The following is a 56,513-nucleotide window of genomic DNA, read 5'->3' on the forward strand; positions in this document are numbered from 1 at the left end:
AGCATGTCTCCGGCGCCGCCGAGCCGCTGAATCTGAAGCAGTTCATCTATGAGCTGGACGTCCCGGTCATCGTGGGCGGCTGTGCCACCTACACCGCCGCGCTGCACCTGATGCGGACGGGCGCGGCCGGTGTGCTGGTCGGGTTCGGCGGCGGCGCCGCGCACACCACGCGCAATGTGCTGGGCATCCAGGTGCCGATGGCGACGGCCGTCGCCGATGTCGCCGCCGCCCGCCGGGACTACATGGACGAGTCCGGCGGCCGCTATGTGCATGTGATCGCCGATGGCGGCGTCGGCTGGAGCGGCGATCTGCCCAAGGCCATCGCCTGCGGTGCGGACGCGGTGATGGTGGGCTCGCCGCTGGCGCGGGCCACGGACGCGCCGGGCCGGGGCCACCACTGGGGCATGGAGGCCGTGCACGACGAGGTGCCGCGCGGCAAGCGGATGAACCTGGGCACGGTGGGCACCACGGAGGAGATCCTGCTGGGCCCCTCGCACACCCCCGACGGCTCGATGAACTTCTTCGGCGCGCTGCGCCGGGCGATGGCCACCACGGGCTACTCGGAGCTCAAGGAGTTCCAGCGGGTCGAGGTGACGGTCGCTCCGTCGCAGCACGACAAGCGCTGAGCGCGCAGCACAAACGGGTTGGGCCCCGACCGCGATGCGGTCGGGGCCCAACCCGTTTGGTGCGTTACCGGCGTCAGCGGTTGCCGAGGCGGTAGGCGGTGGAGACCGCCGCGACCGGGGACAGCGCGATGAAGAGGTAGGTCAGGAAGCCGGAGTCCTTCTTCCAGCCGTCGAAGAGGTCACCGAACTGGTCGAAGAAGAAGTCGTTCGCCGTCGGGAGATCGACGGTGCTCGGGGCGCCCGCCTTGTCGGCGTAGTTGCTGACGTAGTCGGCCGCGACCATCGCGTAGCCGTACAGCTCGCCGAAGAACACCGCCGCCAGTGCCAGAACCGCGCCGACCACCCACAGCGCCGGGTTGCGGCCGCCCAGCTTGGCGATGACGAAACCGACCAGCGCGCCGACCGCGACACCCGCATAGGCGAACTGGGTGACCTTCGGCTCCGCGCCGTCGGTGTCGGCCATGGCGCTCAGCAGGAAGGCGTAGAGCAGACCGCCGACGGCCGCGGCGACAACAGCGGCCAGGATGGCGAGGGCCGGGTTGCCCTGGCGGCCGACCGGCGGCGCCGGCGGCGGGAAGCCACCCGCGAACTGCGGCTGCTGCTGCGGGCCGCCGTACTGCGGCTGCGGCGGCTGGGCCGGGTAGCCGTAACCACCGGGCTGCTGGGGCGGCTGCGGCTGCTGAGGCTGCTGCCAGTTCTGGCTCATGGAGATCCCCCGGGGATGAAGGTGATAGTCCGCGCTCCGGGGATTTGTGCTGATGGGAGCGCGAACGAAGAGTTCGAGCCATAAAAGTAACAGCCGGGCATGACAATCAGACAAGTCGTGTCTGTCGTCCGTGACACGGCTGGGACCGGACGGAGACAACCTGTCCGCCCTTATGTGGATTTGATACCCGTCATTCTGTGACCTGTCGGGTTGTCAGATAACTCTCGGCTCCCGTCGCGACCTGGGGATCATGATCGAAAAGGTAGCAGTGGTCGGCCAGTACAGGGGTGCGACTGACATCAGTGCCGCCAGGAATCCGGCATAAGCAATAATGTCAACTTATGGCGCAGAACAAGACGTTCGCAGGACGCGATGTGGGCATCGACCTCGGCACGGCGAACACCCTGGTGTACGTACGGGGCAGGGGGGTTGTACTCAATGAGCCGTCGGTCGTCGCGGTCAGCACGACGGACGGCAGTGTGCTCGCGGTCGGCTCCGAGGCGAAGGAGACCATAGGGCGTACCCCCTCCAACATCGTCGCCGTCCGCCCGCTGCGGGACGGCGTCATCGCCGACTTCGAGATCGCCGAGCGGATGCTGCGGCACTTCATCAAGAAGGTCACCGGCAGCCGCCGGCTCGCCCGTCCCCGTGTCGTGGTGTGTGTGCCCTCCGGCATCACGGGTGTCGAGCGGCGCGCCGTCATGGAGGCCGCCTCGCAGGCCGGGGCGCGCCAAGTGCATCTGATCGAGGAGCCGATGGCGGCGGCGATCGGCGCGGGGCTGCCGGTGAGTGAGCCGACCGGCTCCATGGTGGTCGACATCGGCGGCGGCACGACGGAGGTGGCCGTGGTCTCGCTGGGCGGGATCGTCACCGCCCGCTCGGTGCGGATGGCGGGTGACGCGATGGACGCCGCGCTCACCGCCCATGTGAAGAAGCGGTACGCCTTGGCGATCGGGGAGCGGACCGCCGAGGAGATCAAGGTGAGCATCGGCTCCGCCGCCCCGGGCGGCGCCTGGTCCGCGCCCGGTGTCGGGACCTCAACCCGGCTTGCTGAGCGCAACGTGGAGGTGGTGTCGGCCGCTCGGGGCGGCGAGGGCCTTTCGCTCGACAAGGGCGACGACCCGGAGCGGACGCAGACGCTGCTGCCGCCGGACCGCTGCACCATCCGGGGCCGGGACCAGGTCACCGGGTTGCCGAAGGTGCTGGAGCTGACGGCGGACGAGGTGCGGCACGCGCTTGCCGAGCCGGTGGACAGCATCATCGCGGCGGTGCGGGCCACGCTGGACGAGACCCCGCCGGAGCTGGCGGGCGACATCATGGACCGGGGCATCGTGCTGACCGGGGGCGGGGCGCTGCTGCGCGGCCTCGACGCCCGACTCAGCAGCGAGCTGGACATCCCGGTGCTGGTGGCCGACGACCCGCTGGACTGTGTGGCCCTGGGCACCGGCCGGTGCGTCGAGGACTTCGCGTCGCTGCGGACGGTGCTCGACGCCCGGCCCGCAAGGCTGGCCACCGCGCGGGTCTGACGGCGCCACCGCGCCCGGGCGGTCCGGGTGGGGGTCTCCCGGGTGCGGTACGGGCCCGCCCGTGGTGGTGTGGTGACACCGCGTCCGTTCACGGGCGCGGTACGAACCGACGTCGAGGTGGCGGTAGTGGCACGCGACGGGACATGTGCGCGAGCGATCGCCGCGGCGGTCGTGGCCCTGAGCGCGGTCCTGGTCACGCTGGTCCTGCCGGTGGTGTCGGTGGAGCCCGCCGCGGCGGCCGCCGCGTCGTCGTACGGGTACCCGCGCGCCGCCCCGCCCGGTCGCGGTCACGGCCACCGGAGTTCGGATGCCGTGACCGTCCGGCTGGAGTCCCTGAGCCCTGCCGTGCTGCGGCGCCGGGACGACGTGCTCACGCTCGGCGGCACCGTGGTCAACGACTCGCGCCGCCGCATCAGCGGCGCCCGGGTGGCGGTGCGCGTCGGACGGGAGGCGCTCGGCACGCGCAGCGGCCTCGCCGTCGCGGCCGGGCGCACCGCCCTCACCCGCGCGGACGGCGAGGAGATCCCCGGCCGCGCCCAACGGCTCCCCTCCCTCGCCCCCGGCGCCACCCACGACTTCCGGCTGCGGGTGCCGGTGCCCGAGCTGGGGCCGGTCGGCGCGGGGGCGTACGGGCTGACGGTGGACGTGGCCCGCGAGGACGGGCCGGTCCTCGGGCTGGCCCGCACCTTTCTGCCCGGCTACCCGGACGGCACGGCGTTCGAGCCGCTGCGCACCACCGTCCTGTGGCCCGTCACCGGCACCCCGCGCATGGAGGCGCTGACCCTGCGCACCCCGGGCAGGGTGCGGCCGGTGTTCCGCGACGACGCGCTGGCCGCCGAGTTCGCCGAGGGCGGGCGGCTCCGCCAACTGGTCGAGACGGGCGGGCGGCTGCCGGTGACCTGGGTGGTGGACCCGGACCTGGTGGCGCAGGCACGGGCGATGGTGGACGGCTACCGGGTGGCCCGCACGCCCGGCTCCACCGATCCCCGGCACACCACCGAGGGCAGGGGCGGCCGGGCGGCGGCGGGCTGGCTGGCCGCGCTCAAGGGGGCGGTGCGCGGGCAGGACGTCGTCGCGCTGCCGTACGCGGACCCCGACCTGGCCTCCCTCGCGCGCGGCGGCCGCGGCGGCGACGCGCTGGCGGGGCTGCTGCGCCGGGCTTCCCGGGCGGGCAAGCAGGTGGTGGACCGGGAGCTGTCCACCGACTCCCGCGCCGATGTGGCCTGGCCGGCGGGCGGCGCGGTGGACGGCGGGATCGCCGGGTACGCGGAGCGGCTGGGCCTGGGCACGGTGCTGGCCACCGGCAGCACCGTCGCCGGGCTGCGCCGCTCCTCCGGCGCGCTGGTCACCGCGGGCGCCACGGACGACCGCGCGGTCGCCCTCGGCGAGCGGCTGACCGCCCTGACGTACGACTCGACCATCGCCTCGCTGCTGGCGCGGAACCGGCAAGGCGCTCCGCAAGCAGCCGCGGCCGGCGCGCCGCTCCGGCTGGGGCTGCGGCAGCGACTGCTCGCGGAGAGCCTGACGGCCGTGCGGGAGCTGCCGTACGCCCCGCGCGCCCTGGTGGTCGTTCCCCCGCGGCGGATGTCGGCCGGGGCGGTGCGGGCGCTGGCCGAGGCGGTGTCGGAGGGGCGGGACGCGGGCTGGCTGGAGCCGTCCCGGCTGGAGGTGGCGGTGCACGACCCGGAGCCGGGGCAGCTGCGGGAGCCCACGAGCTACCCGGTGGCGCTGCGCGCCTCCGAGCTGCCCGCCCGCTCGCTGGGGGCGGTCGCCCGGGACCTGGAGCGGCTGCGCGCCCTCTCCAAGGTGCTGTCCGATCCGGGGCGCACGACCGCCGCCGCGCATGCCGCGATGGCGCGCGCGGTCTCCATGAGCTGGCGCGGGGACCCGGCGGGGGCGCGCTCGTACCGGCGCGGGGTGAGCCGCTATCTGTCCGCCTCGATCGACTCGGTCCGGCTGGTGCCCAAGACGACGGTGACGGTCGCCGGGCAGTCCGCGATCATCCCGGTCACGGTCGACAACGGGCTCCAGCAGGACCTCACCGGCGTGGAGCTGCGGGTGGTCTCCAGCCGCCCGGAGCGGCTGGACACGGTGGACCGGGCGGTCGGGGTCCGGGCGTCGCGGGCGGTCAGCCGTACGGTGCGGGTCCGGGTGCGAGCCCACGCCAACGGGCCGGTACGGCTCACCGCCCGGCTCTACACCAGCTCCGACGGCAGGCCCTGGGGCCGGCCGATCACCTTCATGGCCGAGGTCCGTTCGGTGCCCTCGGGGGCGGTCGCGTTCGTGGTGGGTGGGGTGGGGCTGATGGTGCTGGCCGCGGCGGTACGGCTGCGCCGCGCGCGGGGGCGGGGTGGTGAGCCACCGGGCGCACGGGGGTGACGGGGTTTGCGGGCGCGACGGCTCAGAGCAGCCGCGGGCGCGACGGCTCAGAGCGGTCCCGGGGGGCGGGCCGACCGGCTCAGCGGTTGTGGGCGGGTTGGCTCAGAGCCGGTACGCCGCGCCCGCCGGGCTCGCGCCGCGCGTGTCCAGCAGCAGCTGCGCCTTCACGGCCAGGCCCTGGAGGTCGTAGCTGCGGTGGTGCTGAAGCAGCACGGTAAGATCGGCGTCGGCCACCGCCTCGTACAGCGCGTCCGCGCGCGGCACCGGCCGGCCGAGCACCCGCCAGCGCGCCACGAACGGATCGTGGAAGCTGACCTCGGCGCCCAGCTCCATCAGCCGTGAGGCGATCTCACGGGCGGGCGAGCCCTCCTGGTCGCCCACGTCGGGCTTGTAGCTCACCCCGAGCAGCAGGACGCGGGCGCCGCGCGCCGACTTCCCGTGCTCGTTGAGCAGGGCCGCGCAGCGCCGGGTGACATAGCCCGGCATGCGCCCGTTGACCTGCTGTGCCAGCTCCACCATGGCCAGGGGGCGGCCGGGGGCGCGCCCGGGGTACGGCGGGAGGTCCGCGGCGATCGGCACCCCGTGGCCGCCGACGCCCGGCCCCGGCCGGAAGGCCTGGAAGCCGAACGGCTTGGTCTCGGCACAGCGGATCACGTCCCACAGGTCTACGCCGAGGTCCTGGCAGAACACCGCCATCTCGTTGACCAGGGCGATGTTGACGTGCCGGTAGTTGGTCTCCAGGAGCTTGACGGTCTCGGCCTCGCGCGGGCCGCGGGCGCGTACGACCTTCTCGGTGAGGCGGCTGTAGAACGCGGCAGCCGCCTCCGTGCAGGCGGGGGTGAGCCCGCCGATGACCTTGGGGGTGTTGGCGTAGCCGTGGGTGCGGTTGCCGGGGTCGAGGCGGCCGGGGGAGTAGGCGAGGTGGAAGTCGCGCCCGGCCCGCAGCCCGGACCCGTCCTCCAGGATCGGCCGCAGGTATTCCTCGGTGGTGCCGGGGTACACGGCGGATTCGAGCACGACGGTGGTGTGCGGGCGCAGCTGCGCGGCCAGCGCGCGGGCGGCCTCGCCGACGGCCGACAGGGTGGCCGTCCGGTCCGTGCCCAGCGGGGTCGGGGCGCAGATCACGGCGGTGTGCACCCGGCCGAGCTCGGCGGGGTCGCTGGTGGTCCGGAAGCCCCCGGCGGTCATCCGGCGCAGCTCGGCGGCCGACAGGGCGCCGTTCCAGGCTCCGGAGGGCAGCCGGCCCGCGCGCAGGTCGGCGGCGGCGCGGGGGTCGGGATCGTAGCCGAGGGTGCGGACGCCGGCGGCGGTGGCGGCCTGGACGAGGGGGATGCCGAGGTGACCGAGTCCGATGACGGCGAGATCTGCGGGCATGACTTCGTGCCGTCCTTCCCGAGGCGATTTTCGGATGGCGCGAAATTGCGTGAATACAGACTAAGCGGAAATATGACTCGTATTCAGTATTGATGCGGGGTGTTGCGGCCGACGGGGTGTCGCGGCCATGGAGACCCGGAGTGGGCCCCGTACCGGCATGGCGCCCCGGGAGGAAACCCAGGAAAATCGTTCACGAACGTTGTGATCTCGATCACCGTCTCGATCACCGTCTCGATCACCACGGGAGGCAGCCGTGAGGACACCGACACTGGGGCCGGCCGAGCGCGGCGAGGCGCTGGCCCGGATGGCGGACCAGGAGCTGGACGTGCTGGTGGTGGGCGGCGGGGTGGTCGGGGCCGGCACCGCCCTGGACGCGGTCACCCGGGGCCTGGAGACCGGCCTGGTCGAGGCGCGGGACTGGGCGGCCGGCACCTCCAGCCGGTCCAGCAAGCTGATCCACGGGGGCCTGCGCTATCTGGAGATGCTGGACTTCGCCCTCGTACGGGAGGCGCTGAAGGAGCGCGGTCTGCTGCTTCAGCGGCTCGCCCCGCACCTGGTCAAGCCGGTGCCGTTTCTGTATCCGCTCAAGCACCACGTCTGGGAGCGGCTGTACGCGGGCAGCGGCGTGGCGCTGTACGACGGCATGTCGCTCTCCTCCGGGCATGGCCGCGGGCTGCCGGCGCACCGCCATCTGACCCGGCGGCGGGCCCTGCGGGTCGCGCCCTGCCTGCGGAAGGACGCCCTGGTCGGGGCGTTGCAGTACTACGACGCCCAGATGGACGACGCCCGCTTCGTCACCACGCTGGTGCGCACCGCCGCCTCGTACGGCGCCCATGTCGCCAACCGGGCGCGGGTGGTGGGCATCCTGCGGGAGGGAGAGCGCGTTGTCGGTGTCAGGGTGCACGATGTGGAAGCACCCTTCGGGAGGGAAGGCGCGGATTTCGAGGTCCGCGCCCGCCAGGTGGTGAACGCCACCGGGGTGTGGACGGACGAGACACAGGCGCTGATCGGGGAGCGGGGGCAGTTCCACGTACGCGCGTCCAAGGGTATCCACCTGGTCGTGCCCAAGGACCGGATCCACTCCACGACCGGGCTGATCCTGCGCACCGAGAAGAGCGTGCTGTTCGTGATCCCGTGGGGGAGGCACTGGATCATCGGCACCACCGACACCGACTGGGGCCTGGACAAGGCCCATCCGGCCGCCTCCAGCGCCGACATCGACTATCTGCTGCAGCATGTCAACGAGGTGCTGGCGGTGCCGCTCACCCGCGACGACGTCGAGGGCGTGTACGCCGGGCTGCGCCCGCTGCTGGCCGGCGAGTCGGACGCGACCAGCAAGCTCTCGCGCGAGCACACGGTCGCGCATGTGGCGCCGGGCCTGGTGGTGGTCGCGGGCGGCAAGTACACCACGTACCGGGTCATGGCCAAGGACGCGGTGGACGAGGCGGTGCACGGGCTCGACCAGCGGGTCGGCCCCTGCGTCACCGAGGATGTGCCGCTGGCGGGCGCCGTGGGCTACCAGGCGCTGTGGAACGGGCGGGTGCGCATCGCCCGGCGCGCCGGGCTGCATGTGGCCCGCGTCGAGCACCTGCTGAACCGCTACGGCTCGCTCACCGGGGAGGTCCTGGAGCTGATCGCCGAGGACCCCTCCCTGAGCGAACCGCTGGCCGGCGCCGACGACTATCTGCGCGCCGAGGTCGTCTACGCCGTGTCCCACGAGGGCGCCCGTCACCTGGACGACGTCCTGACCCGGCGCACCCGGATCTCGATCGAGACCTTCGACCGGGGCACGCGCTGCGCCCGGGAGGCCGCCGAGCTGATGGCGCCGGTGCTGGGCTGGGGGCAGGAGCAGATCGACAAGGAGGTCCGGCACTACGAGAAGCGGGTCGAGGCGGAGCGCGAGTCGCAGCGTCAGCCGGACGACCTGACGGCGGACGCGGCCCGGCTGGGGGCGCCGGACATCGTCCCGCTCTGAGCCACGCTCCGAGGCTCAGGCAGTGTGAGGCGTCACGTCCGGCAGAACTCGGCCTTGAGGAGGGCCCGCTCCGCCGCGGCGGCCGGGCGCGCCTCGGTGTTGAGGCGGTAGGCCAGCACACGGCGGCCGTCGGGCGTGGCGACGACCTGGGCGTATGAACCGTTGATCTGGCCGTTGTGGCCCCACAGCGTCACGCCGCAGGACAGCCGTACGGGGAACAGGCCCATGCCGTACCGCCCGTCGGAGGCGGTCGTGTCGCGCATCCGCCGCAGCGCCGCGGGCGGCAGCAGGCCGCCGCGCAGCAGCGCGCCGAAGAAGCGGGCCAGGTCGTCGAGGGTGGAGATCGCCTCGCCCGCGGCGCCCGCCGCGGACGGGTCGAGGACGGTGACGTCGCGCGGGGTGCCGGTGCCGGTGCCGGTGATGGGGGCGTAGCCGCGGCCGTGCGGGGTGGGGAGGGTGCCGCGGGCGCCCGGGAAGGACGTGCCGCGCAGGCCGAGGGGGCCGAGCACGCGGCGCTCGGTCTCGGCGGCGTAGGGGCGGCCGGTGACGCGCTGGACGACCAGGCCCAGCAGGACGTAGTTGGTGTTGGAGTAGTGCCACGCGGCGCCCGGGGCGAACCGCGGGCGGTGGGCGACGGCGGTGCGTACGAGCTGCCGGGGCGTCAGCGGGGCGGCGGTCGGCGGGCGGGACAGCCGGCGGGCCACGCGCTGGTCGGCGGCGAAGTCGAACAGGCCGCTGGTGTGGGTGAGGAGCTGCCGGAGCGTGATCTTCCGGCCGTCGTTGCCCCGGCCCCGCACCAGTCCGGGAAGATGCTCCTCGACCGTGTCGTCCAGGCCGAGCCTCCGCTCGTCGGCCAGTTGGAGGACGACCGTGGCGATCAAGGTCTTGGTGATGCTGCCCGCACGGAAGCGGTCGTTCCGATGGATGCGCCGCCCGGTGCGCAGATCCGCGAGCCCGGCCGACGCGAAGCGGGTCCCGTCGCCGTCCCGGGCCAGCGCGGCGGCGCCCGGGGCACTGCCCTCGGCCGCCAGCCGCCGTACGGCCGCGCGCAGGGCGGCCTCCGTATGCCGCCCGTCGGCCTGCCGGGTCGCCGCGGCGCCGGTGCCGGGGCCGGTGTCGGCACCGGCGCCGAGGGTGCGGGCCGCGCCGCGGTCCGCCGGGCCCGGTCCGCCGCAGCCGGGGACGGCGGCGGACAGGACCGCGGCCAGCGCGAGCGCCGCGGCCCGCGTGCGGCCCCGTCTGGTCCGCTCCGGGGCGCGGATCGGCATGTCGAGAACCCTTTCATCGGGTTTTCATCGGCTGCGAACCCCCAGATGTTCGCAGGTGTGGCCACGGCCACCACGCCGGGCCCCCGACCCCGGACTTCCGTTGGTCCGCGGATGAGAGACAATGGGGGCTCTTCCAGGGTGGGTTCAGGGCGGGTTGATTTGCAGAGGGGACGCATGTCGGAGGCGGAGCGGACGCAGGGCTCGACCGGACGCCTCCTCGCCGGGCGGTACCGGCTCGGGGAAGTGCTGGGCCAGGGCGGGATGGGCACGGTCTGGCGGGCGAGTGACGAAACGTTGGGCCGTACCGTCGCGGTCAAGGAACTGCGCTTCCCGTCGAGTGTCGACGAGGACGAGAAGCGACGGCTCATCACCCGGACGCTGCGCGAGGCGAAGGCGATCGCCCGCATCCGCAGCAACGGCGCCGTCACGGTCTACGACGTGGTCGACGAGGACGACCGCCCCTGGATCGTCATGGAGCTGATCGAGGGCCGCTCGCTCGCGGACGTCGTCCGGGACGACGGCGCGCTCACCCCCCGCCGCGCCGCCGAGGTGGGGCTCGCCGTCCTCGATGTGCTGCGCGCCGCGCACCAGGCGGGCATCCTGCACCGCGATGTGAAGCCCTCCAACGTCCTCATCGCCGACGACGGCCGCGTCGTGCTCACCGACTTCGGCATCGCGCAGGTCGAGGGCGACCCCTCGGTCACCTCGACCGGCATGCTCGTGGGCGCGCCCTCCTACATCTCGCCCGAGCGCGCCCGCGGCCACAAGCCCGGGCCGCCGGCCGACCTGTGGTCGCTGGGCGGCCTGCTGTACGCGTCGGTGGAGGGAGTGCCTCCGTACGACAAGGCCACCGCCATCGCGACGCTCACCGCCGTGATGACCGAGCCCGTCGACCCGCCGAAGAACGCGGGCGTGCTGGAGGAGGTCATCTACGGCCTGCTCAACAAGGACCCCGAGCGGCGGCTCGACGACGAGGGCGCGCGGGCGCTGCTGAACCAGGCGCTGGACGCCCCCGACGAGGGGCGGTCGAAGGCCGCGGCCGCCAATGCCACCCGCACCATGTCCCTGCCGCCCGCCCCGCCCGAGGACGCCCCGGCGTCCGACGCCGCCTCGGAGCGGGTGCGGGGCGCGCTGCGCTCCGTGCGGAAGGCCTCGGCGGCCTCGGCCGCCGCCGGATCGGGTGACGCGGGGGACTCCGCCGCGTCCACCGCGAAGAAGTCCACGTCCGCGGACGGCAAGCCCGCGAAGACCGCGAAGCCCGCCAAGGCCGCGAAGGCCGCGAAGGCCAAGCCGGCGGCCGCCGGCGGTTCCGAGGTCCCGCCCGCCCCGCAGCCGCCCCGCGCCCCGCTGACGGACGTGGTGTCCAGGCGCACGCTGGTGATCATCGCGGTGGTCGTGGTGCTCGCGATCGTCGGCACGGTGCTCGCCATCGTGCTGAGCGACGACGGCAGCGACTCCCAGGGCAAGTCAGGTGACCGTACGACGGCTTCGGCCGGCGCGGACGGCGGCGACACCAAGGACGAGAAGAGCGCCGGCAACCAGTCCGACAAGTCGTCCAGCCAGTCCCCGGACGCACAGCCGTCCACGGGGAAGCCCACGGACGACGACACCAAGGGCGGGTCCGGCGGCTCGGACGACGACGAGGACGGCAACAAGGGCAAGGGCAAGGGCAAGGACGGCGACGGGGGCGGCGGCAAGGGCTCGGCGCCGGACGGATACGAGACGGTCAAGAGCTCCGACTTCCCGTTCACCATGGCGATGCCCAAGGGATGGCAGGTCCACTCGGGGAAGTACCCCGGCAGCCGTATCTACTACGGAGGATCCGACATCCCGCGGATCCAGGTCGACTTCACCGACTCCCCGAAGGCGGACGCTGCGGCGGAGTGGCGCAAGAGCGAGCCCAACGTGAGCAGGACCACCCCCCGCTACAAGCTGATCGGCATCGAGTCGGTCAGCTGGCACGGCTACCCCACGGTCGCCGACTGGCAGTTCGAGCGCGACCAGAGCGGGAAGCGGGTCCGGGTGCTCAACCGCGGCTTCAGGGCGGACAGCAGCCATGGCTTCGCCATAATGATCACTTGCGAGAAGAGCAAGTGGGACGAGAAGGAGTGCAAGACGCTCCGCGAGACCGCGTTCGACACCTTCGACATCACGGACTGAACACTCCGGTCGGCATGGGGCGCCCCCGGCACGTATCGTGAGAGGCCGTGGACCGTGCGCAGCGGCAACGACGGGCAAAACGCCCCTGATTGACGGTTTCGCGCGGTGCGGATGAGGGTGTGGATCGCGCGCTCGGGGAGGCTTCGTGGACGAATACGCGGGTCGGGTTCTCGCCGACCGCTATCGCCTGCCCCTGCCGCCCGCCGATGAGTACGAACTCGTCGAGACCCGCGCCTTCGACACCTACAGCGGACAGGAAGTCCACCTCAGGCAGATACCGCTGCCGGAGACCGTCGACGCGGAGGTCGTCGGCGCCGACGAGCACTACGCGTACGCGGGGGCCCCGGGGCGCGCACACGGCGCGACCGGCATGGGCCGCGGCGCCCGCGGCGGCGTCGCCGACCCGGCGGTGCGCCGCGCCATCGAGGCCGCGACGGCCGCCGCGCAGGTGCCCGACCACCCCCGGCTCGACCAGGTCTTCCATGTCTTCGCGGAGGCCGGGAGCCTGTGGATCGTCAGCGAACTGGTCGCGGGCCGCCCGCTGGCCGCGCTGCTCGCGGAGCGGACGCTGTCCCCGTACCGGGCCGCCGAGCTCGCCCATGACATCCTCACCGCGCTGCGCGCCCTGCACGCCGACGGCTGGATCCACCGCAACATCACCGCCCGGACCGTCCTGGTCTGCGACGACGGGCGCGCCATGCTCACCGGGCTGGCGGCGGGCGCCGCGGAGGAGGCCCTGTGCGGCTACGACCCGGTGCCCCGGCCGCCGACCGATGCGGCCTCGGCCGACGCGACCTCGGTCGAGGCGGCCGACGCCGACGGCGGTGAGGCAGGGGGCCCGGCCGTCGACGAGCCCGCCGCCCGCCAGGCGCCGCCGCTGTACCGCGACCAGGGCGCGGCGGGAGGCTTCCCGGGGCCGCGCGATCCGGGTGTGCGGGGCGTGACGGTTGCGCCGAGCGCTTCGGGTACGGAGTTTCCCGGGCCGCGCGGCGCGCTCGAACAGCCCCCCGCGGGCTCCGGGTTGCCGCTGCCCCCCGGCTCGGAGTGGCGGCCCGCCGAGCGCGTCGAAGACGGGCGAACGGACGGGCCGAACGGCCCGGACAGCCCGAACAGCACGCATGGTGCGGGGCCGGTTGTGCCGGGAGCGCGGCCGGGCGAACCGGCCCTCGGCGGCGGTCCATCCGCCCCGGCGGGCGGCGACCCGCAGGGCGGCGCCGCCGGGCGCGCCGTGCGGGCCGGCGCGATCGCCGCCTACACGGCGGGCGCCCGTGCCGCCGCCCGGGCGCACGTCGAGGGCCCCGCGCCCCGTGGCGCCCACCCCGGCGCGCCCGACGGCGCGAGCGGCCCCGCCGCTGAGCGCGCGGAAGGCGCCCCGCGCCCCGCGACCGATGCCAACGGCTCGGCCCCGGGCAGCGCGACGGCCCAGGACCCGTACGCCGAACGGAACTCGCACGGGGCCCTGGCGCCGCATGCCGGCCCGAGCGGGCAGGTCGAGCGGAGGCCGCACCCGACCCGGGCGCTGTATATCGACCCGGGCCGACCCGCCGCCCCTACGGGCGACCAGGCCCCGAACAGGTCTGCCAACCCCGACCTCAACCCCCCTCACGCCAGGCCGGCGGGGCCCGCGGGGGGCGGCGTGGGCTCATGGGACGACGAGGCGGCGGGTGCTCACGGGGCGCGGCGCGGTCCCGCGAGCGCGCTGGCCGTCGAGCGGGCGCGGCAGGCGCGGATCGTCGTGGTCGGGGCCGTCACCGAGCGGTGGGCCCCCGAACAGGCGGTTCCGGTGCACGAGAACTGGCGGCTGGCGCCCCCTGTCGGCCCGGCCGCCGACCTGTGGGCGGTCGGTGTGCTGCTCTTCCGCGCCGTACAGGGACACGCCCCGTACCCGGAGGAGAGCGCCGCCGAGCTGGTGCAGCTGGTGTGCTCCGAGGCGCCCGCGTACGCGGAGGAGTGCGGCCCGCTGCGCCCGGTCGTGGAGTCGCTGCTGCGCCAGGACCCCACCGAGCGCCCGGACTTCGAGGAGCTGCGCGGCTGGCTGCGGTCCCTGATCCGCTCGGCGCCGGAGCCGGACGTGGGCAGCAGCACGGTCACGGTGCCGTCGGCAGGGCCGGGCGGGGCGTCCGACCCCCGGCGGCTGCCGATCGTGCGCCGCCGCGGCTGGCTGGTGCGCAGGGGCCGGGCGGGCGCGCCGGTGGCCGCGCACGGGCGGCACAAGCGGGGCAAGCAGGCCGGTGAGCGCCGCCCGCGCAGGCTGGGGCGGGTGCTGCTCTTGCTGATACTGCTGGCTCTGGCGGCCGCGGTGCTCTACGCGATGATGTTTATGCCGAAGGCCGACGAGAAGAACGGCCAGGGCCGTACGGGCACGGCGGGCTCGCAGAGCGATGTGCCCAGCGCCTCGCGGGAGCCGTCCCCGGACCAGTCGGCCGGGGCGGGGGGCGGGGCCGGTTCGGGCACCTCCTCGCCGGACGATCAGCCGCAGTCGACGCCGCCCGCGGGCCTTGCGAAGGGCTTCGCCGTCCGCAAGGACCCGAAGGGCTTCAAGGTCGCGGTGTACGAGACCTGGACCCGGCGCGGCGAGAACCCCCGCGGCCAGATCCGCTATGTCGGCGGCGACTTCGAGCTGGTGGTGGTGGCCGGGCGGGACAGGGAGTCCGAGTTCGGCGCCGACCCCATGGCGTACCAGCAGAACAGGGAGCCCGAGCTGGCCGCCTTCCGCTCCTCCTCCTGGTCCTCGTCCTCCGGGCTGCGCCGGATCGACGTGGGGCAGACGGCGATGGCCGAGGGGGAGTTCAGCTGGCGGGACAGCAGCGGCCGGGATGTGTACGCGCGCAACCTGGTGATGCTCATCGACGGCCGGTACCACGTCGTCCTGGTCATCGGCCCGGCCGACGAGCGCCGCGAGGTCGCCCGCTACTACGAGCAGGCGACGGCGACGTACAGCACCACGACCGGCTGACCCCGCCACCTGGCCGGCCTTCTAGCCGAACCGCTCCCGCAGCTTGTACTTGAGCACCTTGCGGAGCGTGTCGTTGCGCGGCAGCGCGTCGACCACTTCGAGGCGCTCGGGCAGCTTGTGCGGGGACAGCCCTTGGGCACGCAGATACGAGACCGCGCCCTCAAGGGTGAGCGGTTCCGCGTCGGCGGGCTGTTCGACGACCGCGCACACCAGCTCGCCGCGGACCGCGTCCGGCAGCCCGATCACCGCCACGTCGCCGATCCCGGGGTGCTGGTAGAGCAGTTGCTCGACCTCTTTGGCGGAGATGTTCTCGCCCTTGCGGATGATGACGTCCTTGGCGCGGCCGGTGAGGACGAGATGTCCCTCCTCGGTGAGGTGCCCGAGGTCTCCGGTGATGAGGAAGCCGTCGGCGTCGAACGCCTCACGGGTCTGGGCCTCGTCCAGATATCCGGCGCAGACGGCCTCGCCGCGCAGCCGCACCTCACCGTCCGCCCCTATGGGCAGCGTTTTTCCGTCCCCGTCCACGATGCGGATCTCCATGTCCGCGGGCGGCCGTCCTTCGGTGGTCGCGAGGTGGTGCGGGGTGTCGTCCGGCGCGCCCATGGTGATCATCGGGACTTCGGTCATGCCGTAGCCGTGGGTGAGCTGGCAGCCCAGCTCGCGGACGACCTCGTGGTACAGCTCGGGCGGTTTGGGGGCGCCGCCGCCGGCCAGCAGCCGCAGGGTGGGGATGAGCTTGTGGGCGGGGTCCTTGCGCTGTTCGGCCAGGAACATCGAGTAGAAGGCGGTGCTGCCGCCCGCGACCGTGACCTTGTGCCGCCGGTAGGCGGCGAGCGAGCCGGGCAGCGCGAAGTGCTCGAACAGCACGGCAGGGAAGCCGTACAGCAGCAGCATCACGGTGTAGTCGGGCCCGGCCACATGGGCGTACGGAAAGGCCATGGAGCCGATGTCGTCCGGGCGCAGCCGCAGCGCGTGGGCCAGGCAGGCGCCGGCGGCGATGAGGCTGCGGTCGGTGTGCAGCACGCCCTTGGGCTCGGAGGTGGTGCCGGAGGTCCAGTAGATCCAGCGGACGGCGGTCCCGTCGGCGGGCGGCGGGGGCAGTGGCACGGCGAGCGGGTCGGCCTCGGGGAGGGTGTCGTACGTCTCGAAGACCCGGGGTGGTTCGGGCAGCCGCGCGGCGAGGCGGTGGGCCATCGCGGTGTGGTCGAAGCCGCGCCAGTGACCGGGGACGGCGAGGAAGCGGGCGCCGGAGGCGCGCAGCGCGAAGCCGACCTCCCGGTCGCGGTAGAAGGGGATGAGCGGGGTCTGTACGGCGCCGAGCCGGGCCAGGGCGAGGGCCAGGACGACCGTTTCGATGCGGGTGGGCAGCTGCCAGGCGACGCGGTCGCCGGGGCGCACGCCCATGTCGTACAGCCCGGCCGCGGTGCGTTCCGCGCGGGTGCGCAGCGCGCGGAAGGTCATCCGCCGGTCGTCGCGGGCGGAGGCGGCGGCCTGGAGCAGCGCGGGGGCGTCGGGGGTGAGCGCGGCGCGCCGCTCGACCAGCTCCCACAGCGTCGCCGATGTGCCGAGTGCCTGCGCGGTGTCGGTCATACGGACCTCCAACTGACGGCTAGTCAGATTGTGCGGGAAGCGTAGAGCCCGGCGCCTTGTCGGTCCAGAGTCCGCGGGGCTAGCCTTGTGATTTATCTGACGAAGCGTCAGATCTGCCCGGCGAGGGGACGGGGATGGACCTCGACTACACGGAGCCGGAGGAGGAGTTCCGGCGGCGGCTGCGCGCTTGGCTGGCGGACGTCCTGCCGAAGCTGCCGGACCCGCCGGACCCGGCCGACTGGCCCGGCCGCCGCGTCTACGACTGCGGCTGGCAGCGCATGCTGTACGACGCGGGCTACGCCGGGCTGCACTGGCCCGAGGACGCCGGCGGCCAGGGGGCGACCCCGACTCAGCATCTGATCTTCCTGGAGGAGACCGAACGGGCCGGAGCGCCCTATGTGGGCGCCAATTTCGTCGGGCTGCTGCACGCGGGCCCCACCATCGCCGCCGAGGGCGACCCGGGGCAGCGGGCGCGCTGGCTGCCGCCGATCCTGCGCGGGGACGAGGTCTGGTGTCAGGGCTTCTCGGAGCCGGAGGCCGGATCCGACCTGGCCTCGCTGCGCACCAGGGCGGCGCGGGACGGTGACTCCTATGTCGTTACCGGCAGCAAGATCTGGACCTCGCACGCCGAGGTCGCCGACTGGTGCGAGCTGCTGGTCCGCACCGCACCTGTCGGCGACGAGGCGCCCAAACATCGCGGGATCTCCTGGCTGGCGATGCCGATGGACGCGCCGGGGGTCACCGTGCGGCCGCTGCGCACGCTCGCCGGGACCGCGGAGTTCGCCGAGGTGTTCCTGGACGAGGTGCGGGTGCCGGTCGCCAACCGGATCGGGGCGGAGAACGACGGCTGGCGCGTGACGATGGTGACCCTCTCCTTCGAGCGCGGCACGGCGTTCGTGGGGGAGGTGGTCGCCTGCCGCCGGGTGCTGGAGGCCCTGGCGCGCGAAGCGAGGGCCAACGGGCGGTGGGACGACCCGGTGCTGCGGCGCAGGCTGGGGCGGCTGGCGGCCGAGTTCGCCGCGCTGTGGCGGCTCACCCAGTGGAACGTGAGCGAGGCGCAGCGCACCGGCGGGGTGCCCGGGACCGGCGGCTCCGTCTTCAAGCTGCGCTACTCGCAGGTGCGGCAGGAGCTTTACGACGCGGCCGCCGAGGTGCTGGGGGCCGGGGCGCTGGACGCCGGGCACGCGTGGGTGGCGGACCGGCTGTCGTCGCTCTCGTACACCATCGCGGCGGGCACCTCCCAGATCCAGCACAACATCGTCGCCGAGCGCATCCTCGGCCTGCCGAAGGGACGGTGAGTCGGCCGTGGACTTCCGGCTCACGGACGACCAGCGGGCGCTGCGGGCGGGCGTCCGCGAGCTGCTGGAAGGGCGGTTTCCGCGGGAGCGGCTGCGGGCGGTGGTGGACGGCGGCGAGCCCGCGGTGGACCGGGCGCTGTGGCGGGAGCTGGGCGGGGCCGGGTTCTTCGCGCTGCGGTTGGCGGAGGCGGACGGCGGGGTGGGGCTCAGCCTGCCGGAGGCGGCGCTGGTCTTCGAGGAGGCGGGCCGGGCGCTGCTGCCGGGGCCGCTGGTCGCCACGCATCTGGCGGCCGCGGTGGTGGAGGGGGCGGCCGAGGGCCGGGCCGTGGTCACGGCGCTGGACGCGGCGCGGGGCGCTGAGCCTGGCGCGGCGGGGCCCCTGGTCGAGCACTTGGCGTCGGCGGATGCCGTGTTGGTGATCGGCGACGACGAGGGCGACCGGCGCGTCGGCGTTCTGCCCGCGGCCGGACTTGCGCGCTCCGCGCGGCCGATACGGTCCGTGGACCCGGCGACGCCGCTGCACCGCCTGGACCGCCTGCACCGCCTGGATCCGGGAGGCTGTTCCGGGGGCGGGCCGCCGACCGCGGCCGCCCGGCTCAGGCGTGAGGCGGTGCTGCTGACCGCCGCCCTCCAGCTCGGCAGCGCGGCCCGTACGGTCGAGATGGCCGTACGCCACGCCGGGGAGCGCTTCCAGTTCGGCCGGGCGATCGGCACCTTCCAGGCCGTACAGCATCTGTGCGCCGGGATGCTGGTGCGCGCGGAAACAGCCAGAAGCATGGTTTACGCCGCAGCCGTCACAGAAGACGCGGATGATGTGGCCGCCGCCAAGCTGCTGGCCGACGAGGCCGCCGTCCGTAACGCGCGGGACTGTCTCCAGGTCCACGGCGGGATGGGCTTCACCTGGGAGGCCGATGTGCATCTGCATCTCAAGCGGGCCTGGGTCAGGGCCGGGCAGTGGCAGACGGCCGCCGAGGCCGAGGAGGGGCTCGCGGCCGGGCTGTTGCGCCCCCGTGTATGAGGTTTGTGACCCGACTTCGTGGAAACGCCTGAATTGTTCAGGTGTCGTGATTGCTGGGGAAATCCCCAGGGTCTTCGAGGTGACCGAGCGTTGATACCGGGTTGTTTCCTAGGTGTGACTCGTCACAGGGCGGAGTCGGGCCCGCCCTCGGGTACTCTCCGTTGCGTGCGAGCGGATTTGGGGTGCAGCGATCCCGGCGTGGCCCGTGGGGCGACTCCGGGCACGCCAATGTGCCCCGCTCGCGCGGGGTGCACCCAATCGGCGCCCCGGTGTTCGACTCCCCGCGGCGCGCGTCGCACAGTATGCCGCACGCATACTCCTTGGCGCTGGAATATGACCGAAGCGCTTGTTGGGGTGACTGTACGTCAACCATGCTGTCTCGCAAGGGGGTACCTCCCGGCGGTAGCCGGGAGGGGGCACCTCCCAGCGGTAGCTGGGGGAGAGTCACGTTCCGTGACCTCTTGGAGGTACGAGGCGATGTGTCCGCCAGTTCGGATGGTGTGAGCGGTGCAGGTGCTTCAGATGCAGATGGAGGTCAGGCCCGACCCCGCGGAGGTGAGCCGGGCCCGTAGGTGGGCGCGCTCACGGCTCGCCGGGTCCGGGATAGGGGTGGACGAGCCGCTCGCCGAGACGCTGATCCTGCTGATTTCGGAACTCGTGACCAACGCCGTGGTGCACACGGGCTGTCCGGCGGTGCTGCGCATGCTCTTCCCCGCGCAGGGCGACGGCGGCGGGCCCGGCGCGGGCGGCCTCGACGGGCCGGGGCCGGGCTCCGGCACGGTCCGGGTCGAGGTCGCCGACTCCAGCGGCCGGGGGCCGCGGCGGCGGTGCGCGGACGAGGGCGCCACCAACGGGCGCGGTCTGGAGCTGGTCGACGGTCTGGCGGACCGGTGGGGCTGGCATCCGGAGGGCGCGGGCAAGCGCATCTGGTGCGAGGTGGACCGGGGCGTCCGTGGGGGCCATGGGGCGCCCGGAACTCATGAGGAGCCGGTCCTGATGGGGCGTGCGGGTCCTCATGCGCCATCACAAATCGGGCGTAGTCGGCAAAGTCCAGACCAGGTGTTGACGTGATGTGGCGGTGTGATCACTCTAGGATCGGCGATTCGTTGCGAGGGGACGTCGAGGGCTCTGAGTTCCCTGTGGGCCGTGTGCTCATGGGGTGGTTCCTTGGCGAGTGCGGGTCGCTGCCCGGCGCGTGACAGGGCATCTGCGCCGGAGCCGGGCGGCGGTGCGCGATGCCGTGCTCGGGGTGCGCATGAGCGCGCCGCCGCCCGACAGACCCGCCCTCGCCTCGCGGGGCCGCGCCTCGCGAGGCTATAGGACCGCCACGGGTGCGACGGGGCTGCCCGCCCCGCCGACGAACGGCTCGGGCATGGCCGACAGCAGAAATGCGTAGCGCCCCTCCTCGGCGCAGGCCTCCGACAGCTCCTCCAGATTCCAGTTCTGGCCCTGCTGCATGCCCATTTCGACGAGATCGAGCGCGTGGACCGGCATCCACAGGTTCTCTATCTCCGGGGGGAAGATCTCGAAGGTGAGGGTGTCGTTGGCGACCGCGGCCACGTCCCGGGCGTGGAACCACTCGGGGGCGCGGAGGGACAGGCCGGGTGACGGAAAGGCGTACGCCTCCTTCTCGCCCGCGAGATAGCGCTGGATCTGGCCGGTGCGCACCAGGGCGATATCACCGGGTCGGACAGTGGTCTTCGCCAACTCCTCCGCGGCCTCCAGGTCCTCGGGGGTGACGGCATGCCCCTCGGGCAGCCGGTCGAACCCTCGGGCGCGGGCGACATCGAGGAGCACCCCGCGCGAGACGATGTGGCGCGCCTTCTCGATGCCGCTGAAGGCGGCGCGGCCGTGGGCGGTGACGGAGGCGGCGGGGCGGCCGTTGTAGATCCGGCCCGAGTGCGAGACATGGGTCAGCCCGTCCCAGTGGGTGCCCGCCTGTAGGCCCATCGTCACGGCGTCGTCGCTGGTGGCCACGGTGTCCGGGCCGAAGATCTCCAGGTTGACGGCGACCATGGTGTGCAGGGGGTTGACCCGGCCCGGGATCACTCCGGTCTGCACCCCGTCCTGCTGGAGCGGCAGCGCGAGCGGGACGCGGCGGCCGCTGCGTATGTCCGCCGCGGCGCCCCTGACCACCTCGTCGGTGATCAGGTTGAGCGTGCCGATCTCGTCCGCCTCGCCCCAGCGGCCCCAGTTGTTGACGCGCCTGGCGATGTCGTGGAATTCGGGCGGCAGGGCCATGGAACCTCCTCGGTTCGGCTTCCTGGCGGCTTCCCGGCGGGTTTCCGCTCGGGGGCTTGTACTCGCGCCGCGTCTGCTCAAAAATCTAACGGACCGTCAGATACTGCGGGAGGGGACGCGACGTGGGCAACTTCTTGGGCGGCAAGGTGGTCGCCGTCACCGGGGCCGGGCGGGGCATCGGCCGGGCCGTGGCACTGGCCTGCGCGGCCGAGGGAGCCCAGGTCGTCGTCAACGACTACGGGGTGTCGATCGAGGGCGGCGAACCCAGCAGCGAGGTCGCCGAGGCCGCGGTCAAGGAGATCGAGGCGGCGGGCGGAACGGCGGTAGCCGTCGCCGACGACGTCTCGACCATGGCGGGCGGGCAGCGGATCGTGGACACCGCGCTCGAACGCTACGGGCGGCTCGACGGCGTGGTGTGCATCGCCGGGATCCTGCGCGAGCGGATGCTCTTCAACATGACCGAGGAGGAGTGGGACCCGGTCGTCGCCACCCACCTCAAGGGCACCTTCACGGTCTTCCGCGCGGCCTCCGCGGTGATGCGCAAACAGGGCTCCGGGACCCTGATCGGCTTCACCAGCGGCAACCACCAGGGCAGCGTCGCGCAGGCCAACTACGCCTCCGCCAAGGGCGGGATCATCTCCCTGGTGCGCAGCGCAGCGCTCGGCCTCCACAAGTACGGGGTGACCGCCAACTGCGTGGCCCCGGTCGCCCGGACGCGCATGTCCGCCAATGTGCCCATGGAGCTCAAGGAGATCGGCGAGCCGGAGGACGTGGCGGCCCTGGTGGTCTATCTGCTGAGCGACCGTGCCAGGGAAGAGAAGATCACCGGGCAGGTCTACACGATCGCCGGACCCAAGATCGCGGTCTGGGCCCAGCCACGGGAGTTGCGCGCGGGATACGCCGAAGGCGCCTGGACCCCGGAGAAGATCGCCGACTTCCTCCCGGGCACGGTCGGCACCGACCCCATGCCGATGCTCGCGCGGCTCGACGCCATGGCCAAGGCGGCGGCCGCGGGACAACGCCCCAACGCGTGACCCGACCCCGCGGCCACGCGGGACGGGAGACGGGAGGAGCCGTGGACTTCGCTTTCGGACCGGAGGACGAACGCTTTCGCACCCGGGCCCGCGACTGGCTGGACGAGCACTTCACCGGCGCGCACACCGGTCTCGGCGGACAGCCGCGGCCCGGCGTCGGCCACGGTGGGGAGGGAGCGCACCGCGCCTGGGAGCGGGAGGTCGGCGCCGGCGGCTGGATCGGGCTCGGCTGGGACCGGACCCACGGCACCTACGGCAACCGGCCCGCCACCCTCACCGAGCAGGTCGTCTGGGCCGAGGAGTACGCCCGCGCCGGGGCCCCCGCCCGGCTCGGCCACATCGGCGAGAACCTCCTCGCCCCCACCCTGCTCGCCTACGGCGACGACGCCCAGCGCGCCCGCTTTCTGCCGCCCGTCGCACGCGGCGAGGAGCTGTGGTGCCAGGGCTACAGCGAGCCCGACGCGGGATCGGACCTCGCCGGGGTGCGGACCCGCGCCGTCCGCGACCCGGGCGACGGCACCTACCGCGTCACCGGGCAGAAGATCTGGACCTCCCTCGCCCGCGAAGCCGACTGGTGCTTCGTCCTGGCGCGCACCGAGGAAGGCTCACGGCGCCACCACGGTCTCTCCTTTCTTCTGGTGCCGATGGACCAGCCCGGACGGGTCGAGGTGCGCCCGATCCGGCAGCTGACCGGCGACGCCGAGTTCAACGAGGTCTTCTTCGAGGGCGCGGTGGCGCGCGCGGAACACCTCGTCGGCGGCGCCGGCCACGGCTGGCGCGTGGCCATGGGACTGCTCGCCCTGGAGCGCGGCGTCTCCACCCTCGCCCAGCAGATCGGCTTCGCCCAGGAGCTCGACCGGGTGGTGCGGATGGGCTTACGCACCGGCGCCGCCGCCGACCCCGTGCTGCGCGACCGTCTCATCGCGCAGTGGGCCGAGCTGAAGACCATGCGCTGGAACGCGCTGCGGACCCTGGGCTCGGCACAGGGCCCCGGCGCGCCCAGCGTCGCCAAGCTGCTGTGGGGCGGCTGGCACCAGCGGCTCGGCGAGCTGGCCGTCCGGGTGCGGGGCGCCGCGGCCGCGCTCGGCCCCGAGCCATGGAGCGCCGAGCGGCCGTATGAACTCGACGACGCACAGCACCTCTTTCTCTTCTCCCGGGCCGACACGATCTACGGCGGCTCGGACGAGATCCAGCGGAACATCATCGCCGAGCGCGTTCTCAACCTCCCTAAGGACTCACGCGGATGAAGACGGACGGGCCGAAGACGGACGGGTTGACGACGGACGAGGCGGACGGGCGGGCGGTGTACGGGCACTGGATCGGCGGCGGCCCACGGCGGCCCGGGCAGGGGCACTACCCGGTCATCAACCCCGCCACCGAGCGGACCGTCGGCCATGCCCCAGAGGCCGACGCGGCCGACGTGGACGCCGCCGTGAGCGCGGCACGGGACGCCTACGAGGGGTGGGCGCGCACCGCCCCCCGTGAGCGCGCCGCCGTGCTCGACCGCGCCGCCGACCTGATCGCCGAGCACGCCCGGGACCTGGCCCCGCTCGCCCAGGCGGAGACGGGCGCGACGATGCGCGTCGCCAAGGCGATGCAGGTGCCCCCGGCGGCCGACCGCTTCCGCCGGTATGCGCGGGGCGCCCTCGAACCGGACACGGTCCCGCTCGCGCCCGTGCCCGTGGCCGCCACGCCCCTCGCCCCCGGCGGGCTCATCGGCGCGGCCGCGGTCCGCCGCCCCGTGGGTGTCGTGTGCTGTATCACCTCCTACAACTTCCCTCTCGCCAACCTCGCGGGCAAGGTCGCCCCCGCCCTGGCGATGGGGAATACGGTCGTGGCCAAACCGGCCCCGCAGGACCCTCTGTGCTGTCTGGAACTCGGCCCGTTGCTGAAGGAGGCCGGGCTCCCGGACGGTGTCTTCAATGTCGTCACCGGATCGGGCGCTGCCGCGGGCGAGGCACTCGTGGCACACCCCGGCGTCGACATGGTCAGCTTCACCGGCTCCACCGCCGTGGGAAAGAAGATCGCCGAGTCCGCAGGCCACTCGATGAAGCGCACCCTGATGGAGCTGGGGGGCAAGGGCGCGGCCATCGTCCTTGGGGACGCCGACAAGTCCGTGATCAAGTCGGCGGTCGGGGCGGTCGGTTCGACCTGGTCTTTCCACAGCGGGCAGATCTGCACGGCGCCGACCCGCGTGCTCGTCCATCGATCGCTGTACGAGCAGGTCGTCGTCGCACTCACACGGTATGCGAGTTCGCTGATCGTCGGGGATCCTGTGGATAACTCCACGATCGTCGGCCCGCTGATCTCCGCGGCCCAGCGCGACCGCGTCGAGGCGTACCTCGCCGGCGCCCGTGACCAGGGTGCCCGGATCGCGGTGGGCGGCGAACGCCCCGCCGTCAAGCCCGGCTTCTACGTCGCCCCGACCCTGATCACCGACGCGACCCCCGACATGACCGTGGCGCAGGAGGAGGTCTTCGGCCCGGTCGTCGTCGCCCTCCCCTTCGATGACGAGGACGAGGCGGTCCGCATCGCCAACTCCACCCCGTACGGCCTGTACGACTACGTCTTCAGCGCCGACGCGGGCCGCGCCTGGGCCCTCGCCGCCCGCCTGCGCAGCGGCAACGTCGGCGTCAACACCGCCCAGCGCCACCCCGAGACGCCGTTCGGCGGCTTCAAGCACAGCGGGGTCGGCCGCGACGGCGGCTCGTTCGGCCTGCACGCGTACAGCGAACTCCAGTCGGTGGTCTGGGCCTCCTGAGGAGAGGGACAGACGTGGGACGGAAAAGACGGGAAATGCGGGAAATGCGGGAAATACGGAAAAGGGAAGTGGCGAAGTGGTGATGAGAGGCGTCATCTTCGACGGCACCGAACCGCGGGTGGTCGACGACCTGGAGATCCGGGCGCCCGGCCCCGGCGAGGTGCTGGTCGCCATCGCCGCCGCCGGCCTGTGCCACAGCGATCTGTCGGTCGTCGACGGCACCATCCCCTTCCCCGTCCCGGTCGTGCTCGGCCACGAGGGCGCGGGCACGGTGGCGGCCGTCGGCGCCGGGGTCACGCATGTCGCCCCCGGCGACCATGTGGCCCTGTCCACCGTCGCCAACTGCGGGACCTGCGCCGATTGTGGCCGTGGCCGCCCCACCATGTGCCGCAGGGCCATCGGCAGGCCCGACCGGCCGTTCACCCGCGGCGGGGAGCCGCTGTTCAACTTCGCCTCGAACTCCGCCTTCGCGGAGCGCACCCTGGTCAAGGCGGTGCAGGCCGTCAAGATCCCCAAAGACATCCCGCTCACCTCGGCGGCACTCATCGGCTGCGGCGTGCTCACCGGCGTCGGCGCCGTGCTCAACCGCGCCCGGGTCGACCGCGGCGAGTCGGTCGTGGTCATCGGCACCGGCGGGATCGGGCTCAATGTGCTTCAGGGCGCCCGGATTGCCGGGGCCGCGCCGATCGTCGCCGTCGACTCCAACCCCGCCAAGGAGCCGCTGGCCAGGCAGTTCGGCGCCACGCACTTCGTGGCCTCAGCGGCCGAGGCCCGGGGGGTCCTGCCATCCGGCGCCGACCACGCCTTCGAGTGCGTCGGCAGTACCCGGCTCATCCGGGAGGCCGTCGACCTGCTCGACCGGCACGGCCAGGCGGTGCTGCTGGGCGTGCCGCCGGCCGACGCCGAGGCGTCCTTCCTCGTCTCCTCCATGTATCTGGACAAGGCCATCCTGGGCTGCCGCTACGGCTCAGCCCGGCCGCAGCGCGACATAGCCCTGTACGCGGACCTCTACCGCCAGGGCCGGCTGCTGCTGGACGAACTGGTCACGCACACCTACCCCGTCGAGGACTTCCCGAAGGCCGCCGACGACGCGCGGGCGGGCCGGGTGGCCCGGGGCGTGCTCACGTTCTGAGGGACGGCGTCTCGCCGACGCGGGGTGACGACCTCCCACCGCGGGGCGACGGCCTCCTGCCGGAGCCGGTCGCGGGCGCGGAAGGTGCGCCGGTAGGCCGTGGGGGAGACGCCGAGCGCCGCCTGAAGGTGCTGTCGCATCGACGCGGCCGTGCCGAAGCCCGCGTCCCGCGCCACCTGGTCCACCGAGAGGTCGGTGTCCTCCAGCAGGTGCCTGGCCCGCTCCACGCGCTGCTGGACGAGCCACTGCCCGGGGCTGATCCCGACCTCCTCACGGAAGCGGCGGGTGAACGTCCGTACGCTCATCGCCTCCCGGTCGGCCAGCTCGCGCAGCGAGATCGGGCGTTCCAGGCGGCCCAGGGCCCAGGCGCGCGCCGCCGTCGTGGTCGCCTGCTGCGGCTCGGGGAGCGGACGCTCGATGTACTGAGCCTGGCCGCCGTCGCGGTACGGCGGCACCAGGCTGCGCCGCGCGACCTCATTGGCGACGGCCGCGCCGAAGTCGCGCCGTACGACGTGCAGGCACAGGTCGATGCCCGAGGCGACGCCCGCGGAGGTGAGCACGTCGCCGTCGTCGACGAACAGCACGTCCGGGTCGACCGCGATGGAGGGGAAGAGGGCCTGGAAGTGGGCGGCGCTGCGCCAGTGGGTGGTGGCGGGGCGGCCGTCGAGCAGCCCGGCGGCCGCGAGCACATAGCCGCCGGTGCAGATGGACATCCAGCGGACGCCGGGCCGGGCGTGGACCAGCGCGGCGGCGAGCGCCGGCGGAAGCGTGCCCTCGGTATAGGCCTGTCCCAGCTCGTAGCTGGTGGGCACGACGATGGTGTCGGCTTCGGCCAGCGCCTCGGGGCCGCGCTCGACGACGACCGGAAAGTCGGCGTCCGTCGGCACCTCGCCGGGCTCCGGCGTGCAGCTGAACACCTCGTAGAGGCGGCGGCCCTCGGCGGAGCGGGCCTTGCCGAAGATCCTGAACGGGATGCCCAGCTCGAAGGGGATCACCCCAGGCAGGACCAGCACGGCGACGCGGTGCGGCCTCGCGGCGTCCATGGTCTCGGGCATACGGGCCTCCAGCGCGCATATCGATGGCCCGATCCTAACGAATGCTGTCCGTCGGGCCACTCGTAAGGACCGACCGATGCATTGATGCTGATCCGGTGACACAGACAACCGAACTGCCAGGCACTCCGGGCCAGGACGAGCGGGCCGCCGCACCCCGGCGGCGGCCGAGGATCCACCGGGCGTGGTGGGTCGCCGCCGTCACCTTTGTGACGATCATCGGCGCGGCCGGTTTCGCCTCGCTGCCCGGTCTGCTGATCGAGCCCCTGCACGAGGAGTTCGGCTGGTCGCGCGGGCTGATCGGGTTCGCGGTGTCCGTGAATCTCGCCCTCTATGGGCTCACCGCGCCCTTCGCCGCCGCCCTTATGGACCGCTTCGGCATCCGCAAGGTCGTCGCCTGTGCGCTGATGGTGATCGCCACGGGCGCCGTACTCACGGTCTTCATGACCGCCGCCTGGCAGCTCGTCCTGTGCTGGGGCGTCCTGGTGGGGCTCGGCAGCGGCTCCATGGCGCTGGCCTTCGCCGCGACGGTCACCAACCGCTGGTTCGTCCAGCGGCGCGGCTTGGTCACCGGCATTCTCACGGCCGGAGGCGCGTCCGGACAGCTGGTGTTCCTGCCCGCCCTGTCGTGGATCGTGGAGCACCACCACTGGCGCCCGGCCGCGGTCACGGTGGCGGTCGCCGCGTTCGCCGTGGTGCCCTTCGTGTGGCTGCTGCTGCGCGACCATCCGGCCGATGTGGGCCTGGCCGCGTACGGGGCGGAGGGGCCGCCCGCCCCGAAGCCCGCCCCGCAGCGCGGCGCGGCCCGCCGGGCGGTCACCGCGCTGCTCTCGGCCGCGCGCACCGGCCCGTTCTGGCTGCTGGCCGGCACCTTCGCGATCTGCGGTGCCTCCACCAACGGCCTGGTCAAGACGCACTTCGTGCCCGCCGCGCACGACCACGGCATGCCCGTCACGGCCGCCGCGAGCCTGCTCGCGGTCATCGGGATCTTCGACATCGTGGGCACGGTGGCCTCCGGCTGGTTCACCGACCGGTTCGACGCGCGGCGGCTGCTCGCCGTCTACTACGCGCTGCGCGGGCTGTCGCTGATGTTCCTGCCGATGCTTCTGGCGGACTCCGTGCATCCGCCGATGATCTTCTTCATCGTCTTCTACGGGCTCGACTGGGTCGCGACGGTGCCGCCCACCATCGCGCTGTGCCGCGAGCACTACGGCGAGGACAGCGCGATCGTCTTCGGATGGGTGCTGGCCTCGCACCAGGTGGGCGCGGGGGTGGTGGCCTTCCTCGGCGGAATGGCGCGGGACACCTTCGGGTCGTACGACGTGGTCTGGTACGGGGCGGGCGCGCTGTGCGCGATGGCCGCGCTGATGGCCCTGGTCATCCGGCGCGAGCGGGAGGAGCTCCCGCTCGCCGCCTAGGTCCTGTCCGGGCGATCTTTGAGGATCAGCCCGCGGCGTCGGATGAGGGGGCGCCTCCCGGCCGAAGGCTGGGGGAGCATCGCAAGGCGGAGGCTGCGACACCGGCGGCTGCCGCCGCGGGCCCTCGTACTGGGCGCTGCGGTCGATATGCCTCCCCCGGCTACCGCCGGGAGGTGCCCCCTGACGCGGCGTGGCGGGCGACTCGGACAACGCAGCCGGGGGCGCCGTAGCCGGCGTCGCGGGCCCGAGAAGATCGCCCGGACAGGGCCTGGGGCTCGTCCGGCGGATCATGGGCCGAGCCAGGGCCGGACCGAGGCGAGGGCCGGCCAGTGCCCTCATCGTGTTGACCGCCCCCGGCAGGCAGTGCTGGAGTCGGCACGTGGACAGCATCCCCGCCAACCGGCGGCTCTGGAACCAGATCAGCAGCGCCTACCAGCACAAGCACGACCCGCAAATCGGCGCCACACCCCGGCTGTGGGGCATGTACTCCATCCCCGACGCGCACCTGCACGCCCTGGGCGACGTCACCGGCAAGCGCGTCCTCGAACTCGGCTGCGGCGCCGGCCAGTGGTCCAGGGCGCTCGCCGCCGAGGGCGCCACCGTGGTCGGGCTCGACCTGTCCGAAGCCCAACTCGCCGCAGCGGCCCGCGCGATGGGAGCGGCCCGCTACCCGCTGGTGCAAGGCGCCGCCGAACAACTCCCCTTCGCCGCCGACAGCTTCGACCTGGTGTTCTGCGACTTCGGTGGGCTCAGCTGGGCGCCCCCGCACCTGGCCGTCCCGCAGGCCGCACGCGTCCTGGGCCGAGGCGGGCGCCTGGTGTTCAACGTCGCCAGCCCATGGTTCGAAGCCTGCTACGACGAAGCCGCCAGACGCGTGACCACGACGATGCAGCAGGACTACTTCGGGCTGAACACCATCGCCGAAGGCGACGGCGCGACCAGCTATCAGCTCACGTACGGCGACTGGGTCAAGGTCCTGCGCGGCGCGGGTCTCATCATCGACGACCTCATCGAGCCGCGGCCCGAACTCGGAACACCCAACGGCTACAACGAAACCGACCCACCCGACTGGGCACACCGCTGGCCGGCGGAACTGCTCTGGGTGACCCACAAACCGTAAGTTCCGCCGCGCCGAGACGTGAAGGCATCCCCTCGCCGGACACGACCTAGGCGTCCGGGTCGAGCGGGGCCAGTGAGGCGAACGCGCCGCGGTGGAAGAGGAGGGGGCCGGACCGGGCGGCGGCGTCGTCCGTGCCGAGGGCGCGGACGCGGCCCACGACCACCAGGTGATCACCGCCGGTGTGCACGGCGTGGACCGTGCAGTCGATCCAGGCGGGGACGTCCACGAGCCGGGGCGAGCCGGTCACCGGGGCCGGCCGGTGCTCGACGCCCGCGAACTTGTCCGGCCGCCGGGAGCCGCTGACCGCGAAGCCGCGGCACAGCTCGCCCTGGCCCGCCCCCAGGATGTTGACGCAGAAGACCCCGGCGCGGGCGATGCGCGGCCAGGTCGTGGAGGTACGGGCGACCATGAAGGCGATCAGCGGCGGGTCGAGGGAGAGGGAGGAGAAGGACTGGCAGGCGAACCCGGCCGGGCCCTCCTCGTCGACCGCCGCGACAACCGTGACCCCGCTCGCGAAGTGGCCCAGGACTCGCCGGAACTCCGCCGGGTCCAGCGGAAGGCGTTCGTCCGCGCGGACGGCGCGCAGCGTGGGGCGGCCGGGGCGGGGCGGCGCCGGGGCGGCCCGCGGCAGGGGGTCGTCGGGGCGCGCGGCGGTGGTCGGTGAGCCGACCGAGCGCAGATAGCGGACCGCGGTGGCTGCCATCCCGGCGTGTCCCATCATGATTCCATTGAATCTGATGCTGCGTCAGATGTGAAGCCCCGGAGGGAGCCTTCGGCGCCCCTCAGCGGCCCCGGTATTCGGGAGCGCGGCGCTCGGCGAAGGCGCGGACGCCTTCCCTCGCGTCCGCCGTGGTCATGTTGATCTCCTGGGCCGCCGCCTCGGCGGCGAACGCGGCCGTACGATCGGCCTCCAGCGAGCCGTTCACCAGCTGCTTGGTGAGGGCGATGGCGCGGGTGGGGCCGCCGGCCAGCCGCTCGGCCCACTCGCGGGCGGTCTTGGCCAGATCGCCGTCCGGGACGACCCGGTTGACCAGGCCGATCCGCTCGGCCTCGGCGGCCGACAGCGCGTCGCCGAAGAACAGCAGCTCCTTCGCCCGCTGCGGGCCGATGAGGCGGGGGAGGAGATAGGCGCCGCCGCCGTCGGGGACCAGACCGCGGCGCACGAAGACCTCGATGAACCGGGCCGACTCGGCGGCGAGCACCAGGTCGCAGGCGAAGGCGAGATGGGCGCCGAGGCCGGCCGCGGTCCCGTTCACGGCGGCGATGACCGGCTTCTCGCAGTCGAGTACGGCGGTGATCAGCCGCTGCGCCCCGCGCCGGATCAGCCGGGCCACATCGCCGGCGACCCGCTCATCCCCGCCCGACCCCGACCCCGACCCCGGCCCCGGCCCGGACCCGGCGCCGGACCCGGCGGCCGGCCGTGGGCCGCCGCGCAGGTCGGCGCCCGCGCAGAAGCCCTTGCCGGTGGCGGTGAGCACGACCGCCCCGACCGCCGGGTCGGCGGAGGCGTCATCGAGCAGCGAGATCAGGCGTTCGCGCTGGTCAGGAGTGATGGCGTTCAGCGCGGCGGGGCGGTTCAGAGTGATCCGGACCACGCCGTTGTCAGTGGCGTGCCGTACAACGGATTCAGGTGATTCTTCGGGGGAGGAAGTCATGGGGGAATTCCCTTGCGCTGAGGCAGAGGCAGAGGCTGGGGCAGAGGTCGAAGTCGAGGGCCGGGCGCGTGGGCCGGGGGCCTCAGCGGCACACGGCCAGGGCGTCGAGGGCCACCGCGCCCTGGCCGCGGGGCAGCACCATCAGCGGGTTGACGTCGAGTTCGGCCAGGTCGTCGCCGAGTTCCAGGGCCATGCGCTGGACGCGGAGGACGACCTCGACCAGGGCGTCCACATCGCAGGGGGGCAGGCCGCGCACGCCGTCGAGCAGGGCGCGGCCGCGCAGCTCGGTGAGCATCGCGCGCGCCTGGTCCTCGCCGAAGGGCGGCACGCGCACGGCCGTGTCCCGCAGCACCTCGACGAGCACACCGCCGATGCCCACCGTGACGGTCGGCCCGAAGAGGCTGTCGTGGGTGACGCCGACGACCATCTCCACACCGCGCTCGACCATCTGGCAGACCAGCACGCCGTCCAGCTCGACGCCTTCGTAGCGGGCGATGTCGGTGAGGTCGCGATAGGTGTCGCGGACCTGGCTCGCGGAGGTGAGCCCGAGCCTGACCAGGCCCAGTTCGGTCTTGTGGGCGAGCTGCGGCGCGGAGGCCTTCATGGCGACCGGATAGCCGACCAGGCCGGCGGCGCGCACGGCCGCCGCCGCGCTGGTCACCAGATGCTCGCGCGGCACCCGGATGCCGTACGCCCGCAGCAACTGCTTCGCGGCGTGCTCGCTCAGCTGCTCTCCCGGGCGCAGCAGCGCCTGGGCCTTGCGGGCCGAGGGGGAGGGGGTGCGCGGGGCGTCGTCGAAGGGGGAGCGGTAGCCCGCCGTGAAGCGATGGTGCTCCAGATAGGCGCGGACGGCGGTGATGCAGTTGGCGAAGGTCCGGAAGGTGGCGACGCGGGAGGAGCCGAGCAGGGTGGTGCGGTAGGCGGGCTCGGTGCCGACCGGCGAGCCCCACACCACGCACACCAGCTTGTCCGTGTGTTCCGCCGCGTCCACCAGATCCTGCGCCAGCTTGTCGCTCATCGGCGGGAAAGGCCCGGTGATCGGGCAGATCAGCACGCCGACGGACGGGTCGGCGAGGATGGCGTCGATGATCTTCCGGCCGCGCCAGTCGCCGACGGGGTGCCCGCCGTTGTCGACCGGGTTGGCGACGCTGAGCTCGCCGGGTATCCACTGGTGGAGTTCGGCCTGCTTCTCCGCGTCGAGCGTGGGCAGCGGGAGCCCGGCGGCCGTCGCGAGGTCGGCGAAGTGGGCGCCGGTGCCCCCGGAGATCGAATAGACCACGACGCCCTCGGCGAGCGGCGGCCGGGCGCGGGCGAGCAGCGCGGCCGTGTCCTGAAGCTCGTCGAGGCCGTCGACCCGGATCACGCCGAACTGCCGCATGGCCGCGTCCACGACCGCGTCCGAGCCGGTGAGCTTGCCGGTGTGGGAGGCGGCCGTGCGGGCCCCGGTCTCGGTCCGGCCGACCTTGACGGCCACGACGGGCACCCCGGCGCGGGCGGCGTGGTCGGCGGCCAGCAGAAAGCTGCGCCCGTCCTTGAGCCCTTCCACATACATCGCGATGGCGCCGACCTCGGGCCGTGAGGCGAAGTAGGAGATGAAGTCGGCGGTCTCCAGGTCGGCCTCGTTGCCGGTGGGCGCCCAGTGGCTGAGCCGGATGCCCAGCTCCTGGAGGGTGAAGACGGGGCGGCCCTGGTGGCCGGACTGGGTGATGAGGGCGATCGCGGGGCCTTCCAGGTCCTCGCGGAACTCCTCGAAGGCGTTGAGGTTGGTGTTGGGGCCCAGCAGGCGCAGCCCGCCGCGCCGCGCGGCGGCGGACAGCCGGGCCTGGGCGGCGGCACCCTCGGCGCCGGTCTCGGCGAAGCCGGAGGCGAAGGCGACGGCGAATTTGACCTTGGCCGAAGCGAGTTCCTCCATGAGCGGGAGCGGATCGCGGACGAGGAGGACGGCGAGGTCGACCGGTTCGGGCAGGTCGGCCACGGACGGAACGCAGGGCAGGCCGAAGACGGCGGGACGGGAGGGGTGTACGGGGTGCAGCCGGGCGCCGACGCGCTCGGCCCAGGCGATCAGCTGGCGGGTGATGCCGGTGTTGGGGCGGCCCTCGGTGTCGGAGGCGCCGACGACGGCCACCGACTCGGGGCGGAAGAACCGGTCCAGGTCGGGGACGGCGGAGTGCAGCGGGCGGCCGCTGACGTCCACGTCCTCGTCGGCCGCTGTCCTGCCGTGGACATGGACGGCGGGGCCGGGAGGCCGGCCGCAGGCGGCGACGCGGGCGTGACGGGAGTTGGTGGTGAGGGTGCCGTGAGTCGAACCAAGCATCGGTATCCGCCACTCCTGCTCGTTGGCGACAAGCGACAAGCCAGATATCTGACGTCCAGTCAGATTACTCGGCGGTTCAGATTAACGGAACTGACGCCTAGTCAGGAATGGGGGTGCAGGGACAACACGCAGGGTGACGAGGGTCGCCCGAGGTGCGGTGAGGTGATGGTGCCCGGTGGGTCAGGAGGTCACGCCGGGGAAAGCGGCGATATCACGCCGATGTGCGGTCGATGGCCCTGGCGATTTTGCGCGCGTCGAGGGCGAGCTCGCGGAACATGCCGCTGATCGGGTTCGTATAGCCCGTGAAGTGCAGGCCCGGGGCCGAAGGGGCGGTGCGCGGGCCGTGGGTCAGCGGTCGGCCGCGCTCGTCGAGCACGCCCAGGTGCCCGACGAGGTCGTCCAGGCCGCGCCGGTAGCCGGTCGCCGCGACCACGGTGTCCGGGCCGATCCGGGAGCCGTCGGCCAGTATCACCTTGTCCTCCTCGAAGGACTCGACCGCCGCCACCACCTCCACCTTCCCCGCCTGGACCGCGTCGATGAGACCGACGTCCTGCACCGGGATCGCGCCTTGGCGGACCCGCGTGTAGAGGCCGGTCTCCGGCCATGGCAGCCCCTGCGCGCTCAGGTCGGGCATGGTGAGCCGGCTCATCGTCCGCGCCGCCCGGTCCACCAGCCTGGTCGGCAGCCGCCGCACCAGGATGCCGGTGGCCTGTGCGGGCCAGCCCGCCGTGGAGCGGCGCAGGATGTGCGGCACGGTGCGCACCGCCAGCCGCACCCGCGCCGCGCCGCCCTCGACGAGGTCGACCGCGATCTCGGCGCCCGTGTTGCCGATGCCGACGACCAGGACGTCCCGGCCCTGGTACGGGCGGGCGTTGCGGTAGCGGCTCGCGTGCAGCAGCTCGCCGGTGAAGGTCTTCCGGCCCGGCCAGTCGGGCACCCGGGGGGTGTGGTTGTAGCCGGTGGCCACGACCACGACGGGCGAGGAGGGCTCGCGCCCGCCGGTGGCCCGCAGCACCCAGCCCTCGCCGTCCCGCGCCCGGTCGATCCGTGAGACCTCCACGCCCGTGACGATCTCCAGCCGGTGGTGCTCGACGTACTGCTCCAGATAGCGCACCACGTCGTCCCGGGCGACCCAGCGCCCGTACGCGCGCGGGATCGCGAGCCCGGGGAGGGCGGACAGCCGGCGCGTGGTGTGCAGATGCAGCCGGTCGTAGTGGGCGCGCCAGGAGGCGGCGACCGCGTCCGACTTCTCCAGGATCACCGCGCGGATGCCGCGTTCGCGCAGGGCGGCCGCGGCGGCGAGCCCGCCCGGTCCGCCGCCGATCACGTACACAGGTGAGGAGTGCTCGGGGAAGGTGTCGGCCATGAGCGTGAGCGTAGCCATGTAATTGACAGGTTTCCGACAAATTTATTCCGAATCGGTTGCGGATCGATCACGGCCCGCCGCACGACCTCTTGCGCGGCCGTGTCCGTCTCCGCTGAACTGACGTACCGTCAGATACATGCCCCGGCGGGACGGACGGAGAGGGGGAGAGCGATGCGTACGATCTGGCTCAGCGGGCCCGAATGGCTCGCCGTGCTGCGCATCGGGCTCGGCCTGTGGTGGCTGGAGAGCTGGCGGCACAAGGACAAGAAGGCCTGGTGCGGGCGCGGCACCGGCATCGCCTGGGCGGCCGACATGGCGGCCAAGCACCGCTGGGCGTTTGTACGCGGCGGCTTCGCCGCGGTCGTCGGGCCCCGCCCCAAGCTCATGGCGTATGTCGTCCTCTACGCCGAACTGGCCATCGGCCTCGGCCTGGTCCTCGGCTTCCTCACCCCGATCGCGCTGATCGGCGGCGCCCTGCTGAACCTGCTCTACTTCGTGCTCATGATCCACGACTGGGCAGAGCAGGGGCAGAACTCCATGATGGTGCTCATCTCCCTGGTCGCCCTCCTCGGCATGAGCTGGCAGACCTGGGCCCTGGACGGGACGTGGGGGCTGTTCCTGTGAGCGCGCCCCCCGTGCCCCCCGCGGGCGCGCCCCGCTTCGACCTGCCGGAGATCGACGCCTTCACCCGCCCCTACTGGGACGCGGCCGTGCGGGGGCACCTGCTGATCCGCCGCTGCGCGGACTGCGGGCAAGCCCATCACTACCCGCGCGAGTTCTGCCCCCGGTGCTGGAGCGAGAACGTCATCTGGGAGCGGGCGAGCGGCCGCGCGACCCTCTACACCTGGTCCGTGGTGCACCGCAACGACCTCCCGCCGTTCGGCGCCCGTGTCCCCTATACCGCCGCCGTGGTCGAACTCGCCGAGGGCCCGAGCATGATGACCGAGGTGGTCGGGTGCGCCGGTCCCGATCTGCGCGTGGGCATGGAGCTGTGCGTCGACTTCCGTGCACCGGACGGGGACGCCTCACCCGAGGGCGCCCCGGCGATCCCCGTCTTCCGCCCCGCCCCCGCGTCTCAGGGCCACAGCAACTCGCGCAGCCAGCCCCCGCCCTCGTCTCCCCCGGCCGCGCGGCGGTAGCGCAGCCGTACGTGCCGACGGTGCTCCTCCTCCTGGTAGAACTCCACCTCGTCCGCGGTCAGTACATACAGCGTCCAGCTCGGCGCCGTGGCGTCCGGCTCCCGCTCGACCCGCTCCCGCGCCGCCTCGAAGGCCCGCTCCAGCTCGCCGTACGAGCCCAGGACCTCGCTCTGCCGCCCGCCCCCGGCCAGCGCGGCCGTCAGCGCCGCCGGTGAGCGCCCGCGCAGATCCGCCGCGCTCTCCTCGGGGGCGGCCGCCGTGACCCGCCCGCCGATCCGCACCTGCCGGCCCAGCGCCGTCCAGTGGAACCCGAGGGCCGCGTACGGGCGGGCGGCCAGCTCCCGGCCCTTGCGGCTGGCGCGATGGGTGCCGAAGTGCCAGCCGTGCGCGTCGGCGTCATGCAGCATGACGGTGCGCAGGGAGGGGCGGCCGTCCGCGTCGGCGGTGGCCAGCGTCATGGTGTGCGGGCCCGGTACGCCCGCCTCGGCGGCCTCGCGCAGCCACCGCCGGAACAGCGGAAGCGGCTCGTCCGGCGCGGTCGCCGGGTCGAGGGCGGGCAGCTCGCCGCCGTCCCGCACCCGCAGTCCGCGCAGCAGCGCGCGGAATTCCTCGGCGGTCTCGTCGTCGACTTCACCCATCGGGCTCTGTGCCTCCTCGCTCGTTCCCGATGAGCAGGGTGACATGGGGGCGGCGGCGACGAGCGCACGGCGCAGCTCGCGCGCCTCAGTCGCGCCCCAGCACCACCGTCCCCGACGAGCAGAACCAACCACCCGTCCCCGACGCCACGGCCAGCTCCGGCAACCGCCCGTTCGCCTTGCGGACCTGCCGCCCACCCGCCTCGCCGCGCAGCTGCCGCACGGCCTCCACCAGCAGGAACAGCCCGCGCATACCGGGGTGGCAGGCGGAGAGCCCGCCGCCGTCCGTGTTCGTCGGCAGATCGCCCGTAAGCGTCAGCCGCCCCTTGCCCACGAACGCCCCGCCCTCGCCCTTGGCGCAGAAGCCCAGATCCTCCAGGGTCACCAGCGTCATATAGGTGAACGCGTCGTAGAGCTCGGCCACATCGATCTCCGAGGGCCGCACCCCGGCCCGCTCGAAGGCCTGCCGCCCCGAGGCCGCCGCGGGGGAGACAGTGAAGTCGTCCCACTCCGACATCGTGGTGTGCGAGATCGCGGTGCCCGCGCCCAGCACCCACACCGGAGGCTTCGCGGTGTCCCGAACGTACTCCTCGCCCGCCAGCAGTACGGCGCAGCCGCCGTCGGAGCGGATGCAGCAGTGCAGCTTGGTGAAGGGATCGGCGATCATCGGGCCGCTCAGCACCTCGTCCACGGTGATCGGGGTGCGGAACATCGCGTCCGGGTTGTGCGCGGCGTTGGCACGCGCCTGTACGGCGATGTCCGCGAGCTGTTCGAGGGTCGTGCCGTACTGGTGCATATGGCGGCGCGCGGCCATCGCGTACTTGGCGACCAGCGTGTGCCCGTACGGGACCTCGAACTGGAGCGGTCCGCGCGCCCCGAAGGACAGGTTGGAGGTGCGGCGGCCCGCGCGGATGTCGGCGCGGGCGGTGGAGCCGTAGACGAGGAGGACGGCGCGCGCGTGGCCCGCGGCGATGGCGTCCGCCGCGTGGGCCGCCATCACCTCCCAGGTGGAGCCGCCGACGGACGTCGAGTCGGTCCAGGTGGGGCGCAGGCCCAGGTACTCGGCCACCTCGACGGGCGCCAGCGTGCCGAGCCCGGCCGACGCGAGGCCGTCGACGGCCGACCGGTCGAGGCCGGAGTCGGCGAGGGCGCGGCGGGCGGCTTGGGCGTGGAGGGCGTAGGGGGTCGCGTCGTCGACGCGGCCGCAGTCGGAGAGGGCGACACCGACGACGGCGACCTTGCGGGCGCGCTCGCGCTTCGCTGAGGACATAAATCTGACGGTACATCAGATTCAATGGGGGGTGGGGCGCGAGGGCTGGGAAAGTGTTCACCCGGTCCCTAATATGACGGTCCGTCAGTAGCGGAGGTGTGTGCCGATGGACACCGCGTTCACCGAGGAACAGGCCGAGATCCGCCGTACGCTGCGCAGACTGCTGCGGGAGCGGTGCGGCCCCGACGAGGTCAAGGCGGCGGTGCGCACCCCGCCCGGCCACGACGAGTCGCTGTGGCGGCTGCTCGCGCGGCGGCTCGGGCTGCCCGGCCTGGCCCTCCCCCGGGACGTCGGGGGCGTCGGCTGCGGGCCCGCCGAGCTGGCCCTCGCCTGCGAGGAGGCGGGGCGCGCACTGCTCCCGTCGCCGCTGACGGCCACCGCGGTGCTCGCCGCGCCCCTCGTCGACCGGCTCGGGACGGGCGCGCAGCGCGCCGAACTGCTGCCGCTCGTCGCGGACGGCGAGCTCACGGCCGCGCTCGCCGTGCCCGGCGGAGAGCTGACCAGGGCGCTCGGCCTGACGGACGGGGACGACGGCGAAGGCGGGGACGGCGGGGACGGCGGAGGCTGGGCGGGCGGCGGGCGCGCGGGGGGCGTCCAGGCGCGGGAAAGCGGGGGCGGGGGCCCAGGTGGAGGCGGGGGCTGGCGGCTTTACGGGCAGGTGGACCAGGTCCTCGACGGGCACGGCGCGGGCCTGTTGCTCGTCGCCGCGCGCACGGGCGGCTATACGCGCGGCCGGACGCTGCTGTTCCTCGTCCGGGCCGGGGCGCCCGGACTGGCCCGGACGAGGCTGACCGCACTCGACGAGACGCGGCCGCAGGGCCGGATCGAGCTGCGGGACGTGCCCGCCGAGCCGCTGGGCGCGCAAGGGGCTGAGGGGGCTGACGGCGCGGACGTGGCGGGTGCCCTGGTGCGGCTGGGCACCACGGCGGCGGCCGCGCTCGCTGCCGAGGCGGTGGGCGCGGCGCACGCCGCGCTGGAGCGGACGGTCGAGTATGTGCGGGTACGGGAGCAGTTCGGCCGGCCGGTCGGGTCCTTCCAGGCGGTCAAACACCGACTGGCGGAGGTGTATGTGAAGGTCGAGACGGCGCGGTCGGCGGCGTACTACGCGGCGTGGGCGGCCGACGGGGTGAACGGGACGGAAGCGGCCGTCGCGAGCGGCCTCGCGCTCGCGACGGCGCTGGAGGCGCAGCGCGCGGCCGCGGGCGAAGCGGTGCAGCTGCACGGCGGCACCGGCTTCACCTGGGAACACGACGTGCACCTGTACTTCAAGCGGGCCGCCTCGGACGAGCTGCTCTTCGGGCCGGCGCACCGGCTGCGGACGCGCGCGGCCGAGCGGGAGGGGCTGTTCGCGGCACCGGACGCGGCGACGGACGCGGCGGGCAGGCCGGGCATGGGGGCGGGTGCCGACGGGCGCCGGGCCCGGAAGGCGGTGAGGGTGTGATGGCGGCGGCCACCCGTACGGGCTATGGGGCCCGGCTCGTCCAGAAGGTCTCGTCGGGGCGGGCCTTCGCCAAGGTCGCGCCGCACATCATCCCGGCGCTCGACCGCGCCGTGCACCGGCTGACGCGCGGCAAGGTGCTGCTGAGCGCGCAGATGCTGCCGGGTGTGGTCCTGACGACGACGGGCGCGCGAAGCGGCCTGTCCCGCCGCACCCCCCTGGCCTGCATGCCGGAGGACGGCGGCACCTGGCTTCTGGTGGGCAGCAACTTCGGCCGGCCGGGGCACCCGGCGTGGACCGCGAACCTGCTGGCCCACCCGGACGCCGAGATCAGCTGGAAGGGCCGCGACATCGCGGTGCGGGCGCGGCTGTTGACGGGCGAGGAGCGGGCGGCGGCGTGGGCGGCGGCGCTCCGCTTCTGGCCGCCGTACGCGAAGTACCAGGCGCGGGTGGAGCGCGAGATCCGGCTGTTCCGGGTGGTGGAGCGGGCCCCGGACCGCGATTCGCGCGGTCGGGCCTGACAGCACGCGCGCGACGGGGCGTCGCGCGCCCCCCGAAGAAGCGACGCGCGGGCCGTCCGGAGACGGCCCGCGCGTCGGCGTGGGGCACAGGGGCAGGGTGCCCAGGAGTGGTCGGGGGTGCGGTCCGCCGTGGGGGGTGACAGGACGTGCGGGACCGCGGGCCGACCGACCCGCGCTGGTGGGCGAGCGGCATGGCCCCCAGGGTCGGGGGCCCGGGACGCTCGCGAAGCCGGCGCGTGTGGTGTGTGCTATGTGGCTACTTGGGCGGCTTCCTGCCGGTGATGCCGAGGTGGACCAGCAGCGTCAGAGCCGGCTTGAGCTCGGCCTGTTTGACGCCCCAGCTCTGGAACCCCTTCTGGTGTGCGGCGACCGCGGCCAGCATCGCGACGATCGAGCCCGCGACGGCCGCCGGACTGACGTCCTTCTCGACCCGGCCCTTCGTCTGGAGCTCCTTGACGGCGTCGGTCAGGGAATTGGTCACGGCGTTGAGGATCTTCATGCGGATCTTGTAGAACCGCTTGTCCCCCTCCGCCGCACCAAGATCGACTACGCGCAGGATGGCGTCATGTTTGCGCCAGAAGGAGAGGAAGCCCTCGACGAGGTCCTCCGCGGCCTGCGCCCCGGACTTCCCGGCCCACGAGCGCTCGGCGACCAGCTCGGTCAGCCCCGCGCCCTCCTTCGCCATCTCCTCCGCGATCTCGAGGACGGCGCCCTCGACATCGGGGAAGTACTGGTAGAACGTCGCGGGCGAGGTGCCGGCCTTGCGGGCGACGTCGATGACCTTGACGTCTCGGTACGGGGATGTGCTGAGCATCTCGCCGAGGCAGTCGAGCAGCTTCTGCCGCGTCGCCTGTCCGCGGCGACCGGCGACCCGCCCGTCGACGGTGCGTACTTGTCCTGTCATGACGTCAGCTTACCGAGGGGTGATCGAAGCGCGATTCGGCTGCGTGCAAATGGGGTCCACACCCGGCTCGGGGTGTCGGGGGCCGCGCTGAGCAGCGATAACGGGCGATCAAGGCCGGATCGGGCGGCCTCTTGCCCGTCGGTCCACGGCTCCTGCGTTCGGGTGAATCATATTATCAACAGGCTGTGGATAACTTCGGTGGACAACCGTGCGGCGGTGCGGCCCGGGGGATCGGCGAGCGGCCGGAAATAGACCTGAAATGGGCCTCGCACACCCGCGTATCGAATCGGTCTTTCCCGGCGATGACCCATTAGCGTGGTGAATGGCGCAAAGGGCGTTGTGCGTGGCGAAGAGGGGCATTCGCACGGGAGGATCTGGACCATGGCCGCATTTGCGGAAGGTGTGCCCTGCTGGGTGGACGCGATGCTCCCCGATCTGGCGGCGGGCAAGCGCTTCTACGGGGAGCTGTTCGGCTGGACCTTCGGGGCGGGCGAGCCGCGCTACGGCCACTACACCCAGGCTTTCCACAACGGGCGGAACGTCGCCGCCCTCGTCCCCAAGCCGGACGGCCGGCTGCCGACCGTCTGGAACATCTACGTCGCCGTCCGGGACGCCGCCGCCACCGCCGCACGCATCCGCGCCGCGGGCGGCCGGCTGATCTCCGAGCCCACGCGGATCGGGGACTTCGGCGTCATGGTGACGGCCGTGGACCCCGGGGGCGCGGTCTTCGGCCTCTGGCAGGCGGGCAGCCATCCCGGCTTCGAGGAGCACGGCACGCCCGGTTCGTACGGCTGGATGGAGCTCCGCACCCGGGACCCGGAGCGCGTGGACGCTTTCTACCGGGCGGTTTTCGGGTACGGGACGGTGCGGCTGGGGAAGGGATCCGACGGGCGGTCGGACGGGCGGTCGGACGGGCGGTCGGGCGAGGGGCCGGGCGAGGCATCGGGTGAGGGGTCGGAAGGGCGGGCGGGTGGGGCGGATGTGGTGCTCTGGGTGGATCGCGGGGTGCCCGCCGAGCCCGGGCGCGCGATCGGCGCCCGCGCCGCGATGGGGGACAGGTTTCCGGCCGAAATGCCCGCGCACTTCCTTACCTGCTTCGTGGTCGCGGACTGTGACGAAGCGGCACGGACGGCGCCTGAGCTCGGCGGGCGTCTGCTCAATGGCCCCGAAGCTACGCCGTACGGGCGTTTCGCGGTTCTTGCGGACAATCAGGGCGCGCTCTTCGCCGTTGTCGACCCCTCGGCGGCGGGCGCTTTGCCTGCGGAAAGCGGAGCGTAGCGGGGCGGGCGCCCGGCTTTCGGCAAGATGGGGGGGCGACCGGGTGCCGCTTGGTGACACGACGAAATCGCCCCCGGGTTCGCAACCGCCGCCTTCGCCAGAGAGAATGCAGGTTGCGTGCCGCCGGTTGGTTTGTCGGTGAGACGTTGCAGCGGGGCGGTATTTTTTGAAGCCCCACGGGGAGGTGGCAGGCAAGTGGTGGAGCAGCTGACGCAGCACGATCCGAGGCGAATCGGCCCGTTCGAGGTGCTCGGCCGGCTCGGCGCGGGCGGCATGGGGCTGGTCTATCTGGCCCGCTCGGCGTCCGGCCGGCGGGTCGCGATCAAGACGGTGCGCACCGAGCTCGCCGAGGACCAGCTGTTCCGTGTCCGCTTCACCCGTGAGGTGGAGGCGGCGCGCGCGGTCAGCGGCTTCTACACGGCGGCCGTGGTGGACGCCGATCCGCGTGCGGCGGTGCCGTGGCTGGCCACCGCGTATGTACCGGCTCCCTCCCTCGAGGAGATAGTCAATGAGTGCGGGCCGATGCCGGCCCAGGCGGTGCGCTGGCTGGCGGCCGGGGTCGCCGAGGCGCTTCAGTCCATCCATGGCGCGGGCCTGGTCCACCGGGATCTGAAGCCGTCGAATGTGCTGGTCGTCGAGGACGGCCCGCGAGTGATCGACTTCGGTATCGCGTCGGGCGTCTCGAACACCCGGCTGACGATGACCAACGTGGCGGTGGGCACCCCGGCCTATATGTCGCCCGAGCAGGCGCGGGACTCGCGCAGTGTGACGGGCGCGAGCGACATCTTCTCGCTCGGCTCGACGCTGACCTTCGCGGCGACCGGGCACGCCCCGTTCCACGGCGCGAACCCGGTCGAGACCGTGTTCATGCTGTTGCGGGAGGGCCCGGACCTGACCGGCCTGCCGGACGAGCTGCGGCCGCTCATCGAGTCCTGCATGCAGATGGACCCCGAGCGCAGGCCCACCCCGGCCGATTTGCAGTCGCAGCTGGCCCCCCATCTCTTCGCGTCCAACGCCGAGGACAGCGGTACGGCCTCGGCCTGGCTGCCGGGCGGCGCGGTGGCGCTGATCGAGCGCAAGCGCAACGGGCGGAACCAGATCGCGCGCGGCGCGCGGGGCTCGGACGGCCGCCACGGCGGCGACGGCGCGAGCGGTGGGGGCCCGGGTCGGTCGCCGCTGCCCCCCGAGCGCCCGCCGGCGCCCGGGCCGGGGCCGGGGCGCGGCCGGCACAGCGCGCCTGCCGGCGCCTCCGGCTGGGAGCCGGTGGCCACCGGCGACCCGCGCGGCGGCCTGCGCACCGACCCGTCGTCCCCGCCGGGCCCGCTGAGCGCCATCGGCCCCGGCCGGCACGCCGCGGCCGCGCCGCCCGCCTCCCAGGGACCTGCCGGAGCCGCCGGAGCCACGGGCCCCACCGGGCTTGCCGGACCTGCCGCGGCCGCCGGTCCGACGGGCCCCGGGGCGCCCGCCGGAGCCGACGGGTCGGTCCGGCTGCCCGGCGCCAAGGTGCCCATCGGCCCCGGCCCCCGGGTCACCGACGGGCGCGGCGTACCGCCGCAGCACGAGACGGGGCCCGCCACCGGCTGGGTGCGGCCGCCCAGCGGCCTGCCCGGCGGGGCGAACGGACCCGACGGCGGCCTCGCGACGGGCGCCGTACCGCCGCCCTCGTCGCCGTCCACCTCGGCCCCCTCTCCGGACGCCTCCGAGCCCCCGGGCGGGGGCGGCGCGCCCGGCCGCTGGCGCCCCTGGCGGTTCCGGATGTCCAACGACGTATGGGGCACCCCGGCGGTCGCGGGCAATCTGCTGTACGTGACGTCCTTCGAGGTGCACGCGCTGGACGTGGCCACGGGGCGGCGGCAGTTCAAGACGCGCGACGTGGCCTGGGCCATGGCCGTCTCGAACGGCCGGATCCACGCCTCGGACGGCCCCACGCTGTACGCGCTGGACGCGGAGGACGGCGCCGAGCGGTGGCGGCTGTCCACGGACGGCTGGGTCTACTGCCTCAAGGTCGACCGCGGCACGGTGGTGACCGGCACGCGCGGCGGCGGCGTCCAGGCCTGGGAGGCCGCGAACGGCGAGCTGCTGTGGGAGATGCAGGGCGCCCAGACCGACTTCGAGACCCCCGAGTCCGGGCCGGTCGTCCACGACGGCACGGTCTTCGTCTGGGCCGACGCGCGGCTGCGCGCCCTGGAGGCGCGCACGGGCGTGGAGCGCTGGTCGTACCCGGTCGGTGATGCGGCGTCCTGCGGCGGGGTCCCGGTCCGGCTGCTGCCGGCCCCCGACGGGGTCGTGTACGTGGCGGCGGGCACACGTGTGCTGGCGATCGACATCGCGCGCGGGGAGGTGCGGTGGCGCTTCGAGGCGCCCGCCGTCTTCCTGTGCGCCCCCGCGTACGCGCCGGGGCCCGCGGTGACGGGCGGCGGCGTGTACATCGCCGACTACCTCGGCACGGTCTACGCCCTGGACGCGGCCAACGGCCGCGACCGCTGGCGGATCGCGACCGAGGCGCGCCAGTCGATCGAGCCGGTGCTGGTGGCCGACGGGTCGGTGCATCTGGGCAGCGGCAGCGCGCTGTACACGCTGGACGCGGTCACGGGCACGCCGAAGTGGCGCTTCGCGGCCGGCGGCGAGGTCATCGGCTCCCCGGTGGTCGCGGACGGCCGGGTCCACTTCGGCTCGGCCGACCACTGCCTCTACACGGTGGACGCGGCGGGCGGTCAGCTGCGGTGGAAGCTCGCGACGGGCGGCGAGATCACCGGTTCCCCGGTGGCCGCGGGCGGCGTGGTGTACGCGTGCAGCAAGGACCGCTGCGTCTACGCGCTGGACGCGGTCAAGGGCACTGGCCAGTCGCGGACTTCGGGCCGTCAGGGCTAGGTCGTGTCCGCAAAGTCGCGTCGGATCAGCCCGCGGCGTCTGGTGCGTGCGATCGCAAGGCGGAGGGTCGCCCTCGTACTGGGCGTACTTGGGCGAGCCCGACAACGCAGCGCGGGGGCACCCCCAGCGGTAGCTGGGGGAGCGTGCCAGGCGTCGCGGGCCCGGCGGGACTTTGCGGACACGGCCTAGGCCCCGACCGGGGCGGGCCCGGCGGGAACCGGCGCGGGGGTTAGCGTCGTGTACCTGACAGTGCCTGCTACGGTGGCGGGCGCTGCCCGGACCCGATGGGGCCGGGAAGGCGGACGTGAATCGGGGGACGAACAGAGATGATGCGGCGAGGGCTGCGGCTGACGGCTGTGATCGCGGTGGTGCTGGTGTCGCTGACCGGATTCAAGAGCCGTGGGCACGGGCGGCACGGCTCGGGCGGCGGGGGCGGCTGCTCCAACTCCAGCTCGAGCCACTCCAGCTCGAACTCCGATTCCAGTTCGAGTTCCGGTTCCGGTTCGAGCTCCGGCGGCTACTCCGGCTCCGACGACTACGACTCCTCGTCCGGCTCCTCCGATTCTGGTTCTGGTTCTGGTTCCGGCGGCTACCGCTACCACGACCGCTATGACGACAACGACTCCTCGTCGAGCAGCGGTTCGTCGTCCGGCTCCGCCACCAAGCCGGGGGAGCTCGCGCCGCGCGTGGCCCTCGTCAAGTGCGCAGGCAAGGACAAGAACGGTGAGCCGGCGGCGATCGTGAAGGTGACCAACCAGACCGACCGGTCCCAGACGTACATCGTCACCATGGACTTCCGCGACAAGGACTCGAAGGTGACCTCGGGCAGCGCGCACGCGCGCTTCGCCGCTAAGCAGACGAAGACCGTGAAAGTTCCGCTGGATGATCCCGGGGTTGCGGGAACCGTGGTGACGTGTGAGGTCGTCTCCGTCGACTGAACGGGCCTGGTCGGCACCGTCTCTGAAGTGACTTTGGGGTAGGACGCCCCATTGCGTAGGGTGCCGTGCACTCGTCAACCGTCGAGGTTGGCCTGAATGTGTCTTTTTCAACGGGGGTAATTCATGCGTCGCCGTTCCATGCGTCTTGTCGCTGTCGCCGCGATCGGCCTGTTGGCCCTGACCGGCTGTGGAAAGAAGGGCCGGCACAGCGACGGCGGCGGGCTCGGGTCCGGCTTCGTCTCCGGGGGCGGTGGCGGCGGTGACACGCCGCTGTCCACCCCCAGCGGAGTCCCCACCGATCTGCCCACGGACCTGCCGTCGGGCCTCCCCTCGTACACCCCCTCCTACACCCCGTCGTACACCCCCTCGCCCTCGTACAGCTACTCCGCGCCGCCCACCTACAACTCGGACGGCACGAACGACGTCTCCGCCACCGGCTGCGACTACGACGAGACCACCCACTCGTTCCAGTACACCCTCACCATCCGGAACCCCGAGTCGCAGTCCATGCGCTACGGGATCAGCGTCAAGTGGACCGACCAGTCCACCGCCGGCCTGCTCGGCAGCGACTACGAGTCCGTCACCGTCATGGCCGGCAGCAGCCAGACGGTCAAGGCCACCTCCTACCGCTACCTCACCGAGCAGACGTCCTTCACCTGCAAGGTCGACTCGGTGCTCAAGTTCCCGTCCTGACGCCCGGGGCGGCTTCGGGGTGGCGAGCCCCGTTGCGTAGGGTGGCGTGCGCGCGTCAACGATCACGGTTGGCTCGAATGTGTCTTTGCTTCGGGGGTAATTCATGCGTCGCCGTTCCCTGCGTCTTGTCGCCGTCGCCGCGGTCGGTCTGCTGGCCCTGACCGGCTGCGGAAAGAAGGACAAGCACGGCGACGGCGGCGGGCTCGGGTCCGGCTTCGTCTCCGGGGGTGGTGGCGGCGGTGACACGCCGCTGTCCACCCCCAGCGGCGTCCCCACCGATCTGCCCACGGACCTGCCGTCCGGCCTGCCCTCGGGCGCCCCGTCGGACCCGACCCCGACGTACTCCGCGCCGGCGCCCTACGACCCCGAAGGGCTCGACGAGGTCGACGGCAGCAACTGCTTCTTCGATCCGTCGACCGGCCAGCTCACGTACGACGTCACCATCACCAACGCGGACCCGGCCCGCGGCTACACCTACAGCATCTGGGTGAGTTGGAACGAGTCGTCGTACGGTCTCCTCGGGTTCCGCTCCCAATCGACCACCGTGCTCGCGAACTCCACCAAGACGGTCACGATGCGGGACACCACCAGCTACACCCAGCGGAAGTCGATCACCTGCCAGATCACCCAGGCGAGCAAGACCCCGGCGTCCTGAGGGCCCTCACCGCACCCGGTACTCCCTGGCGCGGCCCGCGAAGAGCCCGGCCTGGCGCTCCGGCGGCAGATTCCCGAGCGCGATCAGCTGCGGGGCGTGCGCCAGGGCCTGGGCCAGCGCCGCCTCCTTGGCCGCCCACACCGCACGCACCGTCCCCTGCACGGCCGCCGTCGGATACGACGCGATGACCGCGGCGGCGCGCAGGGCGGCGGCGACGGGGTCGGCGCCGGCCGGGGTCACCTCGCTGACCAGGCCGATCTCATACGCCCGCCGGGCCGTGAGGCGTTCCGCGGTGCCCATCAGCGCCATCCGCGCGACCTCCCCCAGGGGCATGCGCTGCGCCATGTAGACCGCCTCGTAGGCGCTCACCATCCCGTAGCTGGTGTGCGGGTCGAAGAACGTGGCGTGTTCGGCGGCGACGATGAACTCGGCCTCGCCCAGCAGATAGAACGCCCCGCCGCAGGCCATGCCGCCCACCGCGGCGACGACCGGCTTCCACAGGTCGTTGGCCTTGGGCCCGATGGTCAGCAGCGGGTCGTCGACCGAGTACGGGGACGGGGGCTGGGCCACCCGCGCCGCGCGGTCGATGCCGGTGCAGAAGGCCCGGTCGCCCGCCCCGGTGAGCACCACGGCCCGCACCGACTCGTCCATCCGGAAGCCGCGCCAGACGGCCGCCAGTTCCGCGGCCGTCTCCAGGTCGATGGCGTTGTGCCGCTCGGGCCGGTCGAGGGTGACGACCGCGACGCCGCCGTCCTCGATCCGCGTACGCACCGTCATGGCCGCTCCAGCACCCAGCGCACCACCGCGATCCCGTCCGCCGGGCGGTGGAAGACGGCCCGCACGGCGGCGTTGATCCGGATCCGCGCCGGGTCGACCGAGTCGAGGGCGGCGTCGGCGTCGGCGACCAGATTGCCCACCAGCCGGATGCGCGGGGCGTCCACGAGCTCGACGAGGATCACGTTGTACGGGGCCTGCGCGGCATACGCGGGCAACAGCGGCGGGTGCGGCACGACATACGACCAGATCCGGCCACGGCCGCCGGTCCGTGTCCACTCGCTCTCGAAGGACTGGCAGTGCGGACAGCAGGGGCGGGGCGGGAAGCGCGGCTCGCCGCAGCCGGAGCAGGTCTGGACGCGCAGCTCGCCGCGCGCCGCGTAGGCGAAGAACGGCGCCCCGTCCTCGTCGGGCACGGGCGCGAGCAGCCCCTCGGGCTGCCGGGCACCGGACGGTGTCATCTCCTTGATCAACTCCTCAGCAGCAGGGCCGAGGTGGGTACCCCCTCGCCCGCCGTGACCAGGCAGGTCGCGGCGTTCGGCACCTGCGCGGTGCTGGTGCCGCGCAGCTGTCTGACCCCCTCGGTGATGAGGTTGAAGCCATGTACGTACGCCTCGCTGAGGCCGCCCCCGCCGGTGTTGAGCGGCAGCCGCCCGCCGATCTCCAGCGCGCCGCCCTCGGTGAAGGCGGCCCCCTCGCCGCGTCCGCAGAAGCCGTAGCCCTCGAGCGACAGCGGGATCAGGGGGGTGAAGGCGTCGTAGATCTGGGCCACGTCCACGTCCTCCGGCCCGAAGTCGGCCGACTTCCACAGCCGGCGGGCGGCGGTCCAGGCGGGCCCGGTGAGCGGGTCGTCGTTCCAGTAGTTGACCATCCCGTGGTGCTGGGCGGGCAGCCCCTGGGCCACGGAGTGGACGTACACGGGCGGGCGCCGGCAGTCGCGCGCCCGCTCCGCGGAGACGAGTACGCAGGCCAGCGCGCCGTCGGTTTCCAGGCAGTTGTCGAAGAGGCACAGCGGCTCGCTGATCCAGCGGGCCGTCATATACATCTCGCGGGTCAGCGGCCGCTCGTACATCATCGCGGCCGGGTTCTGGTTGGCCCGGTTGCGGCAGGCCAGCGCCACATTGAAGAAGTGGTCGCGGGTGGCGCCGTACTCGTGCATATAGCGGCGGGCCAGCAGTCCGATCTCGTCGGCGGGCCGCAGCAGCCCGTACGGCCGGGTCCACTGCGCGGGGGTGGGCAGCTGTACGCGGGTGTTGGTCCACGGGCGCGGGCCGCTGCCGCGCTTGCGGGAGCGCCAGGCCACCCCGACGCTCGCCTGGCCGGTGGCGATCGCGACGGCCAGATGGGCGACGGTCGCGCAGGAGCCGCCCCCGCCGTAGCCGACCTTGCTGAAGAAGGTCACGTCCCCGGCGCCGATGGCCTTGGCGACCTCGACCTCGTCGGTCTCCTCCATGGTGTACGAGGCGAAGGCGTCCACTTCGGACGGGGCCAGCCCCGCGTCGTCGAGCGCGGCGAGAATCGCCCGGCAGGCCAGGGTCTTCTCGGACTCGGGGAGGCGTTTGGCGAAGGGGGTCTGGCCGATACCGGCTATCGCTGTCGCGTCTTTCAAGGTCGCCCCCATCGCCACCTCCATGGCCGCGTTCACCGGTGCTGACAGCGGGGAAGGCTACCGCTAATCTGACGGCCAGTCAGCTACTCGTGGCGCGGATACGGGAGGCGACCCGATGCGCGAGACCATCCCGGCGCTGGTACGGGCGGCGGCGGAGCGTTACGGCGACACCGAGGCGGTCGTCGAGGGCCGCACCCGGATCTCGTACGCGGAGCTCGGCGAGCGCGTGGAGCGGGCCGCGGCGGCATGCCTCGCCTCGGGCGTCGAGACGGACGACCGGATCGCGATCTGGGCGCCCAACACCCTCGACTGGATCGTGGCGGCGCTCGGCGCGGTCACGGCGGGCGGGGTGCTCGTCCCCGTCAACACCCGCTTCAAGGGCGCGGAGGCGGCATACGTCCTGCGGCGCACCCGCGCCACCCACCTCTTCGTCACCGGTACTTTCCTCGGCACCTCGTATGTGGCCTCGCTGCGCCGCGCGGCGGGGGAGGGGTCGGGCCGGGGCCCGCTCCCCGGTCTGCCCTACCTCCGCGAAGTGATCGTCCTGGCCGACGACGCCCCCGCCGACTTCCACGCCTGGAAGGACTTCCTGGCGGCGGGCGAGCGCGTCTCCTCCGAGGCGGTACGCGCCCGAGCCGCCACCGTACGCCCCGGCGACCCCTCCGACATCACCTTCACCTCGGGCACCACCGGCAACCCCAAGGGCGTCGTGATCACCCACGCCCAGACCGTACGCGTCTACACCACGTGGAGCGAGGTCACCGGCCTCACGGAGGGCGACCGCTACCTCATCGTCAACCCGTTCTTCCACACCTTCGGCTACAAGGCGGGCATCATCGCCTGTCTGACGCGCGGCGCCACGATGGTCCCGCAGCCCGTCTTCAACGTGGACACCGCGCTCGCCAACATCGCGGCCGAGCGCATCAGCGTCCTCCCCGGCCCGCCCACCCTCCACCAGTCCCTGCTCGACCACCCGGCCCGCGCCGCGCACGACCTGTCCACCCTGCGCCTGGTCGTCACGGGCGCCGCCGTCGTCCCCCTGGAACTGGTCGAACGGCTCCGCTCCGAACTCCGCGTCGCCACCGTCCTGACCGCCTACGGACTCAGCGAGGCCTCCGGCACCGTCACCATGTGCCGCCGCGGCGACCCGCCCGAGGTGATCGCAGCCACCTCCGGCCGCGCCATCCCCGGCACCGAGGTCAAGGTCGTCCGCCCCGGCGGCGCGGAGCTCCCGCCGGGACAGCCGGGCGAGATCTGGGTCCGCGGCTACCACGTCACCCGCGGCTACTTCGAGGACCCGGTCGCCACGGCCCGGGCCATCACCCCGGACGGCTGGCTGCGCACGGGCGATGTCGGCGTCATGGGCGAGGACGGCAATCTGCGGATCACCGACCGCATCAAGGACATGTTCATCGTGGGCGGCTTCAACGCGTATCCGGCGGAGATCGAGCAACTCATCGCCCGCCACCCCGATGTCGCCGATGTCGCGGTCATCGGCATCCCGGACCCGCGGCTGGGGGAGGTGGCGAAGGCGTACGCGGTGCGGCGCGCGGGGGCGACGCTGACGGCGGACGACCTGATCGCCTGGTCGCGGCGGGAGATGGCCAACTACAAGGTGCCGCGGCAGGTGGAGTTCCTGACGGAGCTGCCGCGGAACGCGAGCGGCAAGGTCCTCAAGACTTTGCTGCGCTCGCGCGGCCGGCGGCTTGATTGATCGCCCCCTTGACCTACTCGGCCGGGTGGCCGATCCGACCCGCACGGACGCCGCTCACGAATGCGGTCCACGCGGCGGCGGGTATGAGGAGGGCGGGGCCGGTCTTGTCCTTGGAGTCGCGGACGCCGACGGCGGTGGTCAGGTCTGCGACCTCTACGCAGGTGCCGCCTTGCTGGCCGCTGTAGGACGATTTGGACCAGGTGAGGTTCGCGACCTCCAGGCAGGCGCCTGCCTCCTGCGTGCTGTAAGAGGACTTGAACCAGGCGTCTTCAGGTATGCGGACGTTCATGACTAACCCAACTCTCGTGCTAGTTCCGTGAGGAAACGGGGAGTTTCTGTGGGAGGTAGGGCGCCCTCGCGCATGGCGTCGAAGCGGCGGTTGTACTTCCACACCTCGCTTTTCTTGTCAGTGAAGCTCACGCTGCTGTATTCGAGTCCGACAACTGAGTCCACGCCACTGTCGAAGTCAAGGATGATGAAATTGTCGGTTGCCCGGTACGTGGCCAGCGACAGCGGCAGGACTTGGACGGTCACATTGTCCAGCTGGCAGAGTTCGGCGATGGTCTCGTACTGTTCCCGCATGATCTTTGGGTCGCCGACGACGCGGCGAAGTGCCGACTCATCGAGAATGACCCGGAGTTCTGCCGGGCTGTCTTCCCGCGTGATGATCTCTTTTCGCTCCATACGTACGCGGGTGTTGTGTTCCACGAACTCCGTCGTCGTCTCGTCAACAGGCTTGGCGGTCATGAACAGGGCCCGTGCGTAGCTTTCGGCCTGCAACAGCCCGAAGATGACGTGCGACTGCCAAGAACGCATCGCGCGAGCGTCCATCTCCAGTCCGACATACGTGTGCAAGCCCGACGGCATCACGCTGCGGTACGGCCTCCACCAGTCACTCGTGAGCGACTCGCGGTGGAGGGTCAGCAGAGATTCGCGGTCATCGACGTCGGTGACACCGTAGCGGTCGAGCAGCTTCTCCATGTCCGCTACACGCGGTAACCCGTTGAGTCCTGTCTCCACCCGGCTGAGCTTGGCGTCGGAAAACCCGAGCCCTTCGGCTGCCTCCAGGATGGTGAGACTGTTCTTCTCGCGCAGGCGGCGAAGCTCTTTGCCGAGTTCCCGGCGGCGGAATGTAGCACCTCGTCGTGCTGCCATCTCTGTATCCCTCCACGTGCCTGTGTGTGGCCTCGGCACGTTGCCGTACCGAGTCTGCCATCCCCTGTTCCCCTGGCGACAGCCCCTGTTGACGCGGAGGCCTGTGCCACTTTCACCATAGCGGCAGTTTCACTTGCAGATACCTATGTAGGTACAGAACAGTGGTTGAGGAACCGAGGGCCGGGTTGGGGCGGCGGCTGGAGTCAGCCGATCTCTGTGCCTGAAACACCCGTCTGCCCAGCAACTTTGCAGTGATGGGAGGCAGTTGCATGGCCACTGTCATTACCGAGCTGAAGCGCATGCGCGTTTCCGCCGTCGCCAATCCGAAAAACGTTCGAGAGCTAATTCGAGCAGGCGTACGCACCCTCGCGGAGTGGGCGCTGAAAGGGCACGTGAGCACGACCGGCCGGGGGCGGCACAGCGCGGAGTACCTTGCGGCTCACCCCGCCCGAACTCCCGTGCCGCCGCCTCCGATGCCCGTCGCCACGGAGTCCTCCGAGCCCTCCGCCCAGTCCTCCGTCCGCTACGAGGACCCGCCCACGCTCTTCCTCCCGCGCGTCCCCGCTGCTGAGCGCTTCCCGATTCTCTGGGACTTCGACCCTGTGGGGCTGTACGTCGTCCAGTACGAGCGTGAGCGGGCGTTGGGGGTGGCGAGGTGAGCGCGGAGACGCCTCCACCGGAGACGCAGGGGGGTTCCGGCCCGCGCCCCACTCCCAAGGAGTTGGAGCAGCGCGCGGAGGCTCTGGGCAAGGCGATCCGCAAACACCTGGAGCGGGGGACGCGGCGGTGACCGCTGGAACCCGATCCTGCGCGCAGTGCGAGGAGTACACCGCGTTGCGCGAGAAGGCCAAGGAGGACGGGGATTACGACAAGGCGACCACGTACGAGATCCTGCGCCGCCGTCACCCGTCCCACGAGATGCCGAGCCGTACGGCTCGTTGGGGGTTGCCCGCATGAGCCGGCCGACGCCGTACAGGGGCCCGAAGGTGGGCCAGGAAGCGTACGACGCTGCTACGGGGCGCGTCGGCGTCCTCCAGGCGGTCTGTCACGTTGACGATCTCATCTTCGACCACAGGATGCCGGGGCCCCATGTCGCCTTCCTGCGCCCGGCCGAAGGCGGGCGGGAGTGGATGACCGACGCCGGAAACGTCAAGTTCCTGGAACAGGCGAAGGAGTACCCCGACGTCTGCGACGAGTCACGGTGGGAGTGACGTCGACATATGGCCCCCGCGGCCGGGGGCCGCGACGCGTACCCGGCCCCTGCCCACGCTTTGAGCGGATTCGCCAGACCTCGATCTCATCGTTGGGTTACCGTACGGACACACCGCGCTACCCGCCGTGGTCATCCGAGGAGGATCCCTTGTCATCGCCCTGCGACCCCAAATACGCTCCCGCCGGCGACGTGGGCGCGGCGCTCATGATGATCGACTCTCGGCTCAAGAGCGTCTACGACGGCAAGAGCGACACGGAAGCCGAACAGCAGGCGCTGACGGACCAGTTCACCGAGTCCCTGGGACCCGGCGGAGCCGATGCCGTGCTGGACGGCACGTGCACGCTCATCTTCATGTTCATGAAGTGGCTGCGGATGGCCTACGAGGACCATGACAAGGACGTCATCGAGTACGTGGTGCCCAACCTCGTGGCCACGATGGGCATGATGCCCAGGAGCGTCCGCCCCGAGGCCATCCCCACCATGGCCGGCCTGCTCGTCGCCGCGGGCACCGGCCTGAGTCCCAGCCTGTGGCGGAAGCAGTACGGATACTGGACCGAGGACGAGATGACTCCCCTGGAAGCCACGGCATTCCTCCTCGCGGAGCACATCAACCGCCTCACCGACGACCGTGACTTCGCCACCCGCATGATCGCCGAAGCTCTGACCGAAGCGGACGAAGGCTGACCTGCCGCATCCGTCGCGAATCGGCGGTCACTTCTCGGAAGGGGCCAGGAACAGCTCCAGCAGCTGCTCGGCGAACTCCTTCGGGTGCTGCGTGACTCCCACATGCCCGCCCGGGAACTCCACGACCTCTCCGCCGAGCAGCTCCGCCAGCCGCCGGGCCGGCCCGTACAGCGGCTCCTGTTCGCGCGAGTCCCTGCCCGCCGCGAGCACCAGCCGGTCCCCGGCGCGGCGCAGGGCGGCGACGTCAGGGGCGGTCGAGCTGAACGGGCACAGCATGTGCTCCAGGAAGGCCGGGAGGTTGGCGTGCATACGCGGGGCCATCTCCTGGATCTCGGGCGGCAGTTCGGTCGCCCGCTCGGCCTGCCGCTCGCCCCCCAGTCCCTCGCTGAACCGTGCCATCGCGGGGCCGGCCCCGTCCCTGCGGAACGTCTCGCGGACCTCGGCGAAGAGGCGCCGGTGGGGCGCGGGGTCCGCCAGGACCTCCAACAGGGGCGGCTCGTGGGCGACCACGCGGCGCAGCCGCTCGGGGTGGCGGGCCAGCAGGTCGAGCGCGACGATCGCACCCGAGCTGGAGCCGAGCACGCGGGCCTCCTCGCCGGGTGAGAGCAGTTCGAGCAGCCGGTGGGCGTCGTCGCTCCATACGTCCACGCGCTGGTCGGTGAGCGGGCCGTCGAGGGTGCTGCGGGAGAGGCCGCGCGGGTCGTAGGAGACGACGGTGTAGTGGGCGGCGAGGTCGGCCGCGATCCCCGCGTACAGCCCGGCGTCGGCCGCGCCGCCGGGGATCAGCAGCAGGACGGGGCCGCTGCCGCGCGTCTCGTAGTGGAGGGTGGCGCCGGGCACCTTCAGGGTGCCGGTCGTGGATTTGGGCATGGGCATGGCTGCCCACCTCGCTTTCCTAGGGATCCTAGGTTTAACCTAGCATCCCTAGGTTTCGGAGGCGGTGGAATTGTTGGCCGGGTGCCTACCTGCCGCGCCGGGCCAGCAGCAGGGCGCACGCCACGGCGCCCAGCGCCACGGTGGCGAGCCCCGAGCCGCCGAGTGTCGCCCGCGGGCCCAGCGCCGCGACGAGCGGTCCGCCGAGCGCCGTGCCGAGCGGCGACGCGGTGAGCAGCGCCGCGCTGCGGGCCGCGAGCATCGCGGACAGGTGCCGCGGCGGTGACTTCGCCTGCATCAGCGTCACCGAGAGCGCTACGAACGGTCCGTATATCGCGCCGCCGAGCGTGAAGCACACGACGGTGACGGCCGTCGGCACGCCGAAGCCGAACGGCAGCAGCGCGAGCCCCCAGCCGATCATGACGCCCACCGTCACCGGCCACAGCGGCAGCCGCCGCAGCACTCCGGTCATGAGCCCGCCGACCACCGCACCGACGCCGAACAGCATCCAGTACAGGCCGAGCAGCGCGCCCGACGCATGCAGATCGTCGGTCACATGGAGCGGCAGGGCGACCTCGACCGGGCCGTACAGCAGGTTGAAGAACCAGGTGAGCGTCAGCAGCCCGAGCAGCTCGGGATGGGACCGCAGCAGCGCGAGCCCGCCGCGGGCGGCCGCCCGGTCGACGGCGGAGACCTGACCCGACTCCGGCAGCCGGGTGCGTACGACGAGCACGGCGAGGAACAGATAGGTGAGCGCGTCCAGCCCGAGCACCAGCGCGGAGCCGACGTAGGTCACCAGCACCCCGGCGATCGCGGGCCCGGCGATCGTGGCGGCGAAGTTGAGCGAGCTGACCAGGGTGTTCGCGGCAAGCCGCTGCTCGTCGGGCAGCAACTCGGCCAGCAGGGTGTATTTGCCCGCGCTGCCCCACGCGTGCAGCAGCGACGAGACCGCCAGCAGCGCGAGGTACAGCGGCGGCGTCAGCAGCCCCGCGAGCCAGGCGAGCGGTACGGCGCCGAGGAACACGGCACGCACCGCGTTGTCGGCGAGCAGCAGGCGTCTGGGCGGCACCCGGCGCAGCCGGCGCCCCAGCACCAGCACGCCGACCACGCCGGGTAACGTGTAGGCGGCCACCGCGCCGCCGACCCACAGCCCCGCGGTCGCCTCCGGCGCGAGCTCGAT

General features: G+C 72.9%; 50 protein-coding genes (2 of these 50 cut by a window edge). 30 read left to right on the forward strand and 20 right to left on the reverse strand.

Annotated elements, in window-relative coordinates; translation table 11 throughout:
- Positions 1-626, forward strand: the 3' portion of a protein-coding gene (locus ACH4S9_RS45590; RefSeq protein ID WP_311726723.1) for a GuaB3 family IMP dehydrogenase-related protein. The gene continues 502 nt to the left of window position 1, outside the view; the window shows 626 of its 1,128 coding nt (coding positions 503-1,128); the start codon falls outside the window, past its left edge; its stop codon occupies positions 624-626.
- A gap of 73 nt (positions 627-699) precedes the next feature.
- On the opposite strand, the gene ACH4S9_RS45595 is transcribed toward ACH4S9_RS45590, so the two are convergent.
- Entirely contained in the window at positions 700-1,332 is a 633-nt protein-coding gene (locus tag ACH4S9_RS45595) for a hypothetical protein (RefSeq protein ID WP_398377469.1), read from the reverse strand.
- Between the two features lie 341 nt (positions 1,333-1,673).
- Between ACH4S9_RS45595 and ACH4S9_RS45600 the strand changes: the two genes are divergently transcribed.
- Both ACH4S9_RS45600 and ACH4S9_RS45605 read left to right on the forward strand, forming a co-directional pair.
- Positions 1,674-2,858: a rod shape-determining protein gene (locus tag ACH4S9_RS45600; RefSeq protein ID WP_385348114.1), complete on the forward strand. Its 1,185-nt coding sequence runs from the start codon at positions 1,674-1,676 to the stop codon at positions 2,856-2,858.
- A gap of 126 nt (positions 2,859-2,984) precedes the next feature.
- Complete coding sequence (locus ACH4S9_RS45605; RefSeq protein WP_398377471.1) at positions 2,985-5,237, forward strand: DUF6049 family protein; 2,253 nt, start codon at positions 2,985-2,987, stop codon at positions 5,235-5,237.
- Between the two features lie 102 nt (positions 5,238-5,339).
- Here the strand turns inward: ACH4S9_RS45605 and ACH4S9_RS45610 are convergent, their stop codons facing one another.
- Complete coding sequence (locus tag ACH4S9_RS45610; RefSeq protein WP_311726727.1) at positions 5,340-6,611, reverse strand: nucleotide sugar dehydrogenase; 1,272 nt, start codon at positions 6,609-6,611, stop codon at positions 5,340-5,342.
- 253 nt (positions 6,612-6,864) lie between these two features.
- On the opposite strand from ACH4S9_RS45610, the gene ACH4S9_RS45615 reads away from it, so the two are divergent.
- A complete protein-coding gene (locus ACH4S9_RS45615; RefSeq protein ID WP_398377473.1) occupies positions 6,865-8,586 on the forward strand; it encodes a glycerol-3-phosphate dehydrogenase/oxidase in 1,722 nt (573 codons plus the stop codon).
- A 32-nt stretch (positions 8,587-8,618) separates the two neighbouring features.
- Here ACH4S9_RS45615 and ACH4S9_RS45620 read toward each other — a convergent pair whose 3' ends face one another.
- Positions 8,619-9,854, reverse strand: a complete 1,236-nt coding sequence (locus ACH4S9_RS45620) for a serine hydrolase domain-containing protein (protein ID WP_398377475.1) — start codon at positions 9,852-9,854, stop codon at positions 8,619-8,621.
- Between the two features lie 174 nt (positions 9,855-10,028).
- Here ACH4S9_RS45620 and ACH4S9_RS45625 point away from each other — a divergent pair, with 174 nt between their 5' ends.
- Together ACH4S9_RS45625 and ACH4S9_RS45630 are read left to right on the forward strand one after the other, a co-directional pair.
- Positions 10,029-12,014 carry a protein kinase gene (locus ACH4S9_RS45625; RefSeq protein WP_398377477.1) on the forward strand — a complete coding sequence of 662 codons (1,986 nt, stop codon included), beginning with the start codon at positions 10,029-10,031 and terminating at the stop codon, positions 12,012-12,014.
- Between the two features lie 145 nt (positions 12,015-12,159).
- On the forward strand, positions 12,160-14,970 hold the full coding sequence (locus ACH4S9_RS45630) for a protein kinase (protein WP_398377478.1): 2,811 nt from the start codon (positions 12,160-12,162) through the stop codon (positions 14,968-14,970).
- Between the two features lie 21 nt (positions 14,971-14,991).
- Here the strand turns inward: ACH4S9_RS45630 and ACH4S9_RS45635 are convergent, their stop codons facing one another.
- On the reverse strand, positions 14,992-16,560 hold the full coding sequence (locus ACH4S9_RS45635; RefSeq protein WP_398377480.1) for a class I adenylate-forming enzyme family protein: 1,569 nt from the start codon (positions 16,558-16,560) through the stop codon (positions 14,992-14,994).
- A 134-nt stretch (positions 16,561-16,694) separates the two neighbouring features.
- On the opposite strand from ACH4S9_RS45635, the gene ACH4S9_RS45640 reads away from it, so the two are divergent.
- The 3 genes from ACH4S9_RS45640 (at position 16,695) to ACH4S9_RS45650 (ending at position 19,947) form a co-directional block, all read left to right on the forward strand.
- A complete protein-coding gene (locus tag ACH4S9_RS45640; protein WP_311726733.1) occupies positions 16,695-17,858 on the forward strand; it encodes an acyl-CoA dehydrogenase family protein in 1,164 nt (387 codons plus the stop codon).
- 7 nt (positions 17,859-17,865) lie between these two features.
- Positions 17,866-18,876 carry an acyl-CoA dehydrogenase family protein gene (locus tag ACH4S9_RS45645; protein ID WP_398377482.1) on the forward strand — a complete coding sequence of 337 codons (1,011 nt, stop codon included), beginning with the start codon at positions 17,866-17,868 and terminating at the stop codon, positions 18,874-18,876.
- A 507-nt stretch (positions 18,877-19,383) separates the two neighbouring features.
- Entirely contained in the window at positions 19,384-19,947 is a 564-nt protein-coding gene (locus ACH4S9_RS45650; protein WP_385349540.1) for an ATP-binding protein, read from the forward strand.
- Between the two features lie 243 nt (positions 19,948-20,190).
- Here the strand turns inward: ACH4S9_RS45650 and ACH4S9_RS45655 are convergent, their stop codons facing one another.
- Positions 20,191-21,117 carry a cyclase family protein gene (locus ACH4S9_RS45655; RefSeq protein ID WP_358846604.1) on the reverse strand — a complete coding sequence of 309 codons (927 nt, stop codon included), beginning with the start codon at positions 21,115-21,117 and terminating at the stop codon, positions 20,191-20,193.
- A 122-nt stretch (positions 21,118-21,239) separates the two neighbouring features.
- Between ACH4S9_RS45655 and ACH4S9_RS45660 the strand changes: the two genes are divergently transcribed.
- The 4 genes from ACH4S9_RS45660 to ACH4S9_RS45675 all read left to right on the forward strand — a co-directional run bounded on the left by ACH4S9_RS45660 (position 21,240) and on the right by ACH4S9_RS45675 (position 26,044).
- Positions 21,240-22,151 carry an SDR family oxidoreductase gene (locus ACH4S9_RS45660; protein WP_311726737.1) on the forward strand — a complete coding sequence of 304 codons (912 nt, stop codon included), beginning with the start codon at positions 21,240-21,242 and terminating at the stop codon, positions 22,149-22,151.
- 41 nt (positions 22,152-22,192) lie between these two features.
- Positions 22,193-23,398: an acyl-CoA dehydrogenase family protein gene (locus ACH4S9_RS45665; protein ID WP_398377485.1), complete on the forward strand. Its 1,206-nt coding sequence runs from the start codon at positions 22,193-22,195 to the stop codon at positions 23,396-23,398.
- A complete protein-coding gene (locus tag ACH4S9_RS45670; protein ID WP_398377486.1) occupies positions 23,395-24,912 on the forward strand; it encodes an aldehyde dehydrogenase family protein in 1,518 nt (505 codons plus the stop codon). Before ACH4S9_RS45665 ends, ACH4S9_RS45670 begins: the two co-directional genes overlap by 4 nt.
- Before the next feature lie 82 nt (positions 24,913-24,994).
- Positions 24,995-26,044 carry a Zn-dependent alcohol dehydrogenase gene (locus ACH4S9_RS45675; RefSeq protein ID WP_398377488.1) on the forward strand — a complete coding sequence of 350 codons (1,050 nt, stop codon included), beginning with the start codon at positions 24,995-24,997 and terminating at the stop codon, positions 26,042-26,044.
- Here ACH4S9_RS45675 and ACH4S9_RS45680 read toward each other — a convergent pair.
- The gene (locus ACH4S9_RS45680) at positions 25,966-27,087 is read right to left on the reverse strand and encodes a GlxA family transcriptional regulator (protein ID WP_385349561.1); all 1,122 of its coding nucleotides are present in this window, start codon (positions 27,085-27,087) and stop codon (positions 25,966-25,968) included. The genes ACH4S9_RS45675 and ACH4S9_RS45680 overlap by 79 nt on opposite strands.
- A gap of 107 nt (positions 27,088-27,194) precedes the next feature.
- Between ACH4S9_RS45680 and ACH4S9_RS45685 the strand changes: the two genes are divergently transcribed.
- Positions 27,195-28,514 (forward strand): MFS transporter, encoded by a 1,320-nt coding sequence (locus ACH4S9_RS45685; protein WP_398377489.1) that lies wholly within the window; start codon positions 27,195-27,197, stop codon positions 28,512-28,514.
- A gap of 379 nt (positions 28,515-28,893) precedes the next feature.
- Positions 28,894-29,634, forward strand: a complete 741-nt coding sequence (locus ACH4S9_RS45690; RefSeq protein ID WP_398377491.1) for a class I SAM-dependent methyltransferase — start codon at positions 28,894-28,896, stop codon at positions 29,632-29,634.
- Positions 29,635-29,680: 46 nt separating this feature from the next.
- Here ACH4S9_RS45690 and ACH4S9_RS45695 read toward each other — a convergent pair whose 3' ends face one another.
- The 4 genes from ACH4S9_RS45695 to ACH4S9_RS45710 all read right to left on the reverse strand — a co-directional run bounded on the left by ACH4S9_RS45695 (position 29,681) and on the right by ACH4S9_RS45710 (position 34,969).
- The gene (locus ACH4S9_RS45695) at positions 29,681-30,337 is read right to left on the reverse strand and encodes a flavin reductase family protein (protein WP_398377524.1); all 657 of its coding nucleotides are present in this window, start codon (positions 30,335-30,337) and stop codon (positions 29,681-29,683) included.
- Positions 30,338-30,416: 79 nt separating this feature from the next.
- On the reverse strand, positions 30,417-31,289 hold the full coding sequence (locus ACH4S9_RS45700) for an enoyl-CoA hydratase/isomerase family protein (RefSeq protein ID WP_398377493.1): 873 nt from the start codon (positions 31,287-31,289) through the stop codon (positions 30,417-30,419).
- Between the two features lie 82 nt (positions 31,290-31,371).
- Positions 31,372-33,603 carry an acetate--CoA ligase family protein gene (locus tag ACH4S9_RS45705; protein WP_398377496.1) on the reverse strand — a complete coding sequence of 744 codons (2,232 nt, stop codon included), beginning with the start codon at positions 33,601-33,603 and terminating at the stop codon, positions 31,372-31,374.
- Positions 33,604-33,814: 211 nt separating this feature from the next.
- A complete protein-coding gene (locus tag ACH4S9_RS45710) occupies positions 33,815-34,969 on the reverse strand; it encodes a flavin-containing monooxygenase (RefSeq protein ID WP_398377497.1) in 1,155 nt (384 codons plus the stop codon).
- Between the two features lie 171 nt (positions 34,970-35,140).
- Between ACH4S9_RS45710 and ACH4S9_RS45715 the strand changes: the two genes are divergently transcribed.
- Both ACH4S9_RS45715 and ACH4S9_RS45720 read left to right on the forward strand, forming a co-directional pair.
- Positions 35,141-35,593, forward strand: coding sequence for a DoxX family protein (locus tag ACH4S9_RS45715; RefSeq protein WP_398377499.1), 453 nt, complete (start codon positions 35,141-35,143; stop codon positions 35,591-35,593).
- The gene (locus ACH4S9_RS45720) at positions 35,590-36,108 is read left to right on the forward strand and encodes a Zn-ribbon domain-containing OB-fold protein (protein ID WP_385349511.1); all 519 of its coding nucleotides are present in this window, start codon (positions 35,590-35,592) and stop codon (positions 36,106-36,108) included. Before ACH4S9_RS45715 ends, ACH4S9_RS45720 begins: the two co-directional genes overlap by 4 nt.
- On the opposite strand, the gene ACH4S9_RS45725 is transcribed toward ACH4S9_RS45720, so the two are convergent.
- Positions 36,045-36,746, reverse strand: coding sequence for a pyridoxal 5'-phosphate synthase (locus tag ACH4S9_RS45725; protein ID WP_398377501.1), 702 nt, complete (start codon positions 36,744-36,746; stop codon positions 36,045-36,047). The genes ACH4S9_RS45720 and ACH4S9_RS45725 overlap by 64 nt on opposite strands.
- An 85-nt stretch (positions 36,747-36,831) precedes the next feature.
- Positions 36,832-38,013, reverse strand: a complete 1,182-nt coding sequence (locus tag ACH4S9_RS45730) for a thiolase C-terminal domain-containing protein (RefSeq protein ID WP_311726750.1) — start codon at positions 38,011-38,013, stop codon at positions 36,832-36,834.
- A gap of 106 nt (positions 38,014-38,119) precedes the next feature.
- Between ACH4S9_RS45730 and ACH4S9_RS45735 the strand changes: the two genes are divergently transcribed.
- Both ACH4S9_RS45735 and ACH4S9_RS45740 read left to right on the forward strand, forming a co-directional pair.
- Complete coding sequence (locus ACH4S9_RS45735) at positions 38,120-39,454, forward strand: acyl-CoA dehydrogenase family protein (RefSeq protein ID WP_398377503.1); 1,335 nt, start codon at positions 38,120-38,122, stop codon at positions 39,452-39,454.
- Positions 39,454-39,972 (forward strand): nitroreductase/quinone reductase family protein, encoded by a 519-nt coding sequence (locus ACH4S9_RS45740; protein ID WP_311726752.1) that lies wholly within the window; start codon positions 39,454-39,456, stop codon positions 39,970-39,972. The genes ACH4S9_RS45735 and ACH4S9_RS45740 overlap by 1 nt, the downstream gene beginning before the upstream one ends.
- A 256-nt stretch (positions 39,973-40,228) precedes the next feature.
- Here the strand turns inward: ACH4S9_RS45740 and ACH4S9_RS45745 are convergent, their stop codons facing one another.
- On the reverse strand, positions 40,229-40,876 hold the full coding sequence (locus tag ACH4S9_RS45745; RefSeq protein ID WP_311726753.1) for a TetR family transcriptional regulator: 648 nt from the start codon (positions 40,874-40,876) through the stop codon (positions 40,229-40,231).
- 381 nt (positions 40,877-41,257) lie between these two features.
- Between ACH4S9_RS45745 and ACH4S9_RS45750 the strand changes: the two genes are divergently transcribed.
- The 5 genes from ACH4S9_RS45750 (at position 41,258) to ACH4S9_RS45770 (ending at position 47,311) form a co-directional block, all read left to right on the forward strand.
- Complete coding sequence (locus ACH4S9_RS45750; RefSeq protein WP_398377506.1) at positions 41,258-42,154, forward strand: VOC family protein; 897 nt, start codon at positions 41,258-41,260, stop codon at positions 42,152-42,154.
- Positions 42,155-42,349: 195 nt separating this feature from the next.
- Positions 42,350-45,025, forward strand: coding sequence for a PQQ-binding-like beta-propeller repeat protein (locus ACH4S9_RS45755; protein WP_311730191.1), 2,676 nt, complete (start codon positions 42,350-42,352; stop codon positions 45,023-45,025).
- A 326-nt stretch (positions 45,026-45,351) separates the two neighbouring features.
- Positions 45,352-45,963 carry a hypothetical protein gene (locus ACH4S9_RS45760; protein ID WP_311730192.1) on the forward strand — a complete coding sequence of 204 codons (612 nt, stop codon included), beginning with the start codon at positions 45,352-45,354 and terminating at the stop codon, positions 45,961-45,963.
- 138 nt (positions 45,964-46,101) lie between these two features.
- On the forward strand, positions 46,102-46,656 hold the full coding sequence (locus ACH4S9_RS45765; RefSeq protein WP_311730193.1) for a hypothetical protein: 555 nt from the start codon (positions 46,102-46,104) through the stop codon (positions 46,654-46,656).
- 103 nt (positions 46,657-46,759) lie between these two features.
- The gene (locus ACH4S9_RS45770; protein WP_385349491.1) at positions 46,760-47,311 is read left to right on the forward strand and encodes a hypothetical protein; all 552 of its coding nucleotides are present in this window, start codon (positions 46,760-46,762) and stop codon (positions 47,309-47,311) included.
- 6 nt (positions 47,312-47,317) lie between these two features.
- Here the strand turns inward: ACH4S9_RS45770 and ACH4S9_RS45775 are convergent, their stop codons facing one another.
- From ACH4S9_RS45775 to ACH4S9_RS45785, 3 genes are read right to left on the reverse strand one after another with little or no spacing between them, the layout of a single operon-like run.
- Positions 47,318-48,088 carry an enoyl-CoA hydratase/isomerase family protein gene (locus ACH4S9_RS45775; RefSeq protein ID WP_398377510.1) on the reverse strand — a complete coding sequence of 257 codons (771 nt, stop codon included), beginning with the start codon at positions 48,086-48,088 and terminating at the stop codon, positions 47,318-47,320.
- Entirely contained in the window at positions 48,085-48,546 is a 462-nt protein-coding gene (locus tag ACH4S9_RS45780; protein ID WP_361193086.1) for an OB-fold domain-containing protein, read from the reverse strand. The genes ACH4S9_RS45775 and ACH4S9_RS45780 overlap by 4 nt, the downstream gene beginning before the upstream one ends.
- Positions 48,547-48,554: 8 nt before the next feature.
- Positions 48,555-49,706, reverse strand: coding sequence for a lipid-transfer protein (locus ACH4S9_RS45785; RefSeq protein ID WP_398377511.1), 1,152 nt, complete (start codon positions 49,704-49,706; stop codon positions 48,555-48,557).
- A gap of 103 nt (positions 49,707-49,809) precedes the next feature.
- Here ACH4S9_RS45785 and ACH4S9_RS45790 point away from each other — a divergent pair, with 103 nt between their 5' ends.
- Positions 49,810-51,408: a FadD3 family acyl-CoA ligase gene (locus ACH4S9_RS45790; protein ID WP_398377513.1), complete on the forward strand. Its 1,599-nt coding sequence runs from the start codon at positions 49,810-49,812 to the stop codon at positions 51,406-51,408.
- A gap of 13 nt (positions 51,409-51,421) precedes the next feature.
- Here ACH4S9_RS45790 and ACH4S9_RS45795 read toward each other — a convergent pair whose 3' ends face one another.
- Positions 51,422-51,697: a DUF397 domain-containing protein gene (locus ACH4S9_RS45795; protein ID WP_311730199.1), complete on the reverse strand. Its 276-nt coding sequence runs from the start codon at positions 51,695-51,697 to the stop codon at positions 51,422-51,424.
- Positions 51,698-51,699: 2 nt separating this feature from the next.
- On the reverse strand, positions 51,700-52,563 hold the full coding sequence (locus ACH4S9_RS45800) for a helix-turn-helix domain-containing protein (RefSeq protein WP_398377516.1): 864 nt from the start codon (positions 52,561-52,563) through the stop codon (positions 51,700-51,702).
- A 473-nt stretch (positions 52,564-53,036) separates the two neighbouring features.
- Between ACH4S9_RS45800 and ACH4S9_RS45805 the strand changes: the two genes are divergently transcribed.
- From ACH4S9_RS45805 to ACH4S9_RS45825, 5 genes are all read left to right on the forward strand, one after another.
- Positions 53,037-53,222: a hypothetical protein gene (locus ACH4S9_RS45805; RefSeq protein WP_311730201.1), complete on the forward strand. Its 186-nt coding sequence runs from the start codon at positions 53,037-53,039 to the stop codon at positions 53,220-53,222.
- A complete protein-coding gene (locus ACH4S9_RS45810) occupies positions 53,219-53,353 on the forward strand; it encodes a hypothetical protein (protein ID WP_311730202.1) in 135 nt (44 codons plus the stop codon). The genes ACH4S9_RS45805 and ACH4S9_RS45810 overlap by 4 nt, the downstream gene beginning before the upstream one ends.
- Positions 53,350-53,520, forward strand: coding sequence for a hypothetical protein (locus ACH4S9_RS45815; protein WP_311730203.1), 171 nt, complete (start codon positions 53,350-53,352; stop codon positions 53,518-53,520). The genes ACH4S9_RS45810 and ACH4S9_RS45815 overlap by 4 nt, the downstream gene beginning before the upstream one ends.
- A gap of 29 nt (positions 53,521-53,549) precedes the next feature.
- Positions 53,550-53,774: a hypothetical protein gene (locus ACH4S9_RS45820; RefSeq protein WP_385349473.1), complete on the forward strand. Its 225-nt coding sequence runs from the start codon at positions 53,550-53,552 to the stop codon at positions 53,772-53,774.
- 149 nt (positions 53,775-53,923) lie between these two features.
- Positions 53,924-54,460, forward strand: a complete 537-nt coding sequence (locus ACH4S9_RS45825) for a hypothetical protein (RefSeq protein ID WP_311730205.1) — start codon at positions 53,924-53,926, stop codon at positions 54,458-54,460.
- Between the two features lie 27 nt (positions 54,461-54,487).
- Here the strand turns inward: ACH4S9_RS45825 and ACH4S9_RS45830 are convergent, their stop codons facing one another.
- Positions 54,488-55,330, reverse strand: a complete 843-nt coding sequence (locus ACH4S9_RS45830) for an alpha/beta fold hydrolase (protein WP_398377525.1) — start codon at positions 55,328-55,330, stop codon at positions 54,488-54,490.
- A 91-nt stretch (positions 55,331-55,421) separates the two neighbouring features.
- Positions 55,422-56,513, reverse strand: the 3' portion of a protein-coding gene (locus tag ACH4S9_RS45835; protein ID WP_398377520.1) for an MFS transporter. Its footprint extends 96 nt past the window's final position; only the last 1,092 of its 1,188 coding nucleotides appear in the window; its start codon lies off the right edge, out of view; the stop codon is at positions 55,422-55,424.

Origin of the sequence: Streptomyces sp. NPDC021225, assembly GCF_044332865.1 — a bacterium.
Lineage (GTDB): Bacteria > Actinomycetota > Actinomycetes > Streptomycetales > Streptomycetaceae > Streptomyces.

Coding starts and splice junctions, on each gene's coding strand:
- ACH4S9_RS45595 (WP_398377469.1), bottom strand. CDS start 1,332: ATGAGCCAGAACTGGCAGCAGCCTCAGCAGCCGCAGCCGCCCCAGCAG.
- ACH4S9_RS45600 (WP_385348114.1), top strand. CDS start 1,674: ATGGCGCAGAACAAGACGTTCGCAGGACGCGATGTGGGCATCGACCTC.
- ACH4S9_RS45610 (WP_311726727.1), bottom strand. CDS start 6,611: ATGCCCGCAGATCTCGCCGTCATCGGACTCGGTCACCTCGGCATCCCC.
- ACH4S9_RS45620 (WP_398377475.1), bottom strand. CDS start 9,854: ATGCCGATCCGCGCCCCGGAGCGGACCAGACGGGGCCGCACGCGGGCC.
- ACH4S9_RS45625 (WP_398377477.1), top strand. CDS start 10,029: ATGTCGGAGGCGGAGCGGACGCAGGGCTCGACCGGACGCCTCCTCGCC.
- ACH4S9_RS45635 (WP_398377480.1), bottom strand. CDS start 16,560: ATGACCGACACCGCGCAGGCACTCGGCACATCGGCGACGCTGTGGGAG.
- ACH4S9_RS45640 (WP_311726733.1), top strand. CDS start 16,695: ATGGACCTCGACTACACGGAGCCGGAGGAGGAGTTCCGGCGGCGGCTG.
- ACH4S9_RS45655 (WP_358846604.1), bottom strand. CDS start 21,117: ATGGCCCTGCCGCCCGAATTCCACGACATCGCCAGGCGCGTCAACAAC.
- ACH4S9_RS45670 (WP_398377486.1), top strand. CDS start 23,395: ATGAAGACGGACGGGCCGAAGACGGACGGGTTGACGACGGACGAGGCG.
- ACH4S9_RS45675 (WP_398377488.1), top strand. CDS start 24,995: ATGAGAGGCGTCATCTTCGACGGCACCGAACCGCGGGTGGTCGACGAC.
- ACH4S9_RS45680 (WP_385349561.1), bottom strand. CDS start 27,087: ATGGACGCCGCGAGGCCGCACCGCGTCGCCGTGCTGGTCCTGCCTGGG.
- ACH4S9_RS45695 (WP_398377524.1), bottom strand. CDS start 30,337: ATGGCAGCCACCGCGGTCCGCTATCTGCGCTCGGTCGGCTCACCGACC.
- ACH4S9_RS45700 (WP_398377493.1), bottom strand. CDS start 31,289: ATGACTTCCTCCCCCGAAGAATCACCTGAATCCGTTGTACGGCACGCC.
- ACH4S9_RS45705 (WP_398377496.1), bottom strand. CDS start 33,603: ATGCTTGGTTCGACTCACGGCACCCTCACCACCAACTCCCGTCACGCC.
- ACH4S9_RS45710 (WP_398377497.1), bottom strand. CDS start 34,969: ATGGCCGACACCTTCCCCGAGCACTCCTCACCTGTGTACGTGATCGGC.
- ACH4S9_RS45715 (WP_398377499.1), top strand. CDS start 35,141: ATGCGTACGATCTGGCTCAGCGGGCCCGAATGGCTCGCCGTGCTGCGC.
- ACH4S9_RS45725 (WP_398377501.1), bottom strand. CDS start 36,746: ATGGGTGAAGTCGACGACGAGACCGCCGAGGAATTCCGCGCGCTGCTG.
- ACH4S9_RS45730 (WP_311726750.1), bottom strand. CDS start 38,013: ATGTCCTCAGCGAAGCGCGAGCGCGCCCGCAAGGTCGCCGTCGTCGGT.
- ACH4S9_RS45735 (WP_398377503.1), top strand. CDS start 38,120: ATGGACACCGCGTTCACCGAGGAACAGGCCGAGATCCGCCGTACGCTG.
- ACH4S9_RS45740 (WP_311726752.1), top strand. CDS start 39,454: ATGGCGGCGGCCACCCGTACGGGCTATGGGGCCCGGCTCGTCCAGAAG.
- ACH4S9_RS45745 (WP_311726753.1), bottom strand. CDS start 40,876: ATGACAGGACAAGTACGCACCGTCGACGGGCGGGTCGCCGGTCGCCGC.
- ACH4S9_RS45750 (WP_398377506.1), top strand. CDS start 41,258: ATGGCCGCATTTGCGGAAGGTGTGCCCTGCTGGGTGGACGCGATGCTC.
- ACH4S9_RS45760 (WP_311730192.1), top strand. CDS start 45,352: ATGATGCGGCGAGGGCTGCGGCTGACGGCTGTGATCGCGGTGGTGCTG.
- ACH4S9_RS45765 (WP_311730193.1), top strand. CDS start 46,102: ATGCGTCTTGTCGCTGTCGCCGCGATCGGCCTGTTGGCCCTGACCGGC.
- ACH4S9_RS45770 (WP_385349491.1), top strand. CDS start 46,760: ATGCGTCGCCGTTCCCTGCGTCTTGTCGCCGTCGCCGCGGTCGGTCTG.
- ACH4S9_RS45775 (WP_398377510.1), bottom strand. CDS start 48,088: ATGACGGTGCGTACGCGGATCGAGGACGGCGGCGTCGCGGTCGTCACC.
- ACH4S9_RS45780 (WP_361193086.1), bottom strand. CDS start 48,546: ATGACACCGTCCGGTGCCCGGCAGCCCGAGGGGCTGCTCGCGCCCGTG.
- ACH4S9_RS45785 (WP_398377511.1), bottom strand. CDS start 49,706: ATGGGGGCGACCTTGAAAGACGCGACAGCGATAGCCGGTATCGGCCAG.
- ACH4S9_RS45790 (WP_398377513.1), top strand. CDS start 49,810: ATGCGCGAGACCATCCCGGCGCTGGTACGGGCGGCGGCGGAGCGTTAC.
- ACH4S9_RS45795 (WP_311730199.1), bottom strand. CDS start 51,697: ATGAACGTCCGCATACCTGAAGACGCCTGGTTCAAGTCCTCTTACAGC.
- ACH4S9_RS45800 (WP_398377516.1), bottom strand. CDS start 52,563: ATGGCAGCACGACGAGGTGCTACATTCCGCCGCCGGGAACTCGGCAAA.
- ACH4S9_RS45805 (WP_311730201.1), top strand. CDS start 53,037: ATGCCCGTCGCCACGGAGTCCTCCGAGCCCTCCGCCCAGTCCTCCGTC.
- ACH4S9_RS45830 (WP_398377525.1), bottom strand. CDS start 55,330: ATGCCCAAATCCACGACCGGCACCCTGAAGGTGCCCGGCGCCACCCTC.